56 protein-coding genes, 2 pseudogenes and 1 riboswitch (2 of these 59 only partly in view) are annotated in these 54,664 nt (G+C 69.9%); of the genes and pseudogenes, 23 read left to right on the top strand and 35 right to left on the bottom strand.

Going from position 1 to position 54,664, the window contains the following annotated elements; genetic code table 11:
• Positions 1-704, bottom strand: partial view of an outer membrane protein gene (locus ACYQPG_RS18980; protein ID WP_147957816.1) — the 5' portion only. Its footprint begins 130 nt before the window's first position; the window shows 704 of its 834 coding nt (coding positions 1-704); the start codon lies at positions 702-704; the stop codon falls past the left edge of the window.
• Between the two features lie 298 nt (positions 705-1,002).
• Between ACYQPG_RS18980 and ACYQPG_RS18975 the strand changes: the two are divergent.
• A pseudogene (locus tag ACYQPG_RS18975) lies at positions 1,003-1,428 on the top strand (hypothetical protein).
• Positions 1,429-1,612: 184 nt separating this feature from the next.
• Positions 1,613-1,972 carry a cupredoxin domain-containing protein gene (locus ACYQPG_RS18970; protein WP_246692999.1) on the top strand — a complete coding sequence of 120 codons (360 nt, stop codon included), beginning with the start codon at positions 1,613-1,615 and terminating at the stop codon, positions 1,970-1,972.
• Positions 1,973-2,007: 35 nt separating this feature from the next.
• Here the strand turns inward: ACYQPG_RS18970 and ACYQPG_RS18965 are convergent, their stop codons facing one another.
• The 3 genes from ACYQPG_RS18965 to ACYQPG_RS18955 form a co-directional block, all read right to left on the bottom strand.
• Positions 2,008-3,078, bottom strand: coding sequence for a hypothetical protein (locus ACYQPG_RS18965; protein WP_461231467.1), 1,071 nt, complete (start codon positions 3,076-3,078; stop codon positions 2,008-2,010).
• Positions 3,079-3,217: 139 nt separating this feature from the next.
• Positions 3,218-3,592 carry an integron gene (locus ACYQPG_RS18960; RefSeq protein ID WP_461231466.1) on the bottom strand — a complete coding sequence of 125 codons (375 nt, stop codon included), beginning with the start codon at positions 3,590-3,592 and terminating at the stop codon, positions 3,218-3,220.
• 614 nt (positions 3,593-4,206) lie between these two features.
• Positions 4,207-5,011 (bottom strand): IS5 family transposase gene (locus ACYQPG_RS18955; RefSeq protein ID WP_461231465.1). Its coding sequence is split into 2 segments (ribosomal slippage): positions 4,207-4,684 and positions 4,683-5,011, totalling 807 coding nucleotides; the frame shifts between segments, so codons are not numbered across the junction.
• Between the two features lie 208 nt (positions 5,012-5,219).
• Here ACYQPG_RS18955 and ACYQPG_RS18950 point away from each other — a divergent pair.
• Positions 5,220-5,471: a hypothetical protein gene (locus ACYQPG_RS18950; protein ID WP_147942009.1), complete on the top strand. Its 252-nt coding sequence runs from the start codon at positions 5,220-5,222 to the stop codon at positions 5,469-5,471.
• Between the two features lie 63 nt (positions 5,472-5,534).
• The gene (locus ACYQPG_RS18945; protein WP_147942010.1) at positions 5,535-5,801 is read left to right on the top strand and encodes a helix-turn-helix domain-containing protein; all 267 of its coding nucleotides are present in this window, start codon (positions 5,535-5,537) and stop codon (positions 5,799-5,801) included.
• On the opposite strand, the gene ACYQPG_RS18940 is transcribed toward ACYQPG_RS18945, so the two are convergent.
• The 6 genes from ACYQPG_RS18940 to ACYQPG_RS18915 form a co-directional block, all read right to left on the bottom strand.
• Positions 5,736-5,915 carry a hypothetical protein gene (locus ACYQPG_RS18940; protein ID WP_187193754.1) on the bottom strand — a complete coding sequence of 60 codons (180 nt, stop codon included), beginning with the start codon at positions 5,913-5,915 and terminating at the stop codon, positions 5,736-5,738. The genes ACYQPG_RS18945 and ACYQPG_RS18940 overlap by 66 nt on opposite strands.
• A 735-nt stretch (positions 5,916-6,650) precedes the next feature.
• Complete coding sequence (locus ACYQPG_RS18935) at positions 6,651-7,322, bottom strand: sugar transferase (RefSeq protein ID WP_187278360.1); 672 nt, start codon at positions 7,320-7,322, stop codon at positions 6,651-6,653.
• A 719-nt stretch (positions 7,323-8,041) separates the two neighbouring features.
• Entirely contained in the window at positions 8,042-8,269 is a 228-nt protein-coding gene (locus ACYQPG_RS18930) for a hypothetical protein (protein WP_147909528.1), read from the bottom strand.
• 7 nt (positions 8,270-8,276) lie between these two features.
• Entirely contained in the window at positions 8,277-8,471 is a 195-nt protein-coding gene (locus ACYQPG_RS18925) for a hypothetical protein (RefSeq protein WP_147909529.1), read from the bottom strand.
• Positions 8,468-8,806, bottom strand: a complete 339-nt coding sequence (locus ACYQPG_RS18920) for a hypothetical protein (protein WP_246692319.1) — start codon at positions 8,804-8,806, stop codon at positions 8,468-8,470. The genes ACYQPG_RS18925 and ACYQPG_RS18920 overlap by 4 nt, the downstream gene beginning before the upstream one ends.
• A 150-nt stretch (positions 8,807-8,956) precedes the next feature.
• Positions 8,957-9,166 carry a hypothetical protein gene (locus ACYQPG_RS18915; protein ID WP_147909530.1) on the bottom strand — a complete coding sequence of 70 codons (210 nt, stop codon included), beginning with the start codon at positions 9,164-9,166 and terminating at the stop codon, positions 8,957-8,959.
• Positions 9,167-9,253: 87 nt separating this feature from the next.
• Between ACYQPG_RS18915 and ACYQPG_RS18910 the strand changes: the two genes are divergently transcribed.
• Both ACYQPG_RS18910 and ACYQPG_RS18905 read left to right on the top strand, forming a co-directional pair.
• On the top strand, positions 9,254-9,751 hold the full coding sequence (locus tag ACYQPG_RS18910; protein ID WP_461231464.1) for a hypothetical protein: 498 nt from the start codon (positions 9,254-9,256) through the stop codon (positions 9,749-9,751).
• A pseudogene (locus ACYQPG_RS18905) lies at positions 9,711-10,257 on the top strand (transglycosylase SLT domain-containing protein). The gene ACYQPG_RS18910 and the pseudogene ACYQPG_RS18905 overlap by 41 nt, the downstream one beginning before the upstream one ends.
• A gap of 356 nt (positions 10,258-10,613) precedes the next feature.
• Here ACYQPG_RS18905 and ACYQPG_RS18900 read toward each other — a convergent pair.
• Both ACYQPG_RS18900 and ACYQPG_RS18895 read right to left on the bottom strand, forming a co-directional pair.
• Complete coding sequence (locus ACYQPG_RS18900; RefSeq protein WP_246692318.1) at positions 10,614-10,919, bottom strand: hypothetical protein; 306 nt, start codon at positions 10,917-10,919, stop codon at positions 10,614-10,616.
• 502 nt (positions 10,920-11,421) lie between these two features.
• Positions 11,422-12,012: a cell wall hydrolase gene (locus tag ACYQPG_RS18895; RefSeq protein WP_147909533.1), complete on the bottom strand. Its 591-nt coding sequence runs from the start codon at positions 12,010-12,012 to the stop codon at positions 11,422-11,424.
• Positions 12,013-12,429: 417 nt separating this feature from the next.
• A riboswitch (cobalamin riboswitch) is annotated at positions 12,430-12,627 on the top strand.
• Positions 12,628-12,867: 240 nt separating this feature from the next.
• On the opposite strand from ACYQPG_RS18895, the gene ACYQPG_RS18890 reads away from it, so the two are divergent.
• Complete coding sequence (locus ACYQPG_RS18890; RefSeq protein WP_461232478.1) at positions 12,868-14,892, top strand: TonB-dependent receptor; 2,025 nt, start codon at positions 12,868-12,870, stop codon at positions 14,890-14,892.
• A 47-nt stretch (positions 14,893-14,939) separates the two neighbouring features.
• Here ACYQPG_RS18890 and ACYQPG_RS18885 read toward each other — a convergent pair whose 3' ends face one another.
• Positions 14,940-15,266: a DMT family transporter gene (locus ACYQPG_RS18885; RefSeq protein ID WP_147909534.1), complete on the bottom strand. Its 327-nt coding sequence runs from the start codon at positions 15,264-15,266 to the stop codon at positions 14,940-14,942.
• 332 nt (positions 15,267-15,598) lie between these two features.
• Here ACYQPG_RS18885 and ACYQPG_RS18880 point away from each other — a divergent pair, with 332 nt between their 5' ends.
• Positions 15,599-16,828 (top strand): serine hydrolase domain-containing protein, encoded by a 1,230-nt coding sequence (locus ACYQPG_RS18880; protein ID WP_461231463.1) that lies wholly within the window; start codon positions 15,599-15,601, stop codon positions 16,826-16,828.
• Between the two features lie 58 nt (positions 16,829-16,886).
• Here ACYQPG_RS18880 and ACYQPG_RS18875 read toward each other — a convergent pair whose 3' ends face one another.
• Positions 16,887-18,209, bottom strand: a complete 1,323-nt coding sequence (locus tag ACYQPG_RS18875; protein WP_246692636.1) for an HdeD family acid-resistance protein — start codon at positions 18,207-18,209, stop codon at positions 16,887-16,889.
• Between the two features lie 827 nt (positions 18,210-19,036).
• Here ACYQPG_RS18875 and ACYQPG_RS18870 point away from each other — a divergent pair.
• Positions 19,037-19,999 carry a sugar kinase gene (locus ACYQPG_RS18870; RefSeq protein WP_147938572.1) on the top strand — a complete coding sequence of 321 codons (963 nt, stop codon included), beginning with the start codon at positions 19,037-19,039 and terminating at the stop codon, positions 19,997-19,999.
• Between the two features lie 14 nt (positions 20,000-20,013).
• On the opposite strand, the gene ACYQPG_RS18865 is transcribed toward ACYQPG_RS18870, so the two are convergent.
• Positions 20,014-20,853 (bottom strand): YfdX family protein, encoded by an 840-nt coding sequence (locus ACYQPG_RS18865; RefSeq protein WP_147938571.1) that lies wholly within the window; start codon positions 20,851-20,853, stop codon positions 20,014-20,016.
• Between the two features lie 265 nt (positions 20,854-21,118).
• On the opposite strand from ACYQPG_RS18865, the gene ACYQPG_RS18860 reads away from it, so the two are divergent.
• Complete coding sequence (locus ACYQPG_RS18860; protein WP_147938570.1) at positions 21,119-21,919, top strand: DUF502 domain-containing protein; 801 nt, start codon at positions 21,119-21,121, stop codon at positions 21,917-21,919.
• A gap of 74 nt (positions 21,920-21,993) precedes the next feature.
• On the opposite strand, the gene ACYQPG_RS18855 is transcribed toward ACYQPG_RS18860, so the two are convergent.
• Both ACYQPG_RS18855 and recG read right to left on the bottom strand, forming a co-directional pair.
• Positions 21,994-22,317, bottom strand: coding sequence for a hypothetical protein (locus ACYQPG_RS18855; protein WP_147938569.1), 324 nt, complete (start codon positions 22,315-22,317; stop codon positions 21,994-21,996).
• 322 nt (positions 22,318-22,639) lie between these two features.
• Positions 22,640-24,856: an ATP-dependent DNA helicase RecG gene (gene recG / locus ACYQPG_RS18850; protein WP_246692635.1), complete on the bottom strand. Its 2,217-nt coding sequence runs from the start codon at positions 24,854-24,856 to the stop codon at positions 22,640-22,642.
• 144 nt (positions 24,857-25,000) lie between these two features.
• Here recG and ACYQPG_RS18845 point away from each other — a divergent pair, with 144 nt between their 5' ends.
• Positions 25,001-25,885, top strand: coding sequence for an alpha/beta fold hydrolase (locus ACYQPG_RS18845; RefSeq protein WP_147938568.1), 885 nt, complete (start codon positions 25,001-25,003; stop codon positions 25,883-25,885).
• A 34-nt stretch (positions 25,886-25,919) separates the two neighbouring features.
• On the opposite strand, the gene ACYQPG_RS18840 is transcribed toward ACYQPG_RS18845, so the two are convergent.
• The gene (locus ACYQPG_RS18840) at positions 25,920-26,381 is read right to left on the bottom strand and encodes a type II toxin-antitoxin system HicB family antitoxin (RefSeq protein ID WP_147938567.1); all 462 of its coding nucleotides are present in this window, start codon (positions 26,379-26,381) and stop codon (positions 25,920-25,922) included.
• Positions 26,378-26,572: a type II toxin-antitoxin system HicA family toxin gene (locus ACYQPG_RS18835; protein WP_147938635.1), complete on the bottom strand. Its 195-nt coding sequence runs from the start codon at positions 26,570-26,572 to the stop codon at positions 26,378-26,380. Before ACYQPG_RS18835 ends, ACYQPG_RS18840 begins: the two co-directional genes overlap by 4 nt.
• 256 nt (positions 26,573-26,828) lie before the next feature.
• On the opposite strand from ACYQPG_RS18835, the gene ACYQPG_RS18830 reads away from it, so the two are divergent.
• Entirely contained in the window at positions 26,829-28,043 is a 1,215-nt protein-coding gene (locus tag ACYQPG_RS18830; RefSeq protein ID WP_147938566.1) for a UbiH/UbiF family hydroxylase, read from the top strand.
• 199 nt (positions 28,044-28,242) lie between these two features.
• On the opposite strand, the gene ACYQPG_RS18825 is transcribed toward ACYQPG_RS18830, so the two are convergent.
• Positions 28,243-28,587 carry a hypothetical protein gene (locus tag ACYQPG_RS18825; protein ID WP_147899101.1) on the bottom strand — a complete coding sequence of 115 codons (345 nt, stop codon included), beginning with the start codon at positions 28,585-28,587 and terminating at the stop codon, positions 28,243-28,245.
• A gap of 161 nt (positions 28,588-28,748) precedes the next feature.
• Positions 28,749-29,999, bottom strand: coding sequence for an AMP-binding protein (locus ACYQPG_RS18820; protein ID WP_461231462.1), 1,251 nt, complete (start codon positions 29,997-29,999; stop codon positions 28,749-28,751).
• Positions 30,000-30,513: 514 nt separating this feature from the next.
• Between ACYQPG_RS18820 and ACYQPG_RS18815 the strand changes: the two genes are divergently transcribed.
• Positions 30,514-31,296 carry an invasion associated locus B family protein gene (locus ACYQPG_RS18815; protein ID WP_461231461.1) on the top strand — a complete coding sequence of 261 codons (783 nt, stop codon included), beginning with the start codon at positions 30,514-30,516 and terminating at the stop codon, positions 31,294-31,296.
• Between the two features lie 200 nt (positions 31,297-31,496).
• On the opposite strand, the gene hspQ is transcribed toward ACYQPG_RS18815, so the two are convergent.
• A complete protein-coding gene (gene hspQ, locus ACYQPG_RS18810; RefSeq protein ID WP_147909570.1) occupies positions 31,497-31,835 on the bottom strand; it encodes a heat shock protein HspQ in 339 nt (112 codons plus the stop codon).
• Positions 31,836-31,896: 61 nt separating this feature from the next.
• Entirely contained in the window at positions 31,897-32,661 is a 765-nt protein-coding gene (locus tag ACYQPG_RS18805; RefSeq protein ID WP_147941825.1) for a DJ-1/PfpI family protein, read from the bottom strand.
• A 52-nt stretch (positions 32,662-32,713) separates the two neighbouring features.
• Between ACYQPG_RS18805 and ACYQPG_RS18800 the strand changes: the two genes are divergently transcribed.
• On the top strand, positions 32,714-33,697 hold the full coding sequence (locus ACYQPG_RS18800) for a GlxA family transcriptional regulator (protein ID WP_461231460.1): 984 nt from the start codon (positions 32,714-32,716) through the stop codon (positions 33,695-33,697).
• Positions 33,698-33,702: 5 nt separating this feature from the next.
• Here ACYQPG_RS18800 and ACYQPG_RS18795 read toward each other — a convergent pair whose 3' ends face one another.
• From ACYQPG_RS18795 to ACYQPG_RS18770, 6 genes are all read right to left on the bottom strand, one after another.
• The gene (locus ACYQPG_RS18795; RefSeq protein WP_147857554.1) at positions 33,703-34,752 is read right to left on the bottom strand and encodes an HpcH/HpaI aldolase/citrate lyase family protein; all 1,050 of its coding nucleotides are present in this window, start codon (positions 34,750-34,752) and stop codon (positions 33,703-33,705) included.
• Between the two features lie 175 nt (positions 34,753-34,927).
• Complete coding sequence (locus ACYQPG_RS18790; RefSeq protein ID WP_461231459.1) at positions 34,928-36,268, bottom strand: DUF2778 domain-containing protein; 1,341 nt, start codon at positions 36,266-36,268, stop codon at positions 34,928-34,930.
• Positions 36,269-36,545: 277 nt separating this feature from the next.
• Complete coding sequence (locus ACYQPG_RS18785; protein ID WP_461231458.1) at positions 36,546-37,865, bottom strand: AmpG family muropeptide MFS transporter; 1,320 nt, start codon at positions 37,863-37,865, stop codon at positions 36,546-36,548.
• A 218-nt stretch (positions 37,866-38,083) separates the two neighbouring features.
• Complete coding sequence (mfd, locus tag ACYQPG_RS18780) at positions 38,084-41,704, bottom strand: transcription-repair coupling factor (protein WP_461231457.1); 3,621 nt, start codon at positions 41,702-41,704, stop codon at positions 38,084-38,086.
• 615 nt (positions 41,705-42,319) lie between these two features.
• Positions 42,320-42,550, bottom strand: a complete 231-nt coding sequence (locus ACYQPG_RS18775; protein ID WP_147941392.1) for a hypothetical protein — start codon at positions 42,548-42,550, stop codon at positions 42,320-42,322.
• 14 nt (positions 42,551-42,564) lie between these two features.
• Entirely contained in the window at positions 42,565-42,861 is a 297-nt protein-coding gene (locus tag ACYQPG_RS18770) for an FAD assembly factor SdhE (RefSeq protein WP_147857071.1), read from the bottom strand.
• Between the two features lie 204 nt (positions 42,862-43,065).
• Between ACYQPG_RS18770 and ACYQPG_RS18765 the strand changes: the two genes are divergently transcribed.
• From ACYQPG_RS18765 to ACYQPG_RS18755, 3 genes are all read left to right on the top strand, one after another.
• Complete coding sequence (locus ACYQPG_RS18765; RefSeq protein WP_147941391.1) at positions 43,066-44,043, top strand: quinone oxidoreductase family protein; 978 nt, start codon at positions 43,066-43,068, stop codon at positions 44,041-44,043.
• Positions 44,040-44,666, top strand: coding sequence for a bifunctional nicotinamidase/pyrazinamidase (gene pncA / locus ACYQPG_RS18760; protein WP_147941390.1), 627 nt, complete (start codon positions 44,040-44,042; stop codon positions 44,664-44,666). The genes ACYQPG_RS18765 and pncA overlap by 4 nt, the downstream gene beginning before the upstream one ends.
• 132 nt (positions 44,667-44,798) lie before the next feature.
• Entirely contained in the window at positions 44,799-44,999 is a 201-nt protein-coding gene (locus ACYQPG_RS18755; RefSeq protein ID WP_147909579.1) for a hypothetical protein, read from the top strand.
• Positions 45,000-45,068: 69 nt separating this feature from the next.
• Here ACYQPG_RS18755 and ACYQPG_RS18750 read toward each other — a convergent pair whose 3' ends face one another.
• The 3 genes from ACYQPG_RS18750 to rimO form a co-directional block, all read right to left on the bottom strand.
• A complete protein-coding gene (locus tag ACYQPG_RS18750) occupies positions 45,069-45,302 on the bottom strand; it encodes a hypothetical protein (protein ID WP_147941389.1) in 234 nt (77 codons plus the stop codon).
• Positions 45,303-45,355: 53 nt separating this feature from the next.
• Positions 45,356-46,438 carry a DNA polymerase IV gene (gene dinB / locus ACYQPG_RS18745; protein ID WP_147941388.1) on the bottom strand — a complete coding sequence of 361 codons (1,083 nt, stop codon included), beginning with the start codon at positions 46,436-46,438 and terminating at the stop codon, positions 45,356-45,358.
• A gap of 117 nt (positions 46,439-46,555) precedes the next feature.
• The gene (gene rimO / locus ACYQPG_RS18740) at positions 46,556-47,908 is read right to left on the bottom strand and encodes a 30S ribosomal protein S12 methylthiotransferase RimO (protein ID WP_147941387.1); all 1,353 of its coding nucleotides are present in this window, start codon (positions 47,906-47,908) and stop codon (positions 46,556-46,558) included.
• 394 nt (positions 47,909-48,302) lie between these two features.
• On the opposite strand from rimO, the gene pabB reads away from it, so the two are divergent.
• From pabB to ACYQPG_RS18715, 5 genes are all read left to right on the top strand, one after another.
• Positions 48,303-49,694, top strand: a complete 1,392-nt coding sequence (pabB, locus tag ACYQPG_RS18735) for an aminodeoxychorismate synthase component I (RefSeq protein WP_246692944.1) — start codon at positions 48,303-48,305, stop codon at positions 49,692-49,694.
• A complete protein-coding gene (locus tag ACYQPG_RS18730; RefSeq protein ID WP_147941386.1) occupies positions 49,691-50,314 on the top strand; it encodes an anthranilate synthase component II in 624 nt (207 codons plus the stop codon). The genes pabB and ACYQPG_RS18730 overlap by 4 nt, the downstream gene beginning before the upstream one ends.
• Positions 50,301-51,176, top strand: a complete 876-nt coding sequence (locus ACYQPG_RS18725; RefSeq protein WP_147941385.1) for an aminotransferase class IV — start codon at positions 50,301-50,303, stop codon at positions 51,174-51,176. Before ACYQPG_RS18730 ends, ACYQPG_RS18725 begins: the two co-directional genes overlap by 14 nt.
• Complete coding sequence (locus ACYQPG_RS18720) at positions 51,173-51,589, top strand: DoxX family protein (RefSeq protein WP_147941384.1); 417 nt, start codon at positions 51,173-51,175, stop codon at positions 51,587-51,589. The genes ACYQPG_RS18725 and ACYQPG_RS18720 overlap by 4 nt, the downstream gene beginning before the upstream one ends.
• Before the next feature lie 210 nt (positions 51,590-51,799).
• On the top strand, positions 51,800-52,042 hold the full coding sequence (locus ACYQPG_RS18715) for a hypothetical protein (protein ID WP_147941383.1): 243 nt from the start codon (positions 51,800-51,802) through the stop codon (positions 52,040-52,042).
• A 157-nt stretch (positions 52,043-52,199) separates the two neighbouring features.
• Here the strand turns inward: ACYQPG_RS18715 and attM are convergent, their stop codons facing one another.
• Positions 52,200-52,991 carry an AttM family quorum-quenching N-acyl homoserine lactonase gene (gene attM / locus ACYQPG_RS18710; RefSeq protein ID WP_461231456.1) on the bottom strand — a complete coding sequence of 264 codons (792 nt, stop codon included), beginning with the start codon at positions 52,989-52,991 and terminating at the stop codon, positions 52,200-52,202.
• A 360-nt stretch (positions 52,992-53,351) separates the two neighbouring features.
• Between attM and ACYQPG_RS18705 the strand changes: the two genes are divergently transcribed.
• Complete coding sequence (locus ACYQPG_RS18705) at positions 53,352-53,909, top strand: YciE/YciF ferroxidase family protein (RefSeq protein WP_461231455.1); 558 nt, start codon at positions 53,352-53,354, stop codon at positions 53,907-53,909.
• Positions 53,910-54,072: 163 nt separating this feature from the next.
• On the opposite strand, the gene ACYQPG_RS18700 is transcribed toward ACYQPG_RS18705, so the two are convergent.
• Together ACYQPG_RS18700 and mazG are read right to left on the bottom strand one after the other, a co-directional pair.
• Positions 54,073-54,402, bottom strand: a complete 330-nt coding sequence (locus ACYQPG_RS18700; protein WP_147941937.1) for a hypothetical protein — start codon at positions 54,400-54,402, stop codon at positions 54,073-54,075.
• A 76-nt stretch (positions 54,403-54,478) separates the two neighbouring features.
• A protein-coding gene (mazG, locus tag ACYQPG_RS18695; protein WP_461231454.1) for a nucleoside triphosphate pyrophosphohydrolase crosses the window boundary here: on the bottom strand, positions 54,479-54,664 show its 3' portion. The gene runs 684 nt beyond the window's last position; the window shows 186 of its 870 coding nt (coding positions 685-870); its start codon lies off the right edge, out of view; it ends in the stop codon at positions 54,479-54,481.

Genomic DNA, 54,664 nt, shown 5'->3' with positions numbered 1-54,664 from the left:
TTGCCGCGCTCCAGGTTGACGTACAGACCTTCGATCTTGAACGTCACGGCCGAGGAGCGGAAGAAGTTCAGGAACGACTCGGTGGGGAGGGCGAACTCGACACCGCCGCCGACGGCGTAGCCGGTGCGGAAGCTGTCGTTGCCGGCGTAGCCGCCGAACGAGCGGTCGGCGCTGCCCGAGCCGTAGGCGAAGCCGCCGGTGCCGTACACGAGGGTGCGGTCGAAGGCGTAGCCGAGGCGGCCGCGCACGGTGCCGAAGTAGTCGAGGCTCGACAGGCCGCGCGGGTCGGTGACGTAGTAGCCCGGGGCGACGGCGCCGTTCACGAAGGCGTTGTTCCGGCTACGGCCGAAGTCGAGGTACTGGGCGTCGGCCTCGATGCCGACGACCACGCCCGAACCCGGGGTGAATTGGACGTTGTAGCCGATCTGCGCGCCGCCGGAGAAGCCGTCCTGGCTGCGGTTGCGGAAGGTGGCGGTGGTGCCGGGAACGGCGAACGGGGCCGGGACGCCGAAGGTGGAGTTGTTCGAGCGGCTGCTGGCGTCGAAGGCGTAGCCGGCGTTGAAACCCGCGTAGAAGCCGGTCCAGGTGAACACCGGCACCGGGGTGAACACGGGCGGCGGGGCGGCGCGACGCGGCAGGTCGGCGGCGGCAGCGGCGCCGGTCAGGGCGGTGAAGGCGGCCAGGGAGGCGAGAAGCTTGGTCATCGTGTTGGGTCCGGGATTTCTATCTGACGGTAAGGCTACCGGCCCATGAGCCAAATAGCTGTAGTTTTACGGACACACCTGTCGCCGACGGGGCAAGACGGCATAGTAAACCGTTTATGAAGCAGCGCTGCGCTAACGAAGTACTTCACAATGTACAGCACAGCGCGCCACAATTACTGGCCTCCAATTTGGTTGCATCATGCAGCGTCGCTCTCCGCGAACTGTGGCCCGCAAGTCACGGCTTGGAGGGTGAGGCTCATTGGAAGGCGGCACCTCCGTCCAGTCTCCATGCCACGCCATGCTGATCCGGCCCGAGCACCGCTTTTTTACCCGATCGACTGGCGCGAGTTGTCGATGGCGATCCGCATCGGTCGGGCGCAGGGTCGGTGTGAGAGTTGCGGGCGATCGCACGGACAGATGGTCTAAAGATCTGGGCGATGGGCGTCGGTGGGACGCTGAGGCCAGCCGCTGGCGCGATGGATGGGGCCGCCGGATCCGGGTCAGGTCGGGTGCTGATATCCTCGGCCGCACTCGCCGGACCCATGTCGTCCTGGCAGCAGCTCACCGGGATCACGACACGGCCAACAGCGCGGACGCCAACCTCGCGGCCTTCTGCCAGCGCTGACACATGAGCAACGACCGGCCGGAGCATCAAAGGCGCTGTCGGAGAATACCGTTCCGGCGGAAGGCGGTGGGCGACCTGTTCGGTGGTCCCTACTCCTAGAATATCAATCTGAGATTGATCATACCTAACAATTGATTGCGATCAGCACACAAATAGCACTTGCTTCTCCAATTTTGGGCAAGGCACACCGAACTTTTAGAAGGCTATACTGATCTCTGTTAGGCGACGCCCAGCCCCTTAGTGCTAGGCTTGTTTCGCGAAATTATTTACTTGGGTTGTAGCCGTGCCGATACGCAATCTTGGTCGCGGGTTTCTCGTCGGCACGCCTATCGCGCTCATAGCAGGGTTACTCGCGCTCGGACCGGCCCAAGCCGATCTTGCCAACGTCGTCCGCGTCGTGCTGCAGAAGGGTCGGCAATACGCCCCCACCGACCTGTTCCTCCGCCGAGGTGACACCATCGTCCTGGTCAACGGGGACGACGGCGCGATCCATCATGCCTTCATCGAGGCCGATCGGTTCGCGTTCGACGCCGGCGATCAGGAGCCGGGCAAGCAGGCCACGCTGACGCTGAAGGAGCCCGGCGACTTCGTGATCGAGTGCGGTATCCACCCGAAGATGAAGCTTACCCTCCACGTCCAGTAGGATGGCCGCCACCGAGCTCCATCTATCAGGCGGCCTCAGATCACCGGTAGGCCGGTGAGGCCTTCGTACAGGGCTTCGTGGCCGACGTAGTACAGCGCCAGGAAGGTCGCGAGCGCACCGCCGTAGTACGCCGGCGCCCACGTGATGTCGCGGACCCGCACCGCGGTGCGCACGTCGTCGGCGGCAATGCCGAGCAGCACGACGATGATCCCGGAATGCCCGATCGCGTCGACCTTGCCGAACTCGAACACCGCCGAGACGAAAATCGCCGCCAGGATGATCGCCGCAGCGCGTCGCACCAGCGGTGTCCAGATCAGCGCGAAGGCCAGGGTGAACTCGATGACACCGGCCGCCTGCATGAACAGCTCAGGCGTCGCACCCATGGTCATCTGCGGCTTGGCGGCGAGCAGCGGATCGGTCCACTGCGGGTAGGCCCATTTCTCGACCGAGGCCCACATCAGCGTGACGGCAGCGGCCCAGCGCACGATGTCGAGCGAACGCAGGCCGAAGGGCTTCAGGTTGAGGCCTTGGAAGATCAGGTAGACCGCCACCCCGAGAAACACCGGATAGTCGGCGAGGTGGAACACGCCGTACTGCGCGGTGGCGAAGCTGAACAGGAAGACGATGCCCAGGCCGGTGAGCGGCATGGTCCGCCGCCAGATCAGGCCGGCGGCCAGCGCGAGCTGGAACCACGGGATCCAGGCGACGTCGGTCTTGAGCTCCGGGGTGAGGATGATGCCGCCGAGTTCCCAGAGCGAGACGAAGAAGAAGCCCAGCGTGGCGCGGACCAGAAGTTCGGTGTCGGTGCGGATCCGGGTGGTCACACGATCCAGCGCGTTGAGCAGGGCACCGCCCAGCGGCGTACCCTCGGTCAGGCACCCGAACATCAGGCACAGGATGGCCAGACCGGCGAGCCACTCGAAGTCAGCGCACAGCACCTGCTCAAGGCCACGCGGCTGCCCGGCGACGTCGTAGGCACAGAACCATTTTACGTGAGCGCTGGCGGAGCACGTACCGGCGAGGAGGGCCAAGGGTGGGGCTGCGAGGCTTGCCAGCGAGCGCGTACCCAGGCGACGCGTGAGCCTGAGCGCCGAGACCCGAACCATGATTACCTCGAAAGACGTGGCGGGCACCAACCCGCCTACGTATTTCCTCACAAACAGCGGTATCACGTCAACGAGTTATTAACGAACATTACGCGATGGTTAATAGCTGTCGCGGTGCTTATTGCCTGGGCAAACGACGCTAGTTTCGATCTTTGCTGAGGCTGATGTAGCGCGCCAGAACCCAGCCGTGCTCGCAGGGGCCGGTGTAACTCTGCTCGATCGGCGTGAGGATCGTGGTCCGGCATCCGAGCAGCGCGGAGCCGTAGACGACGCCCAGCCACGGGCCGAGCTTCTCGCAGACCACGACCATGTCGCCGTCGTGCAGGCGGCCGATCTCGCGAAACGGAGCTTCTCCGGGCCCGCTCTGCACCGCCACGAAGCTCTCCGGCTCGGCTCCGAGTTCGATCACACGCCCCATCTCCGGACAGGCATCGTCGCCGATCGACCCATGCATCAGGATCGGCACGTTCAGAGGGATCGTTTCGGCCTTCGCCAAGCTGGGCAGCAGAAGCATGAGAGGCAGCCCAAGACGCAGGACAGTGGATGACATGAGCGTGCCGCGCTGCCGTATTCGATAGGAAGCGCTATCGCGCTCGCCTGAGTGGGTATGACGGCGAACAACGCCGCTGATGCTGAGGGGATCCTGGCCATGAGCCGGTGCCTGCAGTGTTCAGTTCCCCCCGCCGCACCGACCCTCATGCGACTGCCCGGCCAAGGCCTCACAGGCAGCCTACAGGGAACTGGCCCGGAGAGCGCCTGTCGTCACATGCTTGCCCGCCGCGTGCATTGCGGTGTCGCGAACATCTTGGTCACACTGACGGAAGGAGGCGGTCCTATAGCAGGCCTGGAAGAGACTGTCGCTGGTTAGGCTCGACCGCGCTGAGCCTTGAGGCGCGGCAAGGCGAGCTCCTTCTCTTGCTCGAACTGCGCCAGCGTCATCTCTCCAGCATCTAGTGCACAGACGCCAACGAACGCACCACGTGCTTTCCCGCGAACTAACTGCCATCGCTTGAAAGATCATACTGCCTTGTGTGCGTTTTGCCGGCGTCAGAGCACTAGACGGCGTGCGAGTTGCTCGCGGTACTCGCCCCTGCGGTGCCGTCGCGATCTGAAACTTTTAATTAAGAGTTAGGGACAAAACCGTTTGGCCTGAGTTCGGCAGATGAGGGCGCAGGCGAGTGTCGTGAGGGCGAGGTGGAGGTTGAGGCGTCGCTGGCAGCGGATGGTCAGTCGGCGGAAGCGGGCCAGCCAAGCCAGGATGCGCTCCACGATCCAGCGGTAGCCTCCCAGGTGCTCGCGGCTCTCGATGCCACGGCGGGCGATCCGCGGCGTGATGCTACGAGCCCGGCACTCGCGCCGACACCGGCGATGATCGTAGCCCTTGTCAGCGTGCAGCTTGTCGGGCCTGCGCCGCGGGCGACCACGCCGGCCGGTGCGCACGCCCGGCACCGCGTCGAGCGTGGCAGCCAGCATGCGGCTGTCGTGGCAGTTGGCCCCGGTGAGTATCAGGCCGAGCGGCGTGCCGTTGGCGTCCACGACGAGGTGGCGCTTCGTGCCCGGCTTGCCCCGGTCCGTCGGGTTCGAGCCCGTCGCAGAGCCCCTTTTTCGCTGGCAGGCTCGCGCTGTCGAGGGCAGCCCGTGACCAATCGAGCACATCGGCATCCTGAAGCTGCTCCAGCATCACGCGATGCAAGGCGGCCCAGACGCCCGCCGCCTGCCACGCGCCCAGCCGCCGCCAACTCGTCTTGCCGCTGCAGCCCACTTCGGAACGCGGCAGGTGCGTCCTCTGCATGCCGGTCCGCAAAACCAGGATGATGCCGGACAGCGCCGCCCGATCCGAGACGTGCGGCCGGCCACCTTTCGGCTTCTCGGGCTTAGGCGGACGAAGCGGCTCGACCACCGCCCAGAGGTCGTCGGGTACAAGAGCATCCATGCCCTCCCAACCCGCCCGAATGGGTTTTGTCCCACGCTCTTATTCGGTGGGCCCTACGCTTGAAAGAGCCACCACAACAGTGGTCCAGCGCATCAGGAGCAGCCGACTTAAAACTCGGCTTAGATGTAATTTTTATTATTGGAATGGTTCGCCCATCGTAGTAACGATCTTGCGATGGCGTCAGTGCCTCACGAGATCAACATTCTTCATGGCCGAGACCAAAGATCAACGGGAAATCGTGCTGCGCAATCTCGCGACACACGCCGGCTCGGCACGGAGCCGGATGTGCATGTCTTTGGACAATGCAGCCCGCTTGGTTCACCTCACACCTGAGCTCATCGCAACGGTCGAGAACGGCAGCGACTGCTCATCTTCGCTCGCCGAATTGATGCGGCTCGCCCTTTTTCTCGGCCTGACCGAGCTTGGCGAACCCCGCCCTCGGGCGCTTGGAGCTGTGTAGCCACCACTCAAAAAAACTCGCCGAGCAGAAACTTCGGTCCGAGCCTGCACGTACCGAAGGCCCATGATCGATCCAGATAAAAAGCCTGCATCCCTCGATGCGACCCTAGCTGCGCAGGTCCAAGCCGCCCGCCTACGCGGCGCCTACTCGATAGAGACCTTGGCAACGCTCGCCCGGGTTGAGCCCGGGGTGATCACCGAGCTCGAGAACGGCAGACAGGTTTTCGATGTCAGCGCCCGAGAACGCGTCATGGATATCCTTGGTCTACGTCCCGACAGCCTTCGCCATCTCAACAGAGCCGCCGATCCTCTTCTGCGCACCCCGGACTGAGATGGACGTCGGGCCGTCGGCAATCACCAGGATTTCATTCCGCCAGGCATCGCGCTCGCCCTGAACCGCCTTGATCAGCGCATGCATGCTACCGGCGTCGATCGCGGTTTCCATCAGCATGTCCTGGGCGATCGCGAGCTGCTACCACAGGTCGGCATTCTCGCGTGCGATGGGGATAAACGCGCTCACGTCATCGCCCAACCTCTGGCCTTCTGCCCGCGCTGTCGCGTGCCATCATAGGCTGGAACTGGAGCACCAGAGGCGGCTTAGGAGGCCCACACTGTTCCGGCGGCAGGCGTTAGGCGATCCGTTCGGTTGTCCCCACGCCTGACAATCCGCTTTCTTTAAGTGGACGTGACGCAGGACCTCACAGCCGGCGCATAGGGTCTGACACAACTTCAAAATGTTGTAATTTGTTAAGGTTTTGGCTGCACAAATATGGGTCGTCCGTGTTAAAAAACCTGATGATGCATTGGGCCGCCGTTGTCCTCACCGCCTACGTCGTAGGCTTTGTCGAATTCTGGCGCATATGTGAAGCTGCGCCGACTTCGCGGGACGACGTGGGCAAGGGCGTCGTTTAAGGCCACGCAGGTTTGCGACAGCTACCACGCGGCTTAAAGCGGCTCTACCCGCACCCTTCGAGTTTGAGCCAACTGAGTTGGTTTCAAGGGCCACAGCTGGTCGGACATCCGGCATACCCGGATCGTAGCCGCGATGATGTTCATCGCGATGGACACCAAGCCAGCTAAAACGAGCAGCGTTCGACAGGGTGCCTCGTCGGGTTCAGCGTAATCGCACCAGAGCGGGTTGTCGTCCTGCATGGCGTGGTCCCTCGGCGGCACGGCCACGCTACTTGCTGCCGCGCTGGGCGAGCACGGCCGGGACGGTGCGCAGCATGATCGCGATGTCCCGGCGCAGGCTCCAGCGGCTGGCGTAGTCCAGGTCGAGCGCCACGCGCTCGGCGTAGCTGGTGTCGGAGCGGCCCGAGACCTGCCACAGCCCGGTGACGCCCGGCGGCACGGCAAAGCAGGTCGCGAACGCCCGGCCGTAGCGGGCGACCTCGGCCTGCACGATCGGGCGCGGGCCGACCAGGCTCATCTCGCCGCGCAGGACGTTCCACAGCTGCGGCAGCTCGTCGAGCGAGGTCTTGCGCAGCACCTGGCCGATGGCGGTGATGCGCGGATCGTCGGAGAGCTTGTGCGTGGCGGCCCACTCGGCACGGGCGCTCGGGCTGGCGGCCAGGTGCGCGGCCAGCACGCCCTCGCCGTCCGTGACCATCGAGCGGAACTTCAGGCAGCCGAAGCTGCGTCCGTCCCGGCCGAGCCGCATGTGCCGGAAGATCGGCGCCTTGCGGTCGCCGGCCCAGACCAGCACGGCGATCAGCAGCATCAGCGGCAGCAGCAGGAACAGCGCGGTCGCCGCCACCCCGATGTCGAGCCCGCGCTTGGCCGCCCAATCCAGCCGAAGCCCACGCGCCACGAACGGCGTATCCGGCAGAACAGCCTCGGTCGCTTCGATCACCGGGCTTGGGACCTTCTCAACATCCACACCAAAATGCGTGATGTCGAGCTTATGCCGCAATGCAAAAACATGCTCGATCTCTTGGTAAATTGCGGTATGCGACATGGCTATGCTTCACAGTAGAGACGGAACGAATGATAAATCATCGGTAAGTTAACGAACTATTACGGCCAACATTCTGTCGATAGTTGAGCATATTAAAAAATATTGGCGGTCGCCTCAGCAGGCTAATGCTGGTTAACGCCGCGGATCATGTCGCGAATGTGGCAGAACCAATCTGGGAGGTTAAGCTGCATTACGGATATGCATGAGACGCGCACAGTAGTCCCATAATAAAACAATTTTAAATTGTGTTTTTTGACGAAATTTCGCCTTTGCGGCGCAACAACAAGATCAATCCTGCCGTGGGATTTGAATGGGTTCGAGGTAGGAGCAGAGGCTGGAGTTCTGTGTCGGGTCACCAGTACTCGTTGAGATCCCTGCGGATTGCCTCCGACGATCAGAGATCCGGGCCGTGTGCCGGCGCTTGCGGTGTCCAGTTCCCCCGCCGCGCCGACCCTCCCGCGACTGCCCGGCCGAGGCTTCACGGGCGCCCTGTGGGGAACTGGCCCGGAGAGCGCCTGTCGTCACGAGCTTGGCCGCCGCACGCTTTGCGGTGTCGCGAACGCCTCAGGCGCACAGACGGAAGAGGCGACGCTTTAGCAAATCCTGAGATGGTCTCAGAGGGCCCCCTCCAGCAAGCGCTCCATCTGCACGTCGGCCAGGTAGTTCATCAGGCGATCGGCCGTGCCAGAGCTAGCTCCCGCAACCCAAGCTGGAACGGGCAACTGGGTTTGCGGGATGGCGGCAATAACGGACTCGGCCTTCAGCGCAGCCTCCCGCGGTGTGGCGGCGACGAGGAACCGTACCCCCTGAGGGGCTTCGATAAGGAGCGCGATGCAGGTCATGGCGTCCTCAACGGGTCGACTGCGAGAACTGTTTCGTTCTCAATCCTGTTTTCTCGTCCGTCTCGCCGAACGGCTGCAGATCCTCACCGCATGGCTCGGCCTGTTCCACCACGCGCGCGCATTCTCGGTTGGCCTGATTGGTCGAGGTCGACAGCCGGTTGTCGGCAGCCCCTGTTTTGGTCCCGCTGGCCTCGTCTTTCACAGATCTGCAGCCTCAGCGGACATACGCTTTGCGGACTTGCACCCTCTCCCCCCGAAAAGCAGGGTGGTGATGACCTTCTCTCCGGACGGGGGAGACTCGGCGGCATTCTCCCTTTGGGCCAGCCGTGGCCGGGCGGTCCATTCGGGCGAGACGATCCGCACGATTTTGGTCTCGCTGCGGAAGCCGGTGATCTGACGCTCCTCGACGGTCAGCAGCTCGAGCTTCCGGGCCTCGCAGATCGCGTTGCGCACCGTGGTCTCGGCGACGCCTACGAACGCCGCGAAGCGCCCGACTGCCAGCCGGCAATCCTTCCTACGAATCACCTCGGCGGCCACCAAAGCGAGATCCGCCTGACGTCGCGAAGGTCCTTCGCGGCGCCGGGGCGAGCGTCGCGGTGCTGGGCCGTGCGGTTCGTTTCAAGCCCAACGTCGCGGGTGGCGCGCCCGCGCCCGAGCCTGCGAGTGCGAAGCCGCCCGGCCCTGATGTCAACGATTCTCGATCCTGCAGGCGCCCTGTCCGCGCTGCTGGCCCTGAATGCCGCAGCGGCGCTGAAGCTTCAGCCGCTGGTCCAGTCGAAGCCGGATCCGCGGCACGACCACGGCATTCGACACGGCCGCCCCCCAGAAGCCGATGGGCGTCGCACCTGCGCAAAGCCAGGTGATCTCCTGGATCGAGCGGGCCGTTCTCGCCTCCATCGGCGAGCATGCGGAGGATGCCGCAGTGTCGGCCGGATCGCGCGACGGAAGCGGGACCGCCACGAGCTTGCCCGCCGAACCCTGCCGATGATCGCGACGGCCATCCGGGAGAAGCTCGAGAGCGCGACCGCGGCCGCCGTGCAAGGCCGGACCCATGCCGATCCGACGGCTGGCGGCGTCCCGGACGGGCCGCTGCGCGTCCTCAAGATCCGGCTTCGGCCGGACGATCTCGGGGTCGTCACCCTGGAGGTGCAGCTCTCCAATGGCCAGTTTTTAACCCATCCGCGCGCCTCGCAGTCGGAGACCGCCACGCTGCTGCGCGAGCATACGGCGATCCATACCGACCTCCTGAGCCACGGCAGCTACCAAGCCGGGGGCATCGTCGGGCAGGCGCGTTCAGCCGAGGCATCGACCGCGTCGGACGGCTCACAATTTCACGCGTCGCCATCGTTCAACGACGGGGCCCGCGCGGGCAACGAGGGCACCAGACAGCAGCAGGACGAGCAGCGCCAAGCGGGCAACAGACGCAAAAGGGAACGGACGGATGAAGTGGTACGTCTTCGTGAGAGCGGCATTTATCTCTAGCGTTGTCACGGCAGTGGCGAATGTCTGCGAGGCCGAGATGGCGCGCGCCTCCGCCCGCTACTGCGTGCCGCTGGGCGTGCTCTACGCCGTCGGCCTGACCGAGGATCAGCAAGCGCGGCTCCCTTCAACCCTACGCCATGAGCTTCGCCGGAACCGCCTATTTCGGAACGGGGCCGCGGGACGTGATCGCTCGCTTCACGGAAGCGCGCAGCAAGGGCATCCGCCCGATCGACCTCGGCTGCATGCAGATCAACCACCTCTATCACGGCGGCAAGCTCGGCTCGGTCGAGGCCATGATCGACCGGCTCGCGAACGTCCAGTACGCCACCCAATTCCTCCAAGAGTTCAAGAAGCGAGAGGGCAGCTGGACGATGGCGGTGGCGCGCTACCATGCCGGGCCGAACAACAATGCGGCGCAGAAACAGTATATCTGCCGGGTGGTCGCCAACATGGTCGCGACCGGATTCAGGCAATGGACCCCGGCGGCGACGCAGTTCTACCGGTGATGCACCCTTCGACCGGGGGCGGCCGCGGGCACGCTCGATCACGGTGGCCGGCGCCGATCCCCTCGAGGCATGCCACGTCCCTTCCGGCTAGGCGGCGAGAGATGCAGACGAGGAACGGTTTCTTCAGTGCCAACAGCGCAGATTACCGACCACTCTATGCGGATGCTGCCTATTGGCCGCTCATACGTTGAGCAAGACGGCAAACGCCACCATCCTTCCGGGGCTGGGAGAGCATGATGAACGACGCACCAGACCCGCCCGACGGCGCGTTCGCCAGGACGCTTCTGCTGTTCGCGGTGACCATCGCGGTCATCGCGGTCTCGGCCTACATCCTGATCCGGATGGATTGAGCGCAGTCAGAGGATCTTGCAGCTTCCGTAGCTCATCTTGATCTCGCCGCGATCCTCCGGATTGAGCTGCGCCTCGACGAAGTTCAGCTTGTTTAGGTCGATCAGAAGAAAATATACGCCGTTCTGGCACTTGATCGCGTTGCGCGGGGTCCGTTCATTCAAGCGCGGCGACGCCACCTGACATTCGTAATAGTCGGACCGCCCGGCGGAGAGGACGGTCAGCAAGCCGCCGCCGGAGACCAACGAGAAGGTCCGCGCCCGGTGCGGCTGAGGCTTTGCACCCTCGGGGCCGGGGGCCGCGTCGAGCCCCACCGAGACGTCCTCCGTACAGGTCATCGGGCGGCGCAACTGAGAGGCTGCCGGTGCGATGCTCAGAATGAGGACCGCACCAGCGAGCGCTACCCTGTGGGCAATCATCGGCGGCAGATCCGTGATTCGTGGGTAGTTCTAACCGACAAGCTAAGGCGTCGCCCGTCGATGTAAATCTCGCCTCCGCGGGTCACGGAGCCAATCAACAGATTTACCGCCGCGCGCGATGTCACTTCATCTGCCATGACCGGTCAAGATGGTGCGATCGACAGCACCGCCTCGTTCTATGCCGGTCGATCCGCGTCCCTGTCGGGAGCCGCGTCCCGATGTATGGCTTGCGGCGGCTTCCGCCGGCCCGCGTGGTCGCGGGCGGCCACGCTCGCAGCGGGATGGACACGCGCTGCGAGCGGGTGGTGCCGGGGCGCAGGCTTGCGGCAAGGGGAGGGACCCGCGCCGGAAGCGCGATCCGGATCCGGCAAGGCCGTTCGGATCGTTGTGCGCAGCGCTAACGCGTCGGCGCAGCCGGGCCGGCCGCGTAGCTCGACACCGTCGGGGGCAGGGCGGCGGGCGCCGGCGTTTCCGCCTTGGCGGCGCGGGAGTTGCGCTTCTCGTAGAAGGCATTGCCGCCGGCTACGGCCACGTAGTGCATGTTCGTGTACGGGAAGTGGTGGCCGGCCGTGTGGAAATACATCGCCTTCCCGACCTTCGGGTGACGCTCGCCCGCCAGCACCGCGTCGGCGGCATCCGCCACCTTTTGGAGGTCGCGGTCCTGCATCGGCTTGGTCAGGACGCCGGGGGCGAACTGCCCGGGCTGCCCGACCACCGCACAGATGCCGCCCGGGAAGATCGCGGCCTCCATCCGGTTCATGACCACGGTGCCGACGGCCAGCAGACCGGATTCGTCGCTGCGGTTCGATTCGAAATACATGGCCCGGCCGAGGCAGTCGCGCTCGGCGTCGGTGACCACCATCGACGGCTTGCGGCCGGGGATCGATCCTGTGGTCAGGGGTGACGCGGTGTTGCACGCACCGAGGCCGCCGGCGAGCGCCAGCGCGACCAGCCCCGAAACGGTCTTGATCCTCTCGCTACCCTGCATGCATCAGCGCTCCGTCCTCCGGCCTCGGGGCAGGGCGATCGCCCTGCCCGGCGTCGCCACTCTCGATCGTTGTACGCGCCAAGCTTGTGTGCACGTTCGCGGCGAGGATGTGGCGGGCCGGCATGCGTGGATCGCCCCGAACGCCGGTCGGCCCGCGCTGGCGGACCACGGACAGCCCTGGAACGCGGCCCCTCGCGGGACGGACCGGAGCCGCAGCGGGAGCCGCAGGTCCGGGCGGAAAAGCTTCGCGATACCATTAGCGTAGCATCGCCCGGAGCCGTCCGGGATCGGAGGGACGAGTCCCCCGGTCGGCGGCCTCGTTCGGCTGGAACGAGAGCCGGCCGAGGGCCCGGTGTCATCCGATAGACACACACGCCGCCAACCGGTGCCGGGACGTTGACGGGACCCAAGCCTTGGCTCGAAGGTGGCCGGGACGGTTCCCTTCGGGGATCAAAAGGGAACGCGGTGAGGGGTCTTCCCCGAATCCGCGGCTGCCCCCGCAACTGTAAGCGGTGAGCCTTCTCGTCACCACGTCACTGGGCCGCCTCGCCCGGGAAGACGACGAGAGGGCGGCGACCCGTGAGCCAGGAGACCTGCCGTCAGTCGTGGTCACACGCGAAACGCGCTGGGCGGGGTGTCCTGGCGGGTGCCGGGACGCCCGCGCGAGCGCGGTCGGCGCGGCCTCGTTCGCGGTGACGTGCCACTGCCGTCGCCCGAGGTCCCGTGTCCCGTCCTGTGCCGCGCTTGACGCTCTCGAAACTGGCCGTGCTGACGGCCCTGGCGCTGCTGCCCCCGGCGGCCTCCGCCCGGGACGGATCCCGGCCGAGCCAGGACACCGAGGCGACGCTCGACGAGATCTCGGTCACCGCAGAGCCTTCCGGGGCCCCGCGGGGCGGTGCCGCCGCGAGTGCGGGCTATGTCAGCGGCGTGACCGGCATCGGCGGCCCGCTCCTGCCCGTGGCTTCCGCCAGCGCGGGGGTGATCACGGGCGCCCAGCTCAACAGCCGGCCGGTGACGCGTCCCGGCGAGGTGCTGGAGGCGGTGCCGGGCCTGATCGTCACCCAGCATAGCGGGGAGGGGAAGGCCAACCAGTTCTTCCTGCGCGGCTTCAACCTCGACCACGGTACCGACATCGCCCTGTTCCTGGACGGCATGCCGCTCAACATGCGCACCCACGCCCACGGGCAGGGCTATGCCGACATCAACTTCCTGATCCCCGAACTCGTCGGCGCGGTGGAGTTCCACAAGGGGCCGTACTTCGTACGCGACGGCGATTTCGCCTCCGCCGGCTCGGTGCGGATCGACTATCTCGACACCGTCCAGAAAAACCTCGCGCTCACCGCCATCGGCAGCTTCGGCTACAAGCGCGCGCTCACCATCGCCTCGACCCCGATCGGGGACGGCAACCTCCTGGTCGCGGCCGACGCACAGGTCTACGACGGTCCGTGGGTGGTCCCGGACGCCCTGCGCAAGATCAGCACCGTCGCCCGCTACAGCCAGGGCACGGCGCTCGACGGCTTCTCGGTCACGGGCATGGCCTATGCCAGCCGCTGGACCGCCACCAACCAGATCCCCGAGCGGGCCGTCGCTCAGGGGCTGATCGGCCGATACGGCACGATCAACCCCACGGATGGCGGGGATACGAGCCGCCTCTCGCTGTCCGGCCGCTTCAGCAGCACCGACGACACAGGCGTGACCCGGGCCTCGGCCTACGTGATCCGCTCGCAGCTCAACCTGTTCAACGACTTCACTTATGTCCTCAACGACCCCGTCGCGGGCGACCAGTTCCACCAGCTCGACCAGCGCATCATCGGCGGCGGCGAGGCGCTGCACATCTTCCAGGGCGCGTTGTTCGGGCGTCCGATGGAGAACGAGGTCGGCGTGCAGACCCGGACCGACAGCATCCGGGTCGGGCTGTTCAACACGACGAACCGGCAATACCGCTCGGGCGTGCTCGACGATCGGGTGCTGGAGACGAGCGGGGCCTTCTATTTCGACAACCGGGTGCGCTGGACCGACTGGCTGCGCACCAGCCTCGGCTTCCGCGCCGACGGCTATGATGCCCGCGTCGCCTCGGACACGCCGGCCAATTCGGGCCGGGCCCGCGACGGCATCGTCAATCCTAAGCTCGGCCTGACCCTCGGACCGTGGTTCGACACCGAGTTCTACGTGAATTACGGCGGCGGCTTCCACTCGAACGACGTGCGCGGGGTGACTGCCACGGTCGATCCGGCAAGCCCCCTGTTCAACATCGGCCGCGCGCCGTTCCTGGTGCCCTCGACCGGCTACGAGGTCGGGCTGCGCAACCGCTCGATCGCCGGGCTGGAGACCAGCCTCGCCTTGTTCCGGCTCGACTTCGCGTCCGAAAACCTGTTCCAGGGCGACACCGGCACCACGGAGCCGAGCCGCCCGACCCGGCGCTTCGGCGTCGAGTGGACGAACCGCTACGCGCTGACGCCGTTCCTGTCGCTGGAGGGCGATCTGACGATCACCAACGCCCGGTTCTCCGATTCCGACCCGGTCGGCACCCGGGTGCCGGAGGCGCCTACCACCATCGCGTCGGCCGGCATCACCTTCGGCGCGCCGCTCGGCTGGTTCGGCTCCCTGCGGTTCCGGTATTTCGGGCCGCGCCCGCTGATCGAGGACAATTCCATCCGCTCGCGCCCGACCGCCCTGTTCAACGGCCGGGTCGGCTACGCCTTCGAGAACGGGGTCAGCGTCTCCCTCGACGTGCTGAACCTGACCAACAGCAAGTCCGACCAGATCACCTACGCCTACGTCTCGCGCCTGCCCGGGGAGCCCGCCGAGGGCCTGACCGACCGCGTGTTCCACCCGGCCGAGCCCACGGCCGTGCGCCTCACCATCGCGGGCCGGTTCTGAGCGCGGCCGATTCTGAGCGCGACCCCGGGGCCCGGAGGGGATCCGGCTCAGTGCTGGCCCTGCCCGGACGCCAGGATGGCCACGCCCACCGCGATGATCGCGATCCCCACTAGCATGGTCGGGCTGATCGCCTCGCCGTACAGCCACGCGCCGCCGAGTGCGGCGCCGATCATGCCGACCCCGGACCAGATCGCGTAGACCACCCCGATCGGCAGCATGTCCATGCTGCTCGACATCAGCCATAGGGCGGTGCCGTAGCCGACCGCCACGATCAGGGTGGGGCCCGGCTTGGTCAGGCCGTCGGCGGCCTTCAGCGCCAGGGTGGCGGTGACCTCCGCGCCGATCGCGAGCCCGAGGATCAGGAAAGGGTTCATCGCGCGGAAGACCTTTTGTGCAGGCGCGGAGCCAGTCTCAAGTGAAAATCGGTTCTTCGGATCGGCAAGGACGATCAGGGGAGGACGGTGGGTTGCAGTTTGTGCGCGGCAGCCTCCTCCCATAAGGTGCCGCCGGCGTTCGGGAGCCCTTTTCCGTCGAATCGATGAAGATTTTCGAATCCTCCGCACTAGGCACGCGCGGCTGAGCGCCGAATTCGACGTCCGACCGGGTTGGCCCTTCGTTAACGCCTCCTCATCATGGTCGCCGCCCGTGCCAAGGCCCCGATCGACGGCGCCACGACAGTGCCGATCCAGAGCGATACCAATCCACCATGACTGCGTCGCCCGCGATCCCGGAAGCTTCGGCCCGCCCCCGTCCGGGCCGCCAGCGGGGCATGCGCTGGGGCCTGATCGCCGCGGCCGGCGGCGGCGTGGCGGCGGGCTGCGCCTGGACCGCCACCGCACTGATCAACGTCCCGAATCCGGTCACGCTGGCAGCCCTGGCGGTCATCGAGCCGTCCGCGATCGGCCCCTGGTTCCCCAGCCGGGTGGTGCAGGCGCCCGAACGGGCCCGCGACCTGGCGTTCCGGCCGAGCCCGATCCTGGAGCGCGTCTCCTGGAAGGGCCGGACGGTTCCGCTCGCGACGATGCTGGCGGAGACGCACACCAACGCCTTCCTGGTGGTGCAGGACGGCGTCCTGATCCACGAATGGCAGCGGCCGGGCACAGGACCGGCGACGCTGTTCCCGTCCTGGTCGGTGGCGAAGTCGATCGTGTCGCTGCTGGTCGCCACCGCGGTGGCGGGCGGCAAGCTCGCGGAGACCGACCGGGTCTCGGCCCTGCTGCCCGAACTGCGCCACGGCGCGGTCTTCGGCCAGATCACCGTGCGCGACCTCCTCGACATGACGAGCGGGATCGCCGTGCCGGAGAACTACGACCCGCAGCATCCGCTGACCGGCACCGCCGGGATGTACCTGACGCGCGACATCACTGCCTTCGTCCGCGACAACGCCCATCTGGCGTTCAAGCCCGGCAGCCAGGGCCGCTACCGCAGCATCGACACCGAGTTGCTCGGCCTGATCCTGGCGCGGGTCGAGGGCAAGCCCCTGGCGAACCTCCTCTCCGAGCGGATCTGGAAGCCGATGGGCGCCCAGGCCGACGCGACCTGGAATCTCGACCGGGCCGGCGGGATCGAGAAGGCGTTCTGCTGCATCAACGCCACGCCCCGCGACTTCGCCCGCCTTGGGCTTCTGGTGGCCGACCAGGGCTTGGCGGGCCAGAACCGCATCATCCCGGCTCGCTGGATCGACCGGATCGAGACGCCGGCCCGCCGGGCGGTCGATGGCTGGCAGTATTCGGCCCAGTGGTGGCATGCCCCCGGGGGCGACGACAGCGACATCTCGGCGATCGGCGTCTACGGCCAGTACGTCTACGTCGACCGCGAGACTGGGACCGTGATCGTGAAGCTCAGCGACCACGGCGCCGAGCAGGATGAGGTCGACACATTGTCGGTGATGCAGGCCATCGCCCGCGATCTCGCTGCCCGCCGCACGGCCCGTTGACCCGGGCGCGCCACCCTATCGGCGGCCCGGAGGGCAGGGGGACCCGGAAGGCCCTCAGTCAGGCCTCGGTCTGACCCGAGCCTGATGCGCGCCGGCGCCAGGCGAGGTGGAACAACCGGGTCAGGGACCCGAACCGCCCGTTGCGGACGAACCGGCGGCCCACATTGGCCCAGGCGATGGAGGTCACCGGTGTGGCCGGGTCGACGAGGGCGCTGAGCGCGCGCGTGTAATCGAGCACCAGACCGGGGGTCCAGGTCATCGACCGGGCACCGTTGCGCAGCAGCGCCGCGGCCCAGAATTCCGGGCTCGTCAGCGCGTTGGCGAGGCTCCGCCAGGGATGCCCCCCGCGGCTGAACGCGCCCTCCACGGCGACATCCAGGGCGCGGGCGACCGTGGTCGAACAGTTGCGGCTGATGAAGTTGTAGGTCGTGTCGCCGCGATAGGCGTCCCAGAACGCCCGCAGCCGGAGGCCGTCGACGCCGTTGAGTGTGACCGCGACGGTGGCCTCGCACCAATCCGCGACCTCCGCGCGATGCGACGGCAGGAACCGGCCGGGGACGTCGTTCTCGGGACCGGCGCGCAGGCTCGACCGGAGGTTGGCCGGCGAGCGGTCGATCTCCACCGCGGGGTAGTGGCTGATATAGAGGTCGCCCGCCAGTTCGAGGGCGGCGTGGCCGGTGGAGTACCGCCCCGCCACGTCGACGGAGGCGACGTAGCGCCGGACCAGCCGCTGCGTGGCCGGCGTCGTGGCCTGGCCGGTCGGCGTCCAGACATAGACGGTCAAGCTGTCGGAGTTCAGGGCCGACGCCCCCTCCAGCACCGGCTCCGGGGCCGTCCGCCGGGTCCGCAGGCCCGCCAAGGCCAACCGCAGGCCGTTGATGACCAGGAACATCCCGATGCAGTAGCCCACGGTGCCGACGTACCAGGTCGGCCAAGGCTGCAGGTGGAACACGCCGAAGGCGACGCCCAGCGCGCCGAGCGCCACAGAGGTCCGCCATTCGGGGAATTTCAGCAGGTAGGCGAGGACGATCCGGATCATGCCGTCGACCAGGAAGACGGTGCCGAACAGCATCGCCAGCAGGAAGAAGCTCGAGGCCGAGGCCATCATGATCAGGATGGCCGCCAAGGCCAGGAACAGGCCCTTGAAGATCCGCAGCCGCCGGGCCGCCCCCGCGGCGATCAGGCCGGCGCCGAGCGAACCGAGGGCGTCCACCAGCAGGAGCAGGCCGAACCAGCGCTCCGGGATATGGACCGCCCCCGCGAGGGCATCGATCATCACGGCGACGCCCAGCAGGGCCAGGGCCACGCCGGCGGCCAGGATCAGGTGCGCATGGCGGCGGACCGCATCGCCCCCGACCAGCACCTGCCACAGGGGAGCCATCCGGGCGCCGCCCTCCCGGATCGGACGATCCAGATCGAGGCCGTCAGGTCGGGTTATCACGGATGAGCGATGGGACATGAAGGTCGTCTTCGAAAGCGCGCGTGCGACCCGCACCTTTCACGACTCGACTGATGACTTTGTTAAAGCATGCGCGGCCGCCGCGCTTCCAGAGATGGTATCCAGAGGGCACACACGGATTTGCCGAACCATCCGGCAAGACGAGATCCGGGATATGACGCGCGTTCCGTACGAACAAGGCACTGCTCCCAAACCTCGACCCGGCGCAGATAGGTCCGTGTGAACCAGAACCGGCGGACCGTCCGATCCGCCGAGCCCCAGATCCGACAGCTCGTAGGCGATCTGAGCGGAGGCGTTGCACCGGTCGGTCTCGAATTCGGTCGAGCTTCCGGGGGAGAACGAGAGCTGATACGGACCGAACCGGTCTGCATTCGCCAGTGGCGGCCGCCGATACCGACGCTGACGGCCGACGTCAGGTCGTACGGGAGGATACCCTCTGCGAAGTAGCCATCCTCGTTACCCTATTACGAGTTCGTGTTGATGCCGGGCCGGAGCCAGTGGCCCTCAACGTTCCAATATGTTCGAATCGGATCTTCAAAATTCCGAGACGGTCAATGACGTCCGACAATTCAGGACGGCGCGCTGGAAGACTGCGCGCGACGCGCGAAAACCGGATACCGGCGGGGGTCGATGAGGGCTATACTTCAAAAGGATACGAGCCCACGAGGCGGCCGCGCGATCGATAGGCCAAGCCGGACGGGTCCGGTCGTCCACCGGCCCGGTCGAGGCTCCGCACACGGAGAAGCCGCATGAGGGTCGCCTGCGTCGGGGAGTGCATGGTCGAGTTGTCGGAGCGGCCGGATGGGAGCCTGGTCCGCGGTTTCGGCGGCGACACGCTCAACACCGCGCTCTACCTCGCCCGCCTCGGCGTGACGGTGGATTACGTCACCGCCCTGGGAGATGACACCTGGAGCGACGCGATGGTGGAAGCCTGGGGCCGCGAGGGTATCGGCCTCGAGCGGGTCCGCCGCCTGCCGGGCCGGATGCCGGGGCTCTACATCATCCGCACTGACGACGCGGGCGAACGCAGCTTCCATTACTGGCGCGACAGCGCCGCCGCGCGGGACCTGTTCTCGGAACCGGGCGCGGCCGAGACGCGTGCCGCCCTGGAGTCCGACGACCTCGTCTACGTCTCCGGGATCAGCCTGTCGCTCTACGGCGAGGCCGGCCGCGCCGCCCTGGCCGAGACCCTGGCGACCCTGCGCGCCCGGGGCGGACGGGTCGCGTTCGATACCAATTACCGGCCCCGCGGCTGGCCGGACCGGGACGTGGCTCGGGCGGCGTTCCGCCAGGCCCTGGCGCAGGCGGACCTGATCTTCGCCTCGGTGGAGGACCTGGACTGGCTGTTCGGCGAGGCGGGGGAAGAGGAGGTGCTGCGCTACCGTGGCCGTGCCGAGATCGTGCTCAAGACCGCGGACGGCTCGGTCCCGGTCGCCCGGGTGCTGGACGGGACGTCTGACACGAACGTGCCGGCCGGCCCGGTGGACCGGGTGGTCGACACGACGGCCGCGGGCGACAGCTTCGCGGCTGGCTACCTCGCGGCACGCATTGCCGGGCTGCCCCCGGAGGCCTCCGCCGCCGAGGCGCACCGCCTAGCAGGCGCCGTGATCGGGCATCGCGGCGCGGTGATCCCCCGGGACGCGATGCCAGCACCCGCTATCCGACGTCCCCGTCCGAGCGGTAGCGGCGAGGTTGCAGCGGCAGACCCGTAGCCCGCCGCCCCGCCTCACTGCGCGGCCGACTTGGCGGTGCTGGCCGTGGCGTGTCCAGCCTCCGGCTTGGGCGCGGCAGCCGCTTTCGGCACCGTGGTCACGTCGATCGTATCGAAGCGTACGCCGTCCTCGACCTGCTTCAGCGCAACGTTGGCCTGGTAATACTGACCGTCGGCGATCAGCTTGGCGGCCTGATCGACGTCCTGGGTGGTCTTGACCAGCGGCACCACCGCCATGGTGAAATCGACATCGACGCCGGCAAGCTTGAGCCGATCGACCGCGCCGGTTCGATCTCCGGCCCGCAGCTTGTGGTTGGCTTCGTCGATCGCGGCGGACTGATCCTTGGTGCGGGCCACGAAGTCGTCGGCCAGGACCAGTTGCGCGTCAACCGGCAACCACGTGACCGATTCGGTCGCGCGCGCGGTCCCGGCCTTCGCCGGCGGCGTGTCCTTGGCGCCCGCTTGCCCCATCGCGGCGTCGCCCGCCGGGGCACCCCCTGCCATCGTGGCCGCCGTGCGCATGCCGGACGGCGGCTTGAGGTCGGCTTCGGCCTTCGTGAAGGCGGTGGAATCGGTCTTGGACTTCTCCAGTGCGGATTGGGCGTGGCTGACGAACATCCGCGCTTGCTCGGGCTTCGCCTCGTAGATCGCGAGCCGCGCCAGGTGGACGTCGCGATAGGCGTCGATGCCGTCGGTCGACAGCTTGCCGGCCTCCGCGGCGGCCTGCTTCTGCAGCGCGCCGGTCACGTGCGGTGCCGTGCGGTCCGGCTGCGCAGCTTGGTCGGCGGCCGCGGCCGCGCCGGCGAGCAAGGTCGATGCGGCCAGGGCAGCCGCCAGCGTCTTCAGTCTGGTCATGTCAGGATTCCGGTCTGGCCCGGTGGGCGTCGGCGGCCGGCGTCGGTCGTCTTCAGCGCGCCGTCGGGACTGCCGGAACAACCGCCTGCCGGGGGCGGCCGTTGCGTGAAATTTCGGTCATGGCTCGGCCACCGGACGGTCAGGCGGCGAGGCCGCACGCGGCTATCGCCCTTGAGGCGGACAAGCGCAGCCGCTACCTGTGCCTTCGGGGGACCGATCGCCCCCAGGCAGGATCGCCGCAGGTCGAGCGGCCGAGAGGGCACCCGTGGCGCCGAGTTCCCCGCCGATTCAGGCTCCCGAGCCCGACGCATCCGCGCCCGGCCCCGCCACCCCGAAGACGCGCGTCAGCGCGCGGGGGCGGCTGCGCACCTATTTCCTCACCGGCATCATCGTGGCCGGACCGCTGGCGATCACCGCCTACATCACGTGGTGGTTCATCGCGCTGATCGATTCCTTCGTGAAGCCGCTGGTGCCGGCGAACTACCTGCCGGACCATTACCTGCCGTTCTCGATCCCCGGCCTCGGCCTTGTCATCGCGTTCCTGGCGGTGACGCTGCTGGGCTTCCTCACGGCGAACCTAGTCGGTCGCTCGGTGATCGAGTTCGGCGAGGTGCTGCTGGCCCGCACCCCGGTGATCTCCGGCCTGTACAAGGGCCTGCGCCAGATCTTCGAGACCCTGTTCTCGGCCAACGGCACCTCGTTCCGCACGGTCGGCTTGGTCGAGTTCCCGGTGAAGGGCACGTGGTCGGTGGTGTTCCTGTCGGCTCCGGCCTCCCCGGAGGTCGAGGGCGCGCTGCAGGCCCGGAACGCCGCCGGCGCCGACGAGATGGTCGGGGTGTTCCTGCCCTGCGCGCCCAACCCGACCACGGGCTTCTTCTTCTACCTGCCGCGCTCGGCGGTGGTGGAACTGCATATCAGTGTCGACGACGCGGCCAAGCTGGTGATGTCGGCGGGCGTGATCCAGCCGGAGGACCCGCAGGGACGGCTTCATGCCATGGCGGCGTCCCTGCGGACGGCGCAGCAGGCAGGCGACCCGGCGGCCCACCGGGAGCCGCAGGACGCGTGAGGCCCAACCGAAAGGGCCGCCCCGCACGCGCGGGCCGGCCCTGAAATCCGTCGCTCATTCTGAGATCGTGTGACTCAGCGCTGCAGCGAAGCCGTCTGCGGCGCGATGGTCGGCGGCGTGGCCTGGGCGACCGTGACGGCGCTGCGGGTCGGAGTCGGGGCCCAACCGGTGGCGCACTGCATGGTCAGGGCCAAGCCCAGCGCGATGCAGATCCCGTTGGCAGCGAGCCAGAACGGACGCGCGGCCCGCCGCACGGCAGCCTGCAGATCCTCCGACGTCTTCGTCACCGCTGCGACGGCACCGTCCGAGATCGGCAACAACCAGGGCTCGGTCGGCAAGGCTTGGATACCGGCCATCTCGTGGGAGCCCGGCAGGTTTTGGAACAGTCCGTTCGACATGTCCGTCCTCCAGATTCGTCCGTGATGTCCCGGCTTACCGGGCCATTCGTTCATCTACAGTTAAGGGACGATTGTGGGTGATGCAAGGTCAAGGCGCATGTCTACGCGATCTCCCGCCGCCGTGAGGCCGGCCCCGGCCCGCCCGCAGCTCAGCACAAGTCCTTCTGAAACAGAGATTTTCTCCGCATTACGTGCTCCGCGTGCATCAGCAGGCGGTTTCGTGCGGTTTGTTCCCGGGCGTGCAGGGCCAAGGTGGCGTTTTCCTGAACGGTGGGCTTTCCTGAACGCGCCGTTCAGGAAAGCCACGTCCCACCCGGGCCGTTCAGCCGGCCCCGATCAATCGGATCGCGGCATCGCGCTCGAACAGGTAGAGCAGCACCCGCAGCGCCTGGCCGCGCGGGCTCCTCAGGCCGGGATCGCGCTCGACGATCATCCGGGCGTCGTCCCGGGCAGCCACGAGCAGGTCGCCGTCGCTCTCGAGCCGGGCCAGCCGGAACGCGGCGAGGCCCGACTGGCGGGTGCCGAGCACCTCGCCTTCGCCGCGCAGCTTCAGGTCGGCCTCGGCGATGCGGAAGCCGTCCTCGCTGTCGCGCATCATCTCGAGCCGGGCCCGCGCCACCTGCCCAAGCGGCCCGCGGTAGAGCAGCAGGCAGGACGACGCCTTGGAGCCGCGCCCGACCCGGCCCCGGAGCTGGTGCAGCTGTGCCAGGCCGAACCGTTCGGCATGCTCGATCACCATGATGGTCGCCTCGGGCACGTCGACCCCGACCTCCACCACCGTGGTCGAGACCAGGACCTTGGTGTCCCCAGCGGCGAACCGGGCCATGCCGGCGTCCTTCTCGGGCCCAGGCATCTTGCCGTGGATCAGCCCGACCGCGTCGCCGAAATGCTGTTTCAGGTCGTCGAAGCGCTCGGCCGCGGCGGCGAGGTCGATGAACTCGGATTCCTCTACGAGCGGGCAGATCCAGTAGACCCGCTCCCCCGTGGCGATCGCCCGGGCGAGCCCCGCCACGACCTCGTCGATCCGCTCGGTCGGCAGGGTGATGGTGCGGATCGGCTGGCGGCCGGCGGGCTTCTCGTCGAGGACCGAGACGTCCATGTCGCCGAAGAAGGTCAGCGCCAGCGTGCGCGGGATCGGCGTCGCGGTCATGACCAGGAAGTCCACCGCCTCGCCCTTGGCGCCGAGCGCCAGGCGCTGGTGCACGCCGAACCGGTGCTGTTCATCCACGACGGCGAGACCGAGGTCCCGGAACGTCACCGCCTCCTGGAACAGCGCGTGGGTGCCGACCAGGATGTCGATCTCGCCCGCCGCGAGGGCGGCGAGCGTGCTCTTGCGCTCGGCGGCCCGGTCGCGGCCGGTCATCAGGCGCAGCCGTAGGGAGCCGGCCAGCGGCTGGAGCCGGTCGAAATGCTGCCGGGCCAGGATCTCCGTGGGCGCCATCAGGGCGGCCTGCCGCCCGGCCTCCACGGCCGACGCCATGGCCAGCAGGGCCACCGCGGTCTTGCCCGAGCCGACATCGCCCTGGAGCAGGCGCAGCATCCGGCGCGGGGCGGCGAGATCCTCGCGGATCTCCACCACCGCCCGGGCCTGGGCGCCGGTGAGCGCGAAGGGCAGGGCGGCCCGGATGCGCCCGCTCAGCGCCCCGTCGCCGGCGTTGACCCGGCCGGCCTTGCGCCGCTGGCGGGCCCGCATCAGGGCGAGCGCCAGCTGCGAGGCGAGCAATTCGTCGTAGGACAGCCGCCGCCGTGCGGGGGTGGCCGGCGGCGGCTGGAGCGGATCCTCGGCCTTCGGCAGCGGCTCGTCGGGGCGGTGCTCCACGCGGAGCGCATCCGCGAAGGCGGGCAGGCGGTTCTTCTCCAGCCAGGCCGGATCCTGCCATTCGGGCAGCGTCGGCAGGCGATCGAGGGCCGCCACCGCGAGCTTGTTGATCGCCCGGGAGGTCAGCCCCTCCGTGGCGCCGTAGATCGGCTCGACGGCAGGCAGCTCGGCCAAGCCCGCCTCGTCCACGATGCGGGACGGGTGGACCATCTGGCGGGTGCCGTCCCACAGGTCGATCCGGCCGGTGATGTAGCGATGCGCACCCAGCGGCAGCATCTTCTCCACCCGGGCGCGGGGCATGCCGAAGAACACCAGGGAGATGTCGCCGGTGGAATCCTCCACCAGCACCCGGTGCGGGCGCTTGCCCGATCCGATCTGGGCCGGACGGTGGGCCACCACGGTGACCCCGACGGTCACCGGCTCGCCCACGGGCGCCTCGCTGACCGAGCCCATCAGCCGGCGCGGGACGCCGCCCTGGGGCAGGTGGAACAGCAGGTCCACGATCCGGGCCTCCCGCTCAGGCGTGCCGAGCAGCTTCTCGATCAGCGGCGCCATCTTGGGACCGACGCCCGGCAGGGCGCGGGCCGGGGCGAACAGGGGATCGAGGATGCTCGGACGCAGCAGCGGCGCGCGGACGCCCTCCGGCGCCTCCGCGGCGTCGGGGTCGTTCACGGCCGCATCCCGGGGGGCGGCGTCCTGAGGCGCGCGTGCATCTGTCATGGTGGCTCGGCGGACATCGTGCCGGAGCCGCCTTATCATCCGGTGCATGCCGGCGCGCCAGTGCGGCGCAAGGCACGGGCGCACGGGCGCATGGCACCTGGGCTCACGGCACACGCGTTCGCGACACGGAGGCGACCCACTCGCATGGCGACGGATTTTCTGCCGGGCTTCGACCGGCACCGGATCGAGACCGCACCCGGCGTGACGATCCACGCGCGCTCGGCCGGCTCGGGGCCGCCGGTGCTGCTGCTGCACGGCCACCCGCAGACGCTGTCGACCTGGCTGCACGTCGCCCCGCGCCTGGCCGAGCGCCGCACCATCGTGGCGATGGACCTGCGTGGCTACGGCGATTCGGACAAGCCCCCGGGCGGCGAGCGCCACGCCGCCTACGCCAAGCGCGCCATGGCGGCGGACGCAGTGGCGGTGATGCGGGCGCTCGGCCACGACCGGTTCGCTGTGGTCGGCCACGACCGCGGCGGCCGTGTCGCCCACCGCTTGGCCCTGGACCATCCGGAGCGGGTCGAGCGCCTGGCCCTGTTCGACATCGCCCCCACGGCGACGATGTACGCCCGCACCGACAAGGCCTTCGCGACGCGCTATTTCTGGTGGTTCTTCTTCATCCAGCCGCATCCGCTTCCCGAAACCCTGATCGGCGCGGACCCGGAATACTTCCTGCGCCACCACGTCGAGGGCCAGTCCAAGACCTCCGGCTCGACCCCGCCGGACCTCTTTTCGGAATACCTGCGCTGCTACAGTGACCCGGCCTGCCGCCACGCGATCTGCGAGGATTACCGGGCGGCGGCAGGCATCGACCTGGAGCACGACGCGGCCGATTCGGAGGCGCGGATCACGGCGCCGCTGCTCGCCCTCTGGGGGGCGCGGGGCGTGGTCGGCCAGACCTACGACGTGCTGGAGACCTGGCGCGAGAAGGCCACAGCCGTCTCGGGCCGGGCGCTCGATTGCGGGCATACCCTGCAGGAGGAGCGGCCCGAGGAGGTGTTTTCGGAGCTGTCGGCGTTCCTCGGGTGAAACGGCGCGCTCGGACGAAGCGAAGACGCAGCGCTCAGGACACCGGCACGCTCTGCACGCTCAGTTCGCAACCGAGCGCCCGGTAGGCAGCGTCGAACTGTGCCGTTCGGGTCTGATGATCGAGCCGGAACAGCCGGTCGACGCTCTCCCGGTTCCAGCCGAGCTGGCGCTGCAGCTCGGCGCGCGTGATGCCTTTGCTCCGCAGCATCCGGTACAGCATCACCTTGAGGTCGGTCTGCAATGGCAGCTTGACCCAAGCCCTGATGATGCGTCCATCCCAGGTGTCGGGAGCCTCGTCGGCCTCCACTCGCGCCGGTGCGGGTATGTCCACACCGCGCGCGATGCGCGCCGCCAGGGCTTCCTCAAGGGCACCTAAGCCGTTCATCGGAAGGGCGGCCGGATCCTCGACATACGTGGTGATCTCGGGAAAGGCCGCACAGGTGGCGAGATACGTCCCGTTGTCGTCGGGTTCGAGATCGAAGATGTAGCCAGTCACTTGAGATCCAACGGCTTAAGGATGCGGTTGACGAGCCCCGTGCCGAGCTCCTTCCGGCCGCCATGCATCGGGATCTGCGACACCCGATCGCCACGCCGGACCGTGAGATGGCCCGAGCCGCCCGTGTGGTTCTCGAACGTGCATCCCTTCGCGGCGAGGAGCCTGCGGAGTTCGCTCGCGTTCGTGCGGATATCGGACGTCCGACAGGTTCGTGGAAGTCCACAGAAATGTAGACCCCCGGCCTCACGTCAACGTTGTTCTGCGAACGGAGACTCACCGGGCAGGCCAATCGCTCGGTGGGCTGCGGCGCCGTGGCGGCGCCGGCCGGGATTGGCAGGGTGACTGCAAGACTCAGATAGGATCTGTCCCATAGGGACGAATCGGCCGAGACCGCCAATGCGACCCGGATCATGGGCGCAGGCGGTTCAAAGGATCGCGTCGGGCAGCATGTCAGAAGTGGCGAATATACCTTTCGACGTCGCCGTGGTGGGCGCGGGAGCCGCGGGGCTCGCCGCCGCGCTGGCGAGCGCCCAGGCCGGCATCCGGACCGCCCTGGTCGGCCGGCACGCCCCCGTGGCGGACGGGCGCACCGTGGCGCTGCTGGACGGGTCGGTGCGCTTCCTGGAGGCGCTGGGCGCCTGGGAGGCGGTGGCGCCGCAGGCCAGCCCGCTCTGCACCCTGCAGATCATCGACGACACCGGCAGCCTGTTCCGGCCGCCGCCGGTGCGCTTCCAGGCCGCCGAGATCGGGCTGGACGCCTTCGGGTGGAACGTCGAGAGCGCCCGCCTGGTCGAGAGCCTGCGCATCCGGGCCCGCGCCCAAGAGAATCTCACCCTGGTCGAGGCGGATGCGGCCGGCGCCGCCCCCGGCGAGGCGGTCTCGCGCCTGACCCTGGCGGATGGCGGCACGGTCGCGGCGCGTCTGGTGGTGGGTGCCGACGGGGCGCGCTCCCCGCTCCGGGCCGCCAGCGGCGTGCGCGTGCGCGACTGGACCTATCCGCAGAGCGCCATCACCACGATCCTGGCGCATGACCGCCCGCACCGGGACGTTTCCACCGAGTTCCACACCCGCTCCGGCCCGTTCACCCTGGTGCCGCTGCCGGGCGGCCACCGGTCGAGCCTCGTCTGGGTCACCGCGGAGAGCGCCGCGCGGCGCCTCGCGGCCCTGGACGACGCCGCCCTCGGCCAGGCGGTGGAGCGCCAGGCCCGGGCGATGCTCGGCGCGATGCGGATCGACGGCCCCCGGGGCCTCGTGCCGATGCGCGGCCTGTCCGTGTCGAGCCCGGTGGCGCAGCGGCTGGCGCTCGTCGGCGAGGCAGCCCACGTCTTCCCGCCGATCGGCGCACAGGGGCTGAACCTCGGCCTGCGCGACGCGGCCGCCCTGCGCGACCTGCTGGTCGCCGCCTCCCGGGACGGCCGCGACCCCGGCGGCCGGCCGGTACTCGACGGCTACGCCCGGAGCCGCCGCCTCGACGCGGCGGCCCGCACGGCCGCGGTCGACCTCCTGAACCGAAGCCTGCTCACCGACCTCGTTCCGGTCGACGCGCTGCGGGGCCTGGGACTGCTGGCGATGTCGCATCTCGGTCCGCTCCGGCGGATCGTAATGCGCGAGGGCGTGCTGCCGCGGCTCGGCGCGCCGGAACTGATGCGCGGCGCGCGCTGAGCGCGCTTCCAATCGCCGCCGATGACGCGCCGTGGGCCCTTGGCCGAATCGGACACGATCGTCCGGGCAGATCGTCCAAGGCCGTCATGGCGCGCAGCGCAGCGACCCAGTGCTGCGCTGCACTCCGGGACGGCGCGCGACCTAAGGTTGCCTCGCGGCACCCGCTAGGGCGGCGGAGCTTTGAACGAAAACTTATCGCTTAGAGGTCGGGCTGGGCGGCCACGTAGGCGCCGAGACGGGTGGCGAGGTCGACCGGGCCGCCGGCCCGGCCCTCGGCCGCGTCGCCGATCAGGAGGACCGGGATGCCGCGGTCCCGCAGTTGCGCGCGCAGGCGTGCGGCGCGGCGGGCGTAGGCCGGGTCCCGACGGGTCGGGGCCTGGAGCAGCACCGCCGCGGGGCGGGCGATCACGGCCAGGACATCGTCCGCCGCCTCCATCGAGGCGGTGACGCTCGCGTAGCCGAGGTTGGCCAGCTCGCCCGAAAGGGACCGGTCCACGGCGCGAACACCGTCATCGACCACGAGCACTTGTTGCAGCGCACCCATAGGCTTGAGCGGTACCTCATGAAGCGTGGCTTGGGAAGATAGCCAGAACCACAATCCGAAGCGAAACCCGCGAAGAAGCGGATCGGATCCGTCCGGTTGTGTGCGCGTGCGAGATTATCCGTCGTGCCTGAGCGCTGGATGAACCGAATGCCGTCCGCCGGTCAGGCGGTCTCGACACCGGTCACGGTCCCGCCGGCCGAGACCGGCCGGTAGCCCGAGTTCCGCCAATCCTGGGGGTCCAGGTCGGGAACGCCGCCACGGGGGAGGGGCGCCGCCGCGCAGGCCAAGCCGCGATAAACCAGGCCCCGATAAACCGGGCCGCGATCGAGGAATGCGAGATCGAGGAGCGCTCGGGGCAGGGGCGCCCGCTCCGGATGGGCCAGTGTCGCGGCGAGGTCGCGGCCGCCCGGTCGCGTGAGGACTACGTCTTCGTCGAACACCAGCGAATCGAGGCGGCGCGGGCCGGCCGATTCGGCGACGGGGCCCGGGATCAGGTGCGTGGGCGCCCGGTGGACCACGTGGAGGGCCCGCACGGTCCAGGGCAGGGGCAGGGCGGCGAGCGCCGCCTCGATCAGGGACGGGACCACGAGGCGCGTCGGCACCGGCCGCATCAGGCCGGCCCGGAACCCCGCCTCGTCGAAGGGAATCACGGTCTCGAGGCTGGCCCCGGCCGCCAGCGCCGCGCCGAGGCCGGTGACCAGTCCGCGCAGGTCGTGGGCCGGCAGGAGCGTCAGGATCCGCTCGTCCGCCGTCACCGGCAGCACGTCGAGGTGGACGTCGATCGCCGCGGCGAGCGCTGCCGCGCTGCGGTAGACCGGCCGGGTCGGGTCGGCCGCCGCGAAGGTCACGAGGCCGCGGCTCGCGACCGGCTCGACGACCCCGCGCTCCAGAGCCATCGCGTCGAGGCTGATCACGCCGTCCGGGACGCCCGGCCCGAAGGCGGCGAGGTAGCGCAGGCCGAAATGGCCCATGGCCGCCTGGGCGAGGTCCTCGGCCGGACGGCGCGCACCGCGGCGGCCCTCCGTCAGCACCGCGACCAGGCCGGCGGACGCGATCCCGGCCGAGAGCTGCCCGGCATCCCAGAGGGCGGGCATCGGGCAGGGCAGGTGGCCGGCCGCCTCGACGGCCAGGTGGGCGAGGGCCGATTCGGCGCCGCCGGAGAACCACAGGCCGACCCGGCTGCCCGCGGGCAGCCGCCAGGCGCCGATCCCGCGCGCGAGCCGGCCGACGATCTCCGCCGCCGCCGCGTAGGTCCAGGTGATCGGCGGGCGCCCGCACCACGCCGCCCGGTCCCCCGAATCACGCAGGGCCGTGCGCTGCGGGCCGGACCGAGCCGCCGCGAACAGGCTGGCGGACAGCCCGCCGGACCGCGCGGACGCGTCCGGCGCGGCGTCGGCCGTCCTCTCCGCCACCGCGAACGCGCTCAATCCGACCCCCGCTCAAACCGCAGATCCATCCGCATGGTCGGCCGGCCATGGTTAACCCGCGCCTAAGATGCGCTCACTTGAAATCGGCTCGCTTGGGCGAGGCTGTCGCCAGCCCTTGGGCGAGGCTGTCGCCGCGCCACACGTCCGGATCACGGTGGCGCGTGGGGGCCGTGCACGCGGGCGCGGCCAACGTCGCGCTTGCGGCCGGGGAGGCAGGAGCCTATCGGAGGCCGCTGCGGCACGACGCGCTCCGAGGGCGCTCGATGCCGTGGTGTCATGCCTTCGCCTCATTCGGAGGGGACAGGCAGGCCGCCCGGTCGCTGGGGCGGGCGATGCGCGCATGAGGCGCCCATCCTCGCCCGATGGTCGGACCGATTCATCCGGAGCCCCGGGAGGCACGCCACGGCGGTGCGTGCCCGGGCGGTCCGGCGGACCAGCCCGTCAGGCCGGCTCCGCATTCCGCAAGCCACACCACGTTTCTTCAAAGGGGTCAGAGCCGATGTCCTTCACCCGCCCCGCGACGCTGGCACGCGCCGCCCTCCTCGGCCTTGCGGGCCTCGGCCTCGCGGCCGCCCCGGCGCTGTCCCAGGCGAAGAAGCCCGCGGCCCCCGCGCCGACCGCGCCCGCCCCCACCGCACCGAACACTCCGGCCGCCAACACCCCCGCCGGCGGCGCCGCGCAGGCCGGTCCCCAGATCGTGACCGTGAAGTCCGAGCCGAGCCAGGCCGACTGGACCAAGGTCTGCGGCAAGGACCAGGGCTCCGGCACCGACATCTGCTACACGACGCGCGATTTCGTGTCCGACCAGGGCCAGCCCGTGCTGGCGGTGGCCGTCTACGAGATGAAGAACGCCGCGCAGAAGCAGGAAGTCCGCGTGGTGCGCTACCTGCTGCCGCTCGGCCTGCTGCTGCAGCCGGGCATCCGCTTCAACGTCGACGGCCAGGCCGCGACCCCGGGCCGCTTCGCGGTCTGCTTCCCGAACGGCTGCTTCGCCGAGGCCGGCGGCGTCGATGCCGGCGTCGTCGCCGCGATGAAGAAGGGCACGAGCCTCAACGTCTCGGTCCAGAACCAGACCCAGCGCGAAGTCACCTTCGCGGTGCCGCTGGCCGGCTTCGGCAAGGCCTTCGACGGCCCGGCCATCGACCCGAAGGTCCTGGAAGAGCAGCAGAAGAAGCTGCAGTCGGAGCTGGAGAAGCGCTCCGAGGACATGCGCAAGAAGCTCGAGCAGCAGGGCAACGCCGCGCCGGCGGCCGGCGCCGCGCCCGCTCCGGCCGCGAAGTAACGCCCCGGCGGATTGAGATCGGGGGCCGGACCGCGAGGGCCGGCCCCTTTTTCATGCGCGATCGCCGGCGCCAAGCGTCCGGGCTCCGCCAAAGGCTTGCGAGCCCGGACCTGGGAAGCACAGCCTCAACCGACCGGACCCCACGAGTCCGGGGCCGGGCACGGCGTGCCGGCCGGCTCCTTCGAAGACCTGCAAAAAAATCAGTTCCGGACGCGGTCGCGCACGCGGTAGCCGCCCACGGCGTCGCGCTCGAACATCTCGGCGATGCCGGCGTGGCGCAGCGCCTCGCCGGAGGTGTCGGGCAGGAGGTTCTGCTCCGACACGTAGGCGACGTACTCGGTCTCGGCGTTCTCGGCGAGCAGGTGGTAGAACGGCTGGTCCTTGCGCGGCCGGACATCCTCGGGAATCGCCAGCCACCATTCCTCGGTGTTGTCGAACACCGGGTCGACGTCGAACACGATACCCCGGAACGGGTAGATCCTGTGACGCACCACGGCGCCGATCGCGAACTTCGCGGTTCTCAGTGTTACGTCCGTCATGACTCTGCCCGCCCAGAGCGGACAGATAGGACCGATGCCGAGTCGTGTCACCGGGCCGGCGTCATCTCCCGGTGACCGGCGTGCGATTTGGCAAGTCGTGGATCTCGGGATCTGAAATGCCGAGTTCGGCCGCGATCGCCCGGGCGGTGGCCTCGCGCCGGGCGGTGATCCCGGCCGCCGCCTCCCGGGCCCGGGCCAGGATCGCCGGCGGGGCGCTGCCGGGCGTGCCGCTGTCGAACGGCGGCTCGGGGGCGTATTGCATGCCGAGCTGGATCAGCCGGGCGGCATCGTCGCCGCGCAGCTCCGCCGCGAGCTGTAGCGCGCCGTCGATCCCCGCGGTGACCCCGGCCGCGAACAGCCAGGTGCGGCCGTCGGCATCGGGGTCGATCACCACCCGCGCGTCCACCGCCTCCGCGCCGAACCAGGGCAGCAGGTGGACCGCGTTCCAGTAGGTCGTGGCCCGCCGCCCGACCAGCAGCCCCGCCGCCCCGAGCAGCAGCGCGCCGGTGCAGACCGAGAAGACGTGGGAGGCGCCCGAGGCCTGGCTGCGGATCCAGCCGAGCACGGCGGCGTCGCGCATCAGCGCCTCCTGGCCCTGGCCGCCGGGGATGTGCAGCACGTCGAGGCGCGGCGCCTGCGCCAGGGTGGCGTCGGGGGTGATCCGGAGGCCGCGCACGTCGCGCACCGGGTCCAGGCTCGGCCCGTAGATCCGGTAGGTCGAATTGGGGATCCGCGACAGAACCTCGAACGGCCCGGTGAGGTCGATCTGGTCGAGCCCCTCGAACAGGAGCGAACCGATCTGCAGGTGGGTCTCGGGGGGAATCATGCGGGCCTCCGTGCTGGACAGGGAGACCTTACCGCGGCACGGTCTGGCCGAGATGCCAAAGACCCCTCGTTTCTCGCCAGATCTCCCGCGCGCCGTGGAGCTGCTGGCCTTCCCGGCGGTGCAACTGCTCGACGTCGCCGGGCCGCTCCAGGTCTTCGCCACCGCGAACGACCTGAGCGGCGGGCTTGCGCCCTACGCGCCGCGGGTGATCGCGGCCGGCGACGGGGCGCTCACCGCCTCGGCCGGCCTGCGGCTGGTGGCCGAGCCGCTGCCGGAGTGCGGCGCGCCGGTGGACACCCTGATCGTCGCGGGCGGGCCCGGCGTCACGGCGGCCTGCGCCGACCCGGCGCTGGTGGCCTGGGCGCGGGACCGGGCCGGGCGGGCGCGCCGGGTCGCCTCGGTCTGCACCGGGGCTTTTTTGCTCGGGGCCGCCGGGCTTTTGGACGGGCGGCGGGCCGTGACCCACTGGAAGCATTGCGGTGCCCTGGCCCGACGCTATCCGCTGGCCCGGGTCGAGCCCGACCCGATCTTCGTGCAGGACGGCCCGGTCTGGACCTCCGCGGGCGTCACCGCGGGGATCGACCTGGCGCTAGCCCTGGTCGAGGCCGATCTCGGCCGCGACCTCGCCCTGGCGGTGGCGCGCCACCTCGTGATGTTCCTGAAGCGCCCCGGCGGGCAGGCGCAGTTCAGCGCGGCCTTGGCCCTGCAGGCCGGGGAGGACCGCTTCGCCGCCCTGCACGCCTTCATCGCCCAAAACCTGTCGGGGGACCTGTCGCTCCCGGCCCTGGCGGAGGCCGCCGGGATGAGCGAACGCAGCCTGAGCCGGCACTACCGGGAGGCGACCGGCCTCACCCCGGCCAAGGCCGTGGAGCGCCTGCGGATTGAGGCGGCCCGGCGGGCGCTGGCCGAGACCGCGCAGCCGGTGAAGCGCATCGCCCGGACCTGCGGCTTCGGCTCCGAGGAGACCCTGCGGCGCAGCTTCCTGCGGCACGTGGCGGCGACGCCGCAGGAGTATCGGGCGCGGTTCGGGGGGTGAGGGGGCTACCCCAGCTGATACACCGCCGCCAGTTCCGGATCCTTCGCGGCGACCAGCTTGGCCAGATCCACGATGACCTTGGCCTGCTTCCAGGTGGCGTCGTCCTGCATCTTGCCGTCGAGCATCACGGCACCGGTGCCGTCGGGCATGGCCGCGACGATGCGGGCCGCGAACGCCACCTCGGCGGGGTCGGGGGCGAAGACCCGCTTGGCGATCGTCACCTGGCTCGGGTGCAGCGTCCAGGCGCCGGCGCAGCCCATCAGGAAGGCGTTGCGGAACTGCGCCTCGCAGGCATCGCCGTCGGAGAAGTCGCCGAACGGGCCGTAGAACGCCTTGATGCCGTTGGCCATGCAGGCATCGACCATCTTGGCGATGGTGTAGTGCCACAGGTCCTGCTGGGCGGTGGCCCGGGGCGCGTCGCCCGCGGGGTCGCTGAGCACCCGGTAATCCGGGTGGCCGCCGCCGACCCGGGTGGTCTTCATGCCGCGGGAGGCCGCCAGATCGGCCGGGCCGAGGCTCATGCCGTGCATCCGCGGCGAGGCCGACGCGATGGCGTCGACGTTGGCCACGCCCTCGGCGGTCTCCAGGATCGCGTGGATCAGGATCGGCTTGGTCACCCCGTGCCGGGCCTCGAGCTGGGCGAGCAGCTGGTCGACGTAGTGGATGTCCCACGGCCCCTCGACCTTGGGCACCATCACGACGTCGAGCTTGGATCCCACCTCGGCGACGATGGTGAACAGGTCGTCCAAGATCCAGGGCGAGTTGAGGGCGTTGATCCGGGTCCAGAGGCCGGTGCCGGTGGCGGCGAAGTCGGTCGCCTGCGCCATGGCGACGAAGCCCTTGCGGGCGGCCTCCTTCTGGTCGGCCGGGACCGCGTCCTCCAGGTTGCCCAGCACCACGTCGACGGTGCCGGCGAGCTCGGGCACCCGGGCGCGGACCTTGTCGTTGTGGGGCGGGACGAAGTGGATCATCCGCTCCAGCCGCACCGGCAGCTCGCGGAACGGGGCCGGCGCGCCGGTGGCGAGGGGCTGGAAGAAGCGGCGGGGCAGTTTCATGATGGGCCTCTTGTAACGGGCTTGGCGTCTGGCCCGTTAAGGCAGGCTTGGGGCGGCGCGTAAAGGCGCTGGCCGTCCAAGCCCCCTCCGACTTTCGGGGCAGCCGCCCGGAGCCGTTCCCGGCCGTGGTGCGATCGGGAGACCGGCCCGCGATCCCCGCTACGACGTGCGCGCGTCAGCCCCGCCGGCCCGGGCGGTCGGCCATGCCGACCCGGCTGCCGAAGAAATCGCCGCTCTTGCCGGCCACCACCACGAGGCGGCGGACCTCGCCCCGCAGGAACGCCTGCAGGAAGCGGTTGTAGTCGCGGAACGAGACGCAGCCGTTCGAGGCGCCGGGCTGGCGCAGCATGTAGGTGTGGGCGAGCAGGCCATCGCGGCCGTGGATCGCGGCGCTGCCGCCGACCGGGTTGAGGCGGATCGCCCGGACCCCGTGGAACAGGCGCTCGCGCTCGGTCAGGTCGTAGGTGCCGGGGGGCGTCGAGCCGCGCATGCGCAGGTGGACGTAGCGCGGGTCGTCCATGGCCTCGCCGAGGCCGGAATGAGCCTCCAGCACATCGCCGGAGGGGAGGGTCACGGTGCGGGCGGTGATGTCGTAGACGGCGGTGCCGGCGACCGAGTCCGGGGCGGCGCTGATCCGGGTGCGCGGCGCCTCCTGCGGCAGGGCGTCCGGGCTGGCATAGGCGAGCGCCTGACGCGACTCCGCGCGGGGCGCGGCGGCGCCGACGCCGAACAGCGTCTCGAGGAAGGACGGCTCCTCCGCCATGGCGGCGCGGAACACGTCGCGGGTGCGGGGCAGGGCGCGGGCCGCCACCCGGGGCGCCGGGGCCATCGCGGCCACCGCGGCCGGGCGCCGCAATTCGGACGGCCGGGCGACCGGTAAGGGGACGAGATTGGGCACGCGGGCGGCGGGCGGCGGCTCGGCGGCGGCGATCCGGACCGGCGCCCTGGACGGCGCGGCGGTGGCCTGCGTGATCGGGGCCTGAACGACGGGAATCGGGGCCGGCTCGGCGGACGCCATCCGGGCCTGGACCACCTTGCGGGCGACCTTCTGGGCGATCTCCCGGACCGCCGGGGACGGCTCGGCCACCGCGACCTGGAAGGACGCGGCCGGGGGCGGCGCCCCGAAAGCGGTGGCGGCGCCGGAGCCGAGCGCCGGGCTGGGATCGAGCATCCAGGCAATGCTCGGCCGCGGCGCGGGCCGGGATGCGGGGGCGGGCTGTGCCTCGGCGGCAGGGGCGGTCTCGCTCCGGGTGGTCGGCCAAGCGGTCGACCAAGTGGTCGGCAGGCCGTGCGGCAGGGTCAGCACGGTCCAGCCGGCCATGGACAGGGCGGCCAGCGAGATCAGCGCCGTCAGCCGGGCGCGGCGGCGGGCGCGCCGCATGGCGCTCGGGTAGGGGGCCCGGCCCGGGGGCGCGTAGGCCGCCTCATAGACGAGGCGCGGGTAGGGCGCCGGCACGGAGGCCAGGAGAGGGGCCGCGTCGCGGTACGCGGGTCGGGAATACGCAACCTGGGCCATGCGGGAACTCGCGTACGCGCTTCCCCGTATGGCAGCCGTCGCCGTTCGCCCGCGGAGGCTTTTTCCGCGCACGTGGCCTGGGCTGCCCGTCTGGGGAGGACATCAACCGTCCAGCCCATTAGGCCTCGGCGTGGTTAATCTTGGCTAAAGAGCCGGCGACGTCGGACGCACCGCCCTGGAACACGCTCGGACGGCGTGCGGAACACCGCACACGCGCCCCGAAAACCGGTCGCCGGCGCGCGAAGACTGTGGAGATCGCGCACGCGTCCGCGGGCCGTCACCCGGCCGGCGCCTCCATGGGCCCGTGGCGGCGCGCCACCAGGAGGCACAGCAGCGCCACCGGCACGCCGATCAGCGAGGTGCCGACGAAGAACCACGTGAAGCCGGTCTGCTCGATGACGAATCCCGACAGCCCGGCGAGCAGGCTGCCCGGCAGGGCGCAGAGCGAGGTCAGCAGGGCGTACTGGCTGGCCGCGTGCTCGGTGGCCGCGAGCCGGGACATGTAGGTGATCAGCACGATCGACGCGAAGGCGTAGGCGAAGCCGTCGATCCCGACCGTCACCGCGAAGGTCCAGAACGCCGCCCCGCCATGGCCGCCGTGCCAAGCGAGGTAGGCCAGCGCGAGATGCGACGCGGAGGCGACCACGGTGCCGATCAGCAGGCTCGCCATCATGCCGATCCGCGGGATGATCCCGCTCGCCAGGAAGGTGCCGCCCAGCGCGATCCAGAAGCCGAACAGCTTGGTCACCGTGGCGATGTCGGTGTTGGTGTAGCCCAGCGTCTTGAACAGCGGGATCGCCATGGTGCTCGACACGTAGCCGGGCATCCGGAAGCCCGCCACCAGAGCGAGCACCGGCACCGCCAGGGGCCCGAGGCGGGCCAGCAGGTCGCGGATCGGCGCCCAGACGGTCTCGACGAAGCCGCCGGGCGGCAGCGGCGCGGCGGGGGGCTCGGGGGCCAGCAGCGCCGCGATCGTGCCGGGGGCGAGCAGCACCGCCATGCACAGGTAGGCGGTGCGCCAGCCGTAGGCGTCGGACAGGTAGAGGGCGCCGGCGCCGGCCGCGAGGTTGCCGACCCGGTAGCCGATCTCCGACCAGGACGACATCAGCGCCTGCCGCTCGGGCGGCGCCGCGGTGATGCGCCAGCCGTCGATCACCACGTCCTGGGTCGCGCCCGCCACCCCAAGCGCCAGGGAGAACGCCACCGTCCAGCCGAGCCAATGCGCCGGATCGCCGAACGCCACCCCGGCGAGCGCCAGCGCCACCAGGATCTGCGTGGCGACGATCCAGCCCCGCCGCCGCCCGAGCCAGCGCCCGAGCAGGGGCGCGTCGTGCCGGTCGAGGAACGGCGCCCAGAGGAACTTGAGCTTGTACGCGATGGTCAGCTCGCTCATCAGGCCGATCGTCGCCAGCGGCACCTTGGCCTGGACGAGCCACGCCGACTGCGTCGCGTAGACGAGCAGGAACGGGATGCCCTGCGCGAAGCCCAGCCCCAGCACCGCCCCGACCCGCCGGTCGGTGAACAGGGGCGTCAGGAAGGCGTTCGTTTCGGACTTGGCCGGGCCGGACGCACCGGTGGCCTGCGCCGGGTTTGCCATCCACGCGTCTCCTGGGGTTCGCGACGGTGAGAGCAGAGATGGGCGGGAGGCGCAACACGCGACGGTCCCACCCGCCACCTCAGCCTGAAGCGCCCGGAGCCCTCGAAGGAGGGGCCCCGGGAGCGCGGGGCCGGCTGGCGGCCTCGTTCGAGACCCGCTGCACGCTCACCTCACGGTGAGGGGGATCGTTGGCGGAGCCCTTGTCCCCACCCCGCCCCTCACGCCGCCTTCTTCACCCGCTCGGCGATCTTCACCAGGCTGCGCAGCACCTCCGTGGCGGTCTTGAGCCGGGCCGGGATCGTGGTCAGCTCGCGCACGAACACGACGCTCATGTCGGGCCGCACCTTGGCGAAGGAGGCCTGCTCGGCCACGAACGCCACCAGCCCCTGCGGGTTGGCGTAGGATTTGTCCCGGAAGTGGACGACCACGCCCTTCGGGCCGGCCTCGACCTTCTCGACGTTGGCCTTGAGGCACAGGATCTTGATCGTGCCGATCTTGAGGAGCTGCTCCACCTCCGGCGGCAGAGGCCCGAACCGGTCGATCATCTCGGCCCCGAAGCTCTCCATCTCGGCATCGTCCTGGAGGGTGGCGAGCCGGCGGTAGAGGGACAGCCGCGCCCCGAGATCCTCGACATAGGTCTCCGGGATGGTCACCGGGGCGCCGAGCGCGATGGTCGGCGACCACGCCTCCTCGGGCACGTCCTCGATGCCGGCCTTGAGCGCCGTGACCGCGTCCTCCAGCATCTGCTGGTAGAGTTCGTAGCCGACCTCCTTGATGTGGCCGGACTGGGCGTCGCCTAGGAGGTTGCCGGCGCCGCGGATGTCGAGGTCGTGGCTGGCCAGCTGGAAGCCGGCGCCCAGCGTGTCGAGGGTCTGCAGCACCTTGAGCCGCTGCTCGGCCTGGGTCGTGAGCTGGCGGTTGGCCGGGGTGGTGAACAGCGCGTAGGCCCGGGCCTTCGAGCGGCCGACGCGGCCGCGCAGCTGGTAGAGCTGGGCCAGGCCGAACATGTCGGCCCGGTGGACGATCAGCGTGTTGGCGGTGGGGATGTCGAGGCCGGATTCGACGATGGTGGTCGAGAGCAGCACGTCGAACTTGCCCTCGTAGAACGCGGTCATCACGTCCTCGAGCTGGCCCGCCGCCATCTGGCCGTGGGCGATCGCGACCTTGATCTCCGGCATCTCGGCGTCGAGGAATTTCTTCACGTCCGCCAGATCTTCGATTCTGGGCACGACATAGAACGACTGGCCGCCGCGGTAACGCTCGCGCAGCAGCGCCTCCCGGATCGTCAGCGGGTCGAACGGGGTCACGAAGGTGCGCACCACCAGCCGGTCCACCGGGGGCGTCGCGATGATCGACAGCTCGCGCACGCCGGTCATGGCGAGCTGGAGCGTGCGCGGGATCGGGGTCGCCGAGAGCGTCAGCACGTGGACATCCGCCTGGAGCGCCTTCAACCGCTCCTTGTGGGCGACGCCGAAATGCTGCTCCTCGTCGACGATGATCAGGCCGAGATCCTTGAACGCGATGGTCTTCGCCAGCAGCGCGTGGGTGCCGACCACGATGTCCACCGTGCCGGCGATCAGGCCGGCCCGGGTCTGCTTCATGTCCCCGGCCGAGACGAACCGGGACAGCTGGGCGATCTGGATCGGCAGGCCCTTGAAGCGCTCGGTGAAGGTCCGGAAGTGCTGGCGGGCGAGCAGGGTGGTCGGCACGATCACCGCCACCTGCTTGCCGGCGATCGCCGCCGCGAAGGCGCCGCGCAACGCCACCTCGGTCTTGCCGAAGCCGACATCGCCGCAGACCAGCCGGTCCATCGGCCGCCCGGCATTGAGGTCGTCCAGCACCGCGTCGATGGCGTTGGCCTGGTCCTCGGTCTCCTCGAACGGGAAGCGGGCGGCGAACTCGCCGTAGAGCCCCTCCGGCGCCTTGAGGACCGGGGCCTTCCGGACGAAGCGCTGGGCCGCGACCTTGATCAGCTCGCCCGCCATCTCGAGGATGCGGCGCTTCATCTTGGCCTTGCGGGCCTGCCAGGCCCCGCCGCCGAGCCGGTCCAGGGCGACCTCCGAATCCTCCGAGCCGTAGCGGGTCAGGAGTTCGATATTCTCCACCGGCAGCAGCAGCAGGCCGCCGGTGTAGCTCAGCTCCAGGCAATCGTGCGGCGCGCCGGCGGCGTGGATCGTCTTCAGGCCGGAGAACCGGCCGATGCCGTGGTCGGCATGGACCACGAGGTCGCCGGGCTGCAGCGCCTGCACCTCCAGGATCACGTCCTGGGGCCGCTTGGCCTTGCGCTTCTGGCGCACCAGCCGGTCGCCCAGGATGTCGCCCTCGGAGACCACGGCGAGCTCGCCCACCGTGAAGCCCGCCTCCAGGCCCCAGACCGCCACGGCGGAATCGGCGCCGCGCTTGAGCGCGTAGACGTCCGACAGGCGGGTGATCGCCACGGGCTTCCTCAGGCCGTGGTCGGTGAGCACGCCGCAGAGCCGGTCGCGGGAGCCGTCGGACCAGGATCCCAGGATCACGTGATGACCGGATCCCTGGAGGTCGCGGATATGGGCCACCGCCGCGTCGAACACGCTGGCGCTCTCGTTCGCGCGCTCCGGGGCGAAGGTGCGTCCGGCCTTGGCGCCGCAATCGATCACCGCGCGCTCGGGGGAATCCGGCTGCGCGAACGGGGTCAGCCGGGCCACGGTCGCGGTCGCGATCCGCTCCTTGAACTCGTTCGGGGTCAGGTAGAGGGCGCGCGGCGGCAGCGGCTTATAGGGGGCGACGCCGGACTGGGGCGTCTTCATCGCGCCCTCGCGGGCTTGGTAGTAATCCTGCACGAGGCTGATCCGCTCGGCGGCGGCGTCCTCGACCTGCGGGTCGAACACCAGCGGCACGCCGCCGAGATAGTCGAACAGCGTGTCGAGCCCGTCGTAGAACAGCGGCATCCAGTGCTCGAGGCCGGCATAGCGGCGGCCCTCGCTCACGGTCTCGTAGAGCCGGTCGTCGCGGGTCGCCGCGCCGAAGCTCTGGATGTAGCCCTGGCGGAAGCGCCGGATCGTCTCGGTGGTGAGCTGGACCTCGCTCATCGGCATCAGGTCGAGCGAGCGCAGCTGGCCGGTGGTGCGCTGGGTCTCCGGATCGAAGGCGCGGATCGATTCCAGCGTGTCGCCGAAGAAGTCGAGGCGGATCGGCACCGGCAGGCCCGGCGGCGACAGGTCGAGGATGCCGCCGCGCACCGCGTACTCGCCCGTGTCCCGCACCGTCCCGGTGCGCAGGAACCCGTTGGCCTCGACCCAGGCGACCACGTCGTCCATCGCCACGACGTTGCCGATCGCGGCCGAGAACGCCTCCTTGGCGATGTGGCCCCGGGGCGGCACCCGCTGCACCAGCGCGTTGACCGTGGTGCAGAGGATGCGCGGGCGGTCCTCGGCCGAGCGGGTCCGGGCCAGGCGGGCCAGCGCGGTCATCCGGGCGGCGGCGGTGGCCGTGGTCGGCGAGACCCGGTCGTAGGGCTGGCAGTCCCAGGCCGGCAGGTTCATCACGTCCATCTCGGGCGCGACGAAGCCGAGCGCCGATTGGAACGCCGCCGAGCGCCCGGAATCGCGCGCCACGTGGACCAGCACCGCGGGGGCGTCGACGGTGGGCGCCAGCGCCCGGGCGAGGTCGGCCACCGCAAGCGCGTCGAACCCCTCCGGGGCGTTCGCCAGGACCGGGCTGTCGCCGCGCTTGAGCGCGTCCAGCACCTGCGCGAGCGCCGAGGACTTCGGCAGGGCGAAGCGCGCGGCCTGCGGCTTGGCAGCCGGCTTGGCGGCCGGGGCAGGGGGCTTCGGGGAGGATTTCGGCTGGGGCTTGGCCATCGGGTCTTTCGCGGGGAATCCCGCCGGGTACTGGGAGGGCTGACGCGGGCCGGCGTTAGCCCATTGAGCCGTCGTGATAAAGCATCCCGACGGCCGGCGTTCGGGCGGCTGACGGTGCCCTATATGGCGGCGACGCTCCAGCAGGGAACGTGTGTTCGGTTGCGTTTCGGGGACGCGCCCTCTTGCCGGGGGCGCGGCACTTTCGACGCGCTGGTCGATCGGAGGGGGCGCGCCCGCCATGGCGCATGCCGACGCGATCCTGTTCACGCACCGGGCGGATGGAACGCCGGTTCAGCGCCGGCCCGATGGCGCATCACGGCCGGTGGTTGCCGTGAGCGACCGCGCCCAGCGCGCGGCCCCGCCGGACGATAGAGATCGCGCATGTGCGTAGGGCCGACCCGGATCACCCCGGCCGCGACGGGGCCTCCTGGAAGCGGGCGATACCGGTTCGAAGCGCCGTCATTCCGGGGCGCCGCAGGCGAGCCCGGAACCCGGAAACGCTATCCGTGCAGGAGCTTGGCACATCACGCGTCGCGCCATGGCCTGCTCGGAGGTGGAAGCCCGGATCGGCCGCCACCCCTGCGCGCGGCCGGGACGGGGCGCTGAGCCCCACCCCTACGCGTCGGGCCCCACGAGCTCCGCGAGCGCCGCCTCGACCCGGCCGCGGAAGAAGTCGGCGTTGGGCATGGTCTGGGTCATCGCGGCGGCCCGGCTGGTCGCCTGCCGCAGGATCTCCGCGCGCAGCGCCGGGTCGTCGCGCTCCATCATCTCCAACATGATGCGCACCACGAGTTCGGTCGCGATCGACCGGGCGGGGTGATCGTAGGGGGGCTTGGGCTCGTCCATCGCGCGCTCTCGGGTCAGGAATGGATCGGTGCGTCGTGCCGGTGGAACGCCCGCACGCGGCGCCAGACCGCGGTGTCGTAGTTCGACGGCGTCTCGGCCTCGCCGGTGAGCCACTTGAACAGGTCGCGGTCCGGCACCTCGATCAGCGCCTCGAATTCGGTGAGTTCCGACTCCGACAGGGTGCCGATCTCCGCGTCGGCGAAGCGGCCCATGATTAGGTCCATCTCGCGGATGCCCCGGTGCCAGGACTGGAACAGCAGGCGGCGGCGGCGCGGGTCGAGGTCGGCGCTGGTGCGGGTGGTGCCGGACATTGTTCGGGACTTCCGGTCAGAGGGTGGTCAGCATCAAGATAGGCTGCGCGGGGGGCCGGATCCAGGATTGGGATTCCGGGTTTCGGGTTTCAGATCGGGCCGCAACCGCAGGGCGAACGGCAAAAAGCAATTGCCTCCGGCGGGGCCTCCGTTATCTCGAGTCCGCGACGTCCCGGCGCAACGGGACTTGAGCGGAGTACGATGATGCCGAAGGCGATCCGGGTCTACGAGTACGGCGGCCCCGAGGTGATGAAGTTCGAGGATGTGCCCCTGGCCGAGCCGGGCCCCGGGCAGATCCGGGTCCGCCAAGCCGCCATCGGCGTCAACTTCATCGACATCTACTTCCGCACCGGCGCCTACAAGTCGCCGCACCTGCCCTACACCCCCGGCAAGGAGGGCGCCGGCACCGTCACGGCGGTGGGCGAGGGGGTCTCCAACATCAAGACCGGTGACCGGGTGGCCTACGGCTCGGTGCCGGACGGCTGCTACGCCGAGGAGGCGGTGATCCCGGCCGCGGCGGCTGTTCCGATCCCCGACGGCGTCGACGAGAAGACCGCCGCCGCCATGATGCTGAAGGGCCTGACCGCCGAGTACCTGCTGCACCGGACCTACGCGGTGAAGCCCGGCGACACGATCCTGTGGCACGCGGCCGCCGGCGGCGTCGGCCTGATCGCCTGCCAATGGGCCAAGCACCTCGGCGCCACCGTGATCGGCACCGCCGGCAGCCCCGAGAAGGCCGAACTGGCCAAGCAGAACGGCTGTGACCACGTCATCCTGTACCGCGAGGAGGATGTCGCCAAGCGGGTGCGCGAGATCACCGGCGGCAAGGGCGTGCCGGTGGTCTATGACGGCGTCGGGCAGGCGACCCTGATGGGCTCGCTCGACAGCCTCGCGCCGATGGGCCTGCTGGCGAGCTTCGGCTCGGCCTCCGGGCCGATCACCGGCCTCGACCTCGGCCTGCTCGCCCCGCGCGGCTCGCTCTACGTGACGCGGCCGACCCTGGCGACGTTCTCGTCGAACCGCACCACCCTGGAGGAGGCGGCCGCCCGCCTGTTCAAGGTGGTCGGCGACGGCGCCGTGAAGATCGCCGTCAACGCGACCTACCCGCTCGCCGAGGCGCAGACCGTGCACCGGGACCTCGCCGGACGCGAGACCACCGGCTCGATCGTGATGCTGCCGTGACACCCGGCGCCGCCGACCTGCTCCTCGTCATCGACGTGCAGGTCGACTTCCTGCCGGGCGGGGCCCTCCCCGTCCGGGACGGCGACGCGGTGGTCGCGCCGATCAACGCGCTCCAGCACCGCTTCCGCCACGTGGTGCTGATGCAGGACTGGCATCCGGCCGACCACGTCTCCTTCGCCGACACCCATCCCGGGCGGGCCCCGTTCGAGACCGTGGCGCTGCCCTACGGCCCGCAGGTGCTGTGGCCTCGGCACTGCGTCCAGGGCAGCCTGGGCGCGGGCTTCGCGCCGGGGCTGGCCACCGACCGGGCGAGCCTGGTGGTCCGCAAGGGCCTGGACCCCCGGGTCGACAGCTATTCGGCGTTCCTGGAGGCCGACCGCATCACCCGCACTGGGCTCGCCGGCGCGCTGGCGGAACGCGGCATCACCCGCGTCGTCCTGTGTGGCCTCGCGACCGATTTCTGCGTGCTCTGGAGCGCGCTGGATGCCCGCGACGCGGGCTTCGAGGTCCAGGTGGTGGAGGATGCCGTGCGCGGGATCGACGTGGACGGCTCGCTCGCTCGGGCCTGGGCCCGGATGGAGGCGGCCGGCGTGCGCCGGATCGGGTCGGCCGAGATCGCGTAGCGCGCCATCCCGGCGGCTGGCTGTCGGCGCGTGGGGGATCGGCGGGGGATCGAGAGGCGAACCGCCGCACGGCGACCGCGCGACCGCCCCCGTCTCGACGCGTTGGACTGGCACCAGCCAACAGGAGCCAGCATGTCAGGCAAGCACCCGAAGACCGATACGCCCACGGACGCCGACCTCAAGGGCAATCCCGGGATCGGCACCTCGAAGGGCATGACCGGCGCCGACCCTGAAGATCTGGAGGCGGATTCCACCTTCGAGGGCGACGTCGAGAACGAGACCAAACCCGACGGCGGCATCGACCCGAACCACCGCCCGCGCAAGAACGCCTAATTCCAGACGCCTGATCCGAGAAGCCTGATCCGAGAAGCCCGCTGACGCCCATGGCCCGGGCCATGGGCGTCAGCGGGCGCGGGTCGGCGCCTTCGGGCGCTGCGGCACGGCGGTCCCATCGGTGAGGAAGCCGGCGCCCGGGCCGCCCGAGGACACGTAGAGCTGCGGCGGGCTCGCGCTGTAGCCCCGCAGCAGGATCGCGTTGGCGGCCCTGAAGGACGCGGTGCTGTCGGCGCGGGCGGCACCCACCGGGACGCCGAGCAGCAGGGCGGTCGCCAGGGCCAGGGAGATCGATTTCGACATTGGGACGGGACCTTTTGGTTCGTGAGGTGGCGGGCAACGCCGGCCGAGGCGGATCAGAGCCCGAGCCCGAGCTGCAGCGGCTCTTCCTTCTCCCCCTGCTCGAAGCTCGAGAGCGCGATCCCGATCAGCCGCGCGCTGCGCCGGAGGGGAAACAGGCCGGAGAGCAGTTCCAGCCCGATCCGCTCCAGGGCGGCCCGGTCGACCACCGGGGCGGGGAGGGACCTCGCCCGGGTGACCTGGGCGAAATCCGAGAACTTCAGCTTCAGGGTCACGGTCCGGGCCCGCATCCCCTTGGCCTCGGCCCCGCCCCAGACCTTGTCGAACAGGGGCGCGAGCCGCTCGGCCAGGATCGTGAAGGCGGCCGTATCCTCCGAGAAGGTGGTCTCCGCCCCGATCGACTTGCGCACCCGGTGGGCGCGGACCGGCCGCATGTCGAGCCCGCGGGCGACCGCGTGATAATAGGCCCCGGCCGACCCGAAGGTCTCGCGCAGGCGGTCCGGATCCCAGGCGCGCAGGTCGGCCCCGGTCTCGATGCCGAGCCGCTTCATCTTCGCTTCGGTGACCGGGCCGACGCCGTGGAACCGGCCGATCGGCAGGGCGGCGACGAAATCCGGCCCCATGGACGGGGTAATGACGAACAGGGCGTCAGGCTTCCTGAAGTCGGAGGCGACCTTGGCCAGGAACTTGTTGTACGAGACCCCGGCCGAGGCGACGAGGCCGGTGCGCTCCAGGATCTCGGCCCGGATCGCCTTGGCGACCGCGGTCGCGGTCGGAAGGCCCAGCAGGTTCTCGGTGACGTCGAGATAGGCCTCGTCCAGGGCGACCGGCTCGATCACCGGCGTGTGCCGGGCGAACACCGCCCGGATCTCCTCTGAGACCGCCCGGTAGACCTCGAAGCGCGGCTTGACGAACAGCAGGTCCGGGCAGAGCCGCCGGGCGGTGGCCGACGGCATGGCCGAGCGCACGCCGAACCGCCGCGCCTCGTAGCTCGCCGCCATCACCACGCCGCGCTCCCGGGAGCCGCCCACGGCGAGCGGCAGCCCGCGCAAGACGGGATCGTCGCGCTGCTCCACGGAGGCGTAGAACGCGTCCATGTCGATATGGATGATCTTGCGGAGCGCGACCTCCGGATCCATCGCAGCCTCGGGGTCCGGACTGAAGTTCCTGCTATGTTCCAGACATGCCAGACCGGACGCCCGGGTCAACCGCTCCGATCCGACGGCGCACAGGGGATTGCGCGCAATCCGGGACCATCAGGTCACGGTGCCGTAGAGGTCGTAGGCGTCGGCCCGGTCGATCTTCACGGTGACGATGTCGCCGGAGCGCACCGGGCGCCGGAACGCGGCGTGGACGTTGCCGTCGATCTCGGGGGCGTCGGCCTTCGACCGGCCCTTGGCGATCCCGCCCTCGACGGAATCGACGATCATGGCCAGCCGCTTGCCGACCTTGGCCCGCTGGAGCCGCAGCGAGATCGCGTTCTGCGTCTCCATGAACCGGCGCTTGCGCTCGGCCTTCAGCTCCGGCGGCACGAGGTCGCCCAGGGCGTTGGCGGTGGCGCCGGCCACGGGCTCGTACTCGAAGCAGCCGACGCGCTCGAGCCTGGCCTCCTGCAGCCAGGCCAGCAGCTCCTCGAACTCGGCCTCGGTCTCACCCGGGAAGCCGACGATGAAGGTCGAGCGGATCGCGAGGTCCGGGCAGGTCTGCCGCCAGCTGCGGATCCGGTCGAGCTGGCGCTCCTGGTTGCCGGGCCGGCGCATCCGCTTGAGCACGGAGGGGCTGGCGTGCTGGAGCGGCATGTCGAGGTAGGGAAGCACCTTGCCCTCGGCCATCAGCGGGATGACCTCGTCCACGTGCGGGTAGGGGTAGACGTAGTGCAGCCGCACCCAGGCCCCGAGCTCGCCGAGCTCCTTGGTCAGGTCGTAGAACTTCGCCCGCACGCTCCGGTCGCGCCACGGGCTCTCGGCGTAGCGGATGTCGACCCCGTAGGCGCTGGTATCCTGCGAGACGACCAGCAGCTCCTTCACGCCGGCCTTGACCAGCTTCTCGGCCTCCCGCAACACGTCGCCGGCCGGGCGGCTGACGAGATTCCCGCGCAAGCTCGGGATGATGCAGAAGCTGCAGCGGTTGCTGCAGCCTTCCGAGATCTTCAGGTAGGCGTAGTGGCGCGGGGTGAGCTTGATCCCCTGCGGCGGGACGAGATCGAGGAACGGGTCGTGGGCCGGAGGCACCGCCTCGTGGACCGCCGCCACCACGGATTCGTAGGCCTGCGGCCCGGTCACGGCGAGCAGGTCCGGGTATTTCGCGCGGATCTCTTCCGGCTGCGCGCCCATGCAGCCGGTGACGATCACCCGGCCGTTCTCGGCCATGGCCTCGCCGATCGCCGAAAGCGATTCCGCCTTGGCCGAATCCAGGAACCCGCAGGTGTTGACGATCACCACGTCCGCCCCGTCGTGGCGGCGGGCCAGCTCGTAGCCCTCGGCGCGCAGGTGCGTGAGGATCCGCTCGGAATCGACGAGCGCCTTGGGGCAGCCGAGCGAGACGAACGAGATTTTCGGGGCGGCCCCGGGGACGGCGTCCCGGGGGGCGGGCGTGGCGGTTGCGGTCATGGTCGCATTCGGAAGACGGGTCGGACGCCACCCTCGCGTGCGGCCGGTGGATCGGGTCGCACGGCGCGCGAGGACAGGCATTCGGGATCGCGCCCCTATAGCGGTTCTGACGCGCTCGCGCGAGACCGGCCGCCGCAGGGGTACCCGGCCCCGCGCGGGAGGCTCGGCGCAGGAGGTACGGCACATCGCCGAAACTTGGCTGTTCGCAGGGCTTTGCCGGCGGCTCCTGAGATCCCACATCAGGTGCGGCCCGCCGTCTCCCGAACCCGGGACGGACCCCGACCGCCCGCGACGGGTGGGGCCTTGCGCGGAACTGCCGCTTTCCCCGCGGCATCGCCTGTGCAACGGCAGCGTGCGGGGCGCGTGCCCTCAGGACATCAGCCCGAACCCGGTCATGTGGACCCAAGAGATCTGGACCCGAGAGATCCCCTTCGTCGATCCCGTCGCGGCGGCCGCCCGGCTGCGGCCCCTGCCGGATCTCGCCTTCCTCGACAGCGCCATGCGGCACGACGCGCTGGGGCGGCACTCGATCGTGGCCGCCGACCCGTTCGCGCGGTTCCGGTTCCGGGATGGGCGCGCGACGCTGGACGGGCGCCCGGTGTCGGGCGGCCCGTTCGCTGCGCTGCGGGCCTGCCTCGCCCCCTACCGGGTCGAGCCCGATCCGGACACCCCGTTCCCGGGCGGGGCGATCGGCTATCTCGCGTATGATCTCGGCGCGCAGCTGGAGCGGGTCGCAGCCCCGGCCCGGCGGGCGGGGCTCACCGACGACATCGCGGTCAACCTCTACGACACGGTGCTGGTGATCGACCACGCCGCCGGGACGTGCCGGCTCGTCGCCACGGGATTTCCCGAGACCGAGCCGGCCGCCCGGCAGGCCCGCGCCGAGGCGCGGCTCGCCGCCTTCACCGACCGGCTCGGCACCGCGACCGAGCCCGAGGAGGCACCGCCCCAACCCGCAAAAAACCTCGCGTGGCACTCGAACTTCGACCGGCAAACCTATGAAGAGGCTGTCGAAAAGGTCCGCGCCTATATCCGGGCGGGCGATATCTACCAGGCCAACATCGCCCAGCGCTTCAGTGCCGACCTGCCGACGGGCTTCGACCGGTTCGCGCTCTACCGGCGCCTGCGCGCCACCAATCCGGCGACCTTCGGGGCCTATCTGGAACTGGCCGGGCTGACCGTCGCGTCGTCCTCCCCGGAGCGCTTCATCCGGCTCGACGGCCGGCACGTCGAGACCCGGCCGATCAAGGGCACCGCCCGCCGGCTCGACGACCCGGAGGCCGACCGGGCCGCCGCCAAGGCGCTCCTGGCCTCGGTCAAGGAGCGGGCCGAGAACGTCATGATCGTCGACCTGCTGCGCAACGACCTGTCCCGGGTCTGCGCGCCAGGCAGCGTCGCCGTACCCACCCTGTGCGGGCTGGAGACCTACGCCAACGTCCACCACCTGGTCTCGGTGGTGACTGGGACCTTGCGCGATGGGCTCGACGCCCTCGACCTGCTGGAGGGCACCTTCCCCGGGGGCTCGATCACCGGCGCCCCGAAGATCCGCGCCATGGACATCATCACCGAGATCGAGGGCGACGCCCGGGAGCTCTATTGCGGCGCCATCGGGCGGATCGGCTTCGACGGCGCGCTCGACACCGCGATCGCGATCCGCACCGTGTTCATGGACGAGACCCGGGCGGTCCTGCAGGCCGGCGGCGGCGTGACCCTGCTGTCGGAGCCGGGCCCGGAATACGACGAGACGCTCGCCAAGGCCGCCCGGGTGTTCGAGGCCTTCGCATGATCCTCGTCCTCGACAACTACGATTCCTTCGTCTTCAATGTCGTCCGCTACCTGGAGGAGCTGGGCGAAGAGGTCCGGGTGGTGCGCAGCGATGCGGTCGACGTCGCCGGCATCCGGGCGCTCGCCCCGGATGCCCTTGTGGTGTCGCCGGGCCCCTGCACCCCCGCGGAGGCCGGCATCTCGCTGCCGGCGATCCGCGACCTGTCCGGCGCGGTGCCGATCCTCGGGGTCTGCCTCGGCCACCAGGCGATCGGCGCCGCGTTCGGCGGCACGGTGGAGCGCGCGCAGCGCCCCCTGCACGGGCAGGCGACCCCGATCGCGCACCGGGGCGAGCGGCTGTTCTCCGGACTGCCCGCGCCGATGCCGGTCGGGCGCTACCACTCGCTGGTGGTCACCCCGGGCCCGGACATGGACAAGCACCTCTCGGTCGACGCGGTCTCGCAGGAGGGCGAGGTGATGGCGCTCTCGCACCGGACCCACCCGACCTACGGCATCCAGTTCCACCCGGAATCGGTGCTGACCGAGGGCGGCCACGCCCTGTTCGCCAATTTTCTGGGACTCGCCCGCGCCTGGCGCGACGAGCGGGGCCACCGGGGCAGGGGCGACGATGCTGTGGCGTGACGGGACGATCGTCCCGGGGACGCAGGCGTCCCTGGACCACACCGACCGCGGCCTGACGCTCGGCGACGGCCTGTTCGACACGGCGCTCGCCCTGGGCGGCCGGGTGGCCTTCGAGGAGGCCCATATCGCCCGGCTCGTCGCCGGGGCGGAGACCCTCGGGATCCCCGCCGAGGCGGACCGGATCCGCGCCGCCATGCGGGCGCTCGCCGGGCAGGGGAATGACAAAGGTAGGGGGGACGACGACCGGCTGGCGATCCGCACCACCCTCACCCGCGGCTCCGGCCCACGCGGGCTGAAGCCGCCGGAGGATCCGCATCCGACCCTGTTCGCCACCGCGGCGCCGAGCGCGAAGGGCGCGGCCTTCGCGCGCCTGCGGTTGTGGCCGACGGGGATCGCACGCAACGACACCACCCCGGCCGCCCGGCTCAAGACCCTGGGCTATCTGGACGCCGTGCTGGCCGCACGCGAGGCCGCCGCTTCGGGCTTCGACGAAGCGCTGTTCTGCAACACAGGCGGCCGCGTCGCCTGTGCGGGCACCGGCAATCTGTTCGCCCTGTTCGGCGACACGCTGATCACGCCGCCGCTGGCCGACGGCGTGCTCCCCGGGATCGTCCGTGCGGAGGTGCTGGGGCTGGCAGGGGCGTGCGGATTGCGCCCGGAGGAGGGCTCGCTGAGCCTGCCCGCGTTCCTCCGCGCCGAGGCCGTGTTCGTCACGAACTCCCTGCGGCTGCTCGCCCCCGTGACCGCGATCGGCGCGACCGGCTTCGCCAGCGCGGAACACCCGGCCGTGGCCCGGCTGACGGCGGCGCTCCGAACCGCAATCGCCCGCGCCTGCGGCGTCGCGGAAGACCGGGTAGGATGAGCGAGCCGAGGCCTGAGGCCTGGCGGCGCCGGCTGCGCTACGGGCTGGCCCTAGTCTATGCCGGGATCGGGATCGTCCACCTCTTGGCCGCCGACGCGATGCTGCCGCTGATGCCGGACTGGGTGCCGGCGCCGCGGTTGGTGATCCTGGCCACCGGCCTGTGCGAGATCGCCGGGGCGATCGGGCTTCAGACCCGGTCGCTGCGCCGGGCGGCCGCGATCGGGCTCGCCGTCTACGCGGTCTGCGTCTACCCGGCCAACCTGAAGCACGCCTTCGCGGCCGTCCACGTCGAGGGCATCCCGGATTCCTGGTGGTACCACGGACCCCGGCTGGCGTTTCAGCCGGTCTTCGTCTGGGCGGCGCTCTGGGCCGGCGGTCTGATCGACTGGCCATTCGGCGCGCGCCGGCGCTGAGGCGCCGGCCGGTCGATCCCCGGGCGGCCCGGCATTCGTCGCGCCCCCAGGACAGGACGGCGAGCAATCCCTGAGAAACCGTGATCACAGGATCCCCGGATCGCAGGCTCACGGCAGGCTTTGATCCCGGGATCACTGCGGATAGACTGCGGTGCGGTCGCCGCACGCGCTGGAACATCGCGTCGCACGGCCCCGATACGGGCGAACTGCATGACCAAGCGCCGCGAGGCCGGCCGAACGACACCGCTCGCCGACACGCTGCCGGAGCAGGCCGCGGTCGAGCGCGCCATCGAGGCCGTCCTCGACCGCCTGCGTCCCAAGGACCGCCAGGAGACCAAGAATCGCCAGGACGTCAGGGACCGCCCGCAACCCAAGTCAGCTGGCCCAGCCACGTCCCGCCGCCCGGCGACCGAGGCCCCCCGGAAGCCCGGTCCGGTCCGGAAGGCCGATTGAACGGCCGGATGCGGCCGGGCGCAGCCCCGCGCTCCGAAGGGCAAAGATTGCCCCCCAGGACGATCGTGTCGCGCACCTTGCCGGGTCTCGGAACCGGCAGGGTGCGCATCGATCCGCATCGTGCCGAAAGACGGCGGCCGCCTTTCGGCACGCTGCGCTAAGCGTAGAAGGCGGGGGCCTTCTTGAACATCGGCCACGCATCCGGATCGTGACCGGTCACGATCTCGGCCCCCGTCTTGTTGGCGATGCCGTGCAGTTTCTGGACCGAGCGGACGCAGTCGACGGCCGAGGCTAGGAAGGCCGGCAGCGCTTTCTGGTTCCAGTGATCGAGCGTGTAGGCCGCGTCGATCGTGAGCAGAACCGGTCTCGAAGCCGGCAACCGCACCAGAACCGATTGATGTCCAGGGGCGTGCCCCGGGGTAAACACCGTCGTCAGCGTGCCGTCGCCGTAGATGTCATGATAATCGTCGGCTGACCCGTTCAGGAAGTGCCACTTGAGATTGGGCCGGTCGAAATCAGCGCGGGTATAGCCACCTCGGGCGAACCAGTCCGGCGTGAACGCATATTCGTATTCCGACCGCTGGACGATGTGCGTGGCGTTCGGGAAGCGGCCGATCGCGCCCGTATGATCGAGGTGCAGGTGGGATTGAAGGACGTAGCGAACGTCTTCCGGATTGATCCCGAGGCGGCGCAGCTGGTCGACGCAACCCTCCTCCTTTCGGAGCACGGGATAGTAGACGTCGGCGATGCTGCCCCAATAGGCGTGGGGATTTTCCGCGACCTCCACCGCGTCGCCGCCATCGATGATGGTATGTCCGGCCGGATGCATGATCAGAAAGAACTGCACCGGAATCTCAAAATCCGCATCGTCGCCCTGGTTCATCTTGATGTTGTGAACCTTGCACTTCAGCGAGCCGGACTGGAGCATATATAGCTTTATATCGATCATTTTCCCCCAAAATTCAATACTTATGCTACAGAATTCCCCCTCGGACGATCGATTTCAGTCACATTCATAATGTCGATTGGGATATCAATACTCGGATCTCGATCACAAAGACTGAAGATCCGGGCCACAGAGTGTAGCGCGAAGCCTTCGTCTTCTTCAAGCGCCTTGGCGAACGTCAGTGGCGGCGTGGGCGCGGCCGTGACGCGCCGGCCCGGCGACGCCGGTCCGGGCGTGCCAGGGCACGGCCAAAAAGTTCCTCCACAGAACGAAGATATCGCCCGGAAACGACGGGGCGGACCGGCGTTCCCCGTCCGGAAGCCGCGTCCCCGAGACGGCGGCCCGCACTGGAGACGGACAGCCATGGCCAAGCCGAAGACGCTGCACGACGCCTTCTACGAGACCCTGAAGGACGTCTATTACGCCGAGAAGCAATCCGTGAAGGCGCTTAAGAAGTCCGCCAAGGCGGCCGAGCACCCGGAGCTGCGCCAGGCCTTCGAGACCCATGCCGAGGAGAGCGCCCAGCAGGTCGAGCGCCTGACCCAGGTGTTCGAGATCATCGGCAAGCCCGCCCGCGCCAAGACCTGCGAGGCGATGCAGGGCATCACCTCCGAGATGGAGGAGGATCTGGAGGATTTCGCCGACAGCCCGGCGGCCGACGCGGTGCTCGCCGCCTGCGCCCAGGCGGTGGAGCATTACGAGATCGCCCGCTACGGCACCCTCAAGACCTGGGCTCGCCAGCTCGGCCACGAGGAGGCCGCCAAACTGCTCGACGAGACCCTGCAGGAGGAGAAGAAGACCGACGTGCTGCTCTCCAAGATCGCCGAGACGATCAATGCCGAGGGCACCCCGGCGGACGACGACGCCGAGGTTCCGAAAGGCGAGGCTCCAAAAGGCAAGGCTCCGAAGAAGGCGGCCTGAGCGCGGCTGCGGCGGAGGAGGGGAGTCCGCTCCTCCGCCGGCCCAGGGATACGCGTTTCCGAGGGGCCCAGCCCCGGCCGTTGTCGGGTGCGCGGATCAGGCTGGAATCGGGCCGACCGTATCCGTCAGGTGCCCCGGCACAGGTCCGAGCCCCCCAAAAAAGTCACTTCGCGGTCTCGATCGCGCTGAGCGGCGTCCAGTAGCAGCGATCCTGCCCGCTCGTCGGGGCGAGACATCCGTAGGTCACCGTCCGGTTCTCGAGCCGGACCGCTTCGCCGAGCTTCCACGACCGGCACTCGCCGCTGGCCAGGCTGCTCTTCAGGAGCTGCCCGAACGCCACCTCTTCGCCGGCCATGACCAGCTTGAACAAGCGATCGGTGACCTCCGGGGCGTGGCAGCCGAACCGCTCCTGGACGATGGTTTCGGCGCGCGCGTCCCGGGGCAGGGACACCATGACGGCGAGGGCGGCGAAGGCGGAAAGGAGGATGCGCATGGGCCAAGGATAAGCGCCGACCGCCGCCTGTCGAGCCCTCGGACCGGGGGCGCCATGCGGGGGAAAGCCGCGCCCGCTACCGCTTCTCGTCCCGCTTCACCGCCTGCCAGGCGGCCTCCATGGCGGCGAGATCCGAACGGCCGAGCGCCCCGCCCGCAGACGTCAGGTGCTCCGCCATGGCGGCGAAGCGGCGCTCGAACTTGGCGGTTCCGTCGCGCAGCGCGGTCTCGGGATCGATCCCGGCATGCCGGGCGAGGTTGGC

The sequence above is a fragment of the Methylobacterium sp. CM6246 genome (assembly GCF_054818005.1).
Note: the sequence above shows the minus strand (reverse complement) of the source record. Positions and strands in the feature narration are given on the sequence as shown.

Excerpts from the sequence above, each read along its gene's own strand:
- ACYQPG_RS18965 (WP_461231467.1), bottom strand. The coding sequence starts at position 3,078 with ATGGTTCGGGTCTCGGCGCTCAGGCTCACGCGTCGCCTGGGTACGCGC.
- ACYQPG_RS18960 (WP_461231466.1), bottom strand. The coding sequence starts at position 3,592 with ATGCTTCTGCTGCCCAGCTTGGCGAAGGCCGAAACGATCCCTCTGAAC.
- ACYQPG_RS18950 (WP_147942009.1), top strand. The coding sequence starts at position 5,220 with ATGGCCGAGACCAAAGATCAACGGGAAATCGTGCTGCGCAATCTCGCG.
- ACYQPG_RS18945 (WP_147942010.1), top strand. The coding sequence starts at position 5,535 with ATGATCGATCCAGATAAAAAGCCTGCATCCCTCGATGCGACCCTAGCT.
- ACYQPG_RS18940 (WP_187193754.1), bottom strand. The coding sequence starts at position 5,915 with ATGGAAACCGCGATCGACGCCGGTAGCATGCATGCGCTGATCAAGGCG.
- ACYQPG_RS18930 (WP_147909528.1), bottom strand. The coding sequence starts at position 8,269 with ATGACCTGCATCGCGCTCCTTATCGAAGCCCCTCAGGGGGTACGGTTC.
- ACYQPG_RS18915 (WP_147909530.1), bottom strand. The coding sequence starts at position 9,166 with ATGGAGGCGAGAACGGCCCGCTCGATCCAGGAGATCACCTGGCTTTGC.
- ACYQPG_RS18910 (WP_461231464.1), top strand. The coding sequence starts at position 9,254 with ATGATCGCGACGGCCATCCGGGAGAAGCTCGAGAGCGCGACCGCGGCC.
- ACYQPG_RS18895 (WP_147909533.1), bottom strand. The coding sequence starts at position 12,012 with ATGCAGGGTAGCGAGAGGATCAAGACCGTTTCGGGGCTGGTCGCGCTG.
- ACYQPG_RS18885 (WP_147909534.1), bottom strand. The coding sequence starts at position 15,266 with ATGAACCCTTTCCTGATCCTCGGGCTCGCGATCGGCGCGGAGGTCACC.
- ACYQPG_RS18880 (WP_461231463.1), top strand. The coding sequence starts at position 15,599 with ATGACTGCGTCGCCCGCGATCCCGGAAGCTTCGGCCCGCCCCCGTCCG.
- ACYQPG_RS18875 (WP_246692636.1), bottom strand. The coding sequence starts at position 18,209 with ATGGCTCCCCTGTGGCAGGTGCTGGTCGGGGGCGATGCGGTCCGCCGC.
- ACYQPG_RS18870 (WP_147938572.1), top strand. The coding sequence starts at position 19,037 with ATGAGGGTCGCCTGCGTCGGGGAGTGCATGGTCGAGTTGTCGGAGCGG.
- ACYQPG_RS18865 (WP_147938571.1), bottom strand. The coding sequence starts at position 20,853 with ATGACCAGACTGAAGACGCTGGCGGCTGCCCTGGCCGCATCGACCTTG.
- ACYQPG_RS18855 (WP_147938569.1), bottom strand. The coding sequence starts at position 22,317 with ATGTCGAACGGACTGTTCCAAAACCTGCCGGGCTCCCACGAGATGGCC.
- recG (WP_246692635.1), bottom strand. The coding sequence starts at position 24,856 with ATGACAGATGCACGCGCGCCTCAGGACGCCGCCCCCCGGGATGCGGCC.
- ACYQPG_RS18845 (WP_147938568.1), top strand. The coding sequence starts at position 25,001 with ATGGCGACGGATTTTCTGCCGGGCTTCGACCGGCACCGGATCGAGACC.
- ACYQPG_RS18830 (WP_147938566.1), top strand. The coding sequence starts at position 26,829 with ATGTCAGAAGTGGCGAATATACCTTTCGACGTCGCCGTGGTGGGCGCG.
- ACYQPG_RS18825 (WP_147899101.1), bottom strand. The coding sequence starts at position 28,587 with ATGGGTGCGCTGCAACAAGTGCTCGTGGTCGATGACGGTGTTCGCGCC.
- ACYQPG_RS18815 (WP_461231461.1), top strand. The coding sequence starts at position 30,514 with ATGTCCTTCACCCGCCCCGCGACGCTGGCACGCGCCGCCCTCCTCGGC.
- hspQ (WP_147909570.1), bottom strand. The coding sequence starts at position 31,835 with ATGACGGACGTAACACTGAGAACCGCGAAGTTCGCGATCGGCGCCGTG.
- ACYQPG_RS18805 (WP_147941825.1), bottom strand. The coding sequence starts at position 32,661 with ATGATTCCCCCCGAGACCCACCTGCAGATCGGTTCGCTCCTGTTCGAG.
- ACYQPG_RS18800 (WP_461231460.1), top strand. The coding sequence starts at position 32,714 with ATGCCAAAGACCCCTCGTTTCTCGCCAGATCTCCCGCGCGCCGTGGAG.
- ACYQPG_RS18795 (WP_147857554.1), bottom strand. The coding sequence starts at position 34,752 with ATGAAACTGCCCCGCCGCTTCTTCCAGCCCCTCGCCACCGGCGCGCCG.
- ACYQPG_RS18790 (WP_461231459.1), bottom strand. The coding sequence starts at position 36,268 with ATGGCCCAGGTTGCGTATTCCCGACCCGCGTACCGCGACGCGGCCCCT.
- ACYQPG_RS18785 (WP_461231458.1), bottom strand. The coding sequence starts at position 37,865 with ATGGCAAACCCGGCGCAGGCCACCGGTGCGTCCGGCCCGGCCAAGTCC.
- mfd (WP_461231457.1), bottom strand. The coding sequence starts at position 41,704 with ATGGCCAAGCCCCAGCCGAAATCCTCCCCGAAGCCCCCTGCCCCGGCC.
- ACYQPG_RS18775 (WP_147941392.1), bottom strand. The coding sequence starts at position 42,550 with ATGGACGAGCCCAAGCCCCCCTACGATCACCCCGCCCGGTCGATCGCG.
- ACYQPG_RS18770 (WP_147857071.1), bottom strand. The coding sequence starts at position 42,861 with ATGTCCGGCACCACCCGCACCAGCGCCGACCTCGACCCGCGCCGCCGC.
- ACYQPG_RS18765 (WP_147941391.1), top strand. The coding sequence starts at position 43,066 with ATGCCGAAGGCGATCCGGGTCTACGAGTACGGCGGCCCCGAGGTGATG.
- ACYQPG_RS18755 (WP_147909579.1), top strand. The coding sequence starts at position 44,799 with ATGTCAGGCAAGCACCCGAAGACCGATACGCCCACGGACGCCGACCTC.
- ACYQPG_RS18750 (WP_147941389.1), bottom strand. The coding sequence starts at position 45,302 with ATGTCGAAATCGATCTCCCTGGCCCTGGCGACCGCCCTGCTGCTCGGC.
- dinB (WP_147941388.1), bottom strand. The coding sequence starts at position 46,438 with ATGGATCCGGAGGTCGCGCTCCGCAAGATCATCCATATCGACATGGAC.
- rimO (WP_147941387.1), bottom strand. The coding sequence starts at position 47,908 with ATGACCGCAACCGCCACGCCCGCCCCCCGGGACGCCGTCCCCGGGGCC.
- pabB (WP_246692944.1), top strand. The coding sequence starts at position 48,303 with ATGTGGACCCAAGAGATCTGGACCCGAGAGATCCCCTTCGTCGATCCC.
- ACYQPG_RS18730 (WP_147941386.1), top strand. The coding sequence starts at position 49,691 with ATGATCCTCGTCCTCGACAACTACGATTCCTTCGTCTTCAATGTCGTC.
- ACYQPG_RS18725 (WP_147941385.1), top strand. The coding sequence starts at position 50,301 with ATGCTGTGGCGTGACGGGACGATCGTCCCGGGGACGCAGGCGTCCCTG.
- ACYQPG_RS18720 (WP_147941384.1), top strand. The coding sequence starts at position 51,173 with ATGAGCGAGCCGAGGCCTGAGGCCTGGCGGCGCCGGCTGCGCTACGGG.
- ACYQPG_RS18715 (WP_147941383.1), top strand. The coding sequence starts at position 51,800 with ATGACCAAGCGCCGCGAGGCCGGCCGAACGACACCGCTCGCCGACACG.
- attM (WP_461231456.1), bottom strand. The coding sequence starts at position 52,991 with ATGATCGATATAAAGCTATATATGCTCCAGTCCGGCTCGCTGAAGTGC.
- ACYQPG_RS18705 (WP_461231455.1), top strand. The coding sequence starts at position 53,352 with ATGGCCAAGCCGAAGACGCTGCACGACGCCTTCTACGAGACCCTGAAG.
- ACYQPG_RS18700 (WP_147941937.1), bottom strand. The coding sequence starts at position 54,402 with ATGCGCATCCTCCTTTCCGCCTTCGCCGCCCTCGCCGTCATGGTGTCC.